General features: G+C 34.3%; 45 protein-coding genes and 2 tRNA genes (1 of these 47 running past the window's edge). 22 read left to right on the forward strand and 25 right to left on the reverse strand.

Translation table 11 applies throughout. From position 1 onward, the window contains the following. The 4 genes from ICJ85_RS08480 to ICJ85_RS08495 form a co-directional block, all read right to left on the reverse strand. A protein-coding gene (locus tag ICJ85_RS08480) for a T9SS type B sorting domain-containing protein (RefSeq protein ID WP_188223363.1) crosses the window boundary here: on the reverse strand, positions 1-439 show its beginning. 4,430 nt of this gene lie to the left of the window's left edge; the window shows 439 of its 4,869 coding nt (coding positions 1-439); the start codon lies at positions 437-439; its stop codon lies beyond the left edge, outside the window. 117 nt (positions 440-556) lie between these two features. Then, positions 557-3,283 carry a T9SS type B sorting domain-containing protein gene (locus ICJ85_RS08485; protein ID WP_188223364.1) on the reverse strand — a complete coding sequence of 909 codons (2,727 nt, stop codon included), beginning with the start codon at positions 3,281-3,283 and terminating at the stop codon, positions 557-559. A gap of 26 nt (positions 3,284-3,309) precedes the next feature. After that, a complete protein-coding gene (locus ICJ85_RS08490) occupies positions 3,310-4,134 on the reverse strand; it encodes an ABC transporter permease (RefSeq protein WP_188223365.1) in 825 nt (274 codons plus the stop codon). Between the two features lie 19 nt (positions 4,135-4,153). Beyond that, a complete protein-coding gene (locus tag ICJ85_RS08495) occupies positions 4,154-5,050 on the reverse strand; it encodes an ABC transporter ATP-binding protein (RefSeq protein ID WP_188223366.1) in 897 nt (298 codons plus the stop codon). Positions 5,051-5,173: 123 nt separating this feature from the next. Here ICJ85_RS08495 and ICJ85_RS08500 point away from each other — a divergent pair, with 123 nt between their 5' ends. After that, a complete protein-coding gene (locus ICJ85_RS08500) occupies positions 5,174-6,235 on the forward strand; it encodes a hypothetical protein (RefSeq protein WP_188223367.1) in 1,062 nt (353 codons plus the stop codon). Between the two features lie 15 nt (positions 6,236-6,250). On the opposite strand, the gene ICJ85_RS08505 is transcribed toward ICJ85_RS08500, so the two are convergent. The 4 genes from ICJ85_RS08505 to ICJ85_RS08520 all read right to left on the reverse strand — a co-directional run bounded on the left by ICJ85_RS08505 (position 6,251) and on the right by ICJ85_RS08520 (position 9,895). Next, on the reverse strand, positions 6,251-6,769 hold the full coding sequence (locus ICJ85_RS08505) for an IS1096 element passenger TnpR family protein (protein ID WP_188223368.1): 519 nt from the start codon (positions 6,767-6,769) through the stop codon (positions 6,251-6,253). A gap of 37 nt (positions 6,770-6,806) precedes the next feature. After that, the gene (locus ICJ85_RS08510) at positions 6,807-7,823 is read right to left on the reverse strand and encodes a COX15/CtaA family protein (RefSeq protein WP_188223369.1); all 1,017 of its coding nucleotides are present in this window, start codon (positions 7,821-7,823) and stop codon (positions 6,807-6,809) included. Positions 7,824-7,843: 20 nt separating this feature from the next. After that, on the reverse strand, positions 7,844-9,265 hold the full coding sequence (locus ICJ85_RS08515) for a CCA tRNA nucleotidyltransferase (protein ID WP_188223370.1): 1,422 nt from the start codon (positions 9,263-9,265) through the stop codon (positions 7,844-7,846). A gap of 69 nt (positions 9,266-9,334) precedes the next feature. Beyond that, entirely contained in the window at positions 9,335-9,895 is a 561-nt protein-coding gene (locus tag ICJ85_RS08520; protein WP_188223371.1) for an L-threonylcarbamoyladenylate synthase, read from the reverse strand. Positions 9,896-10,011: 116 nt separating this feature from the next. On the opposite strand from ICJ85_RS08520, the gene ICJ85_RS08525 reads away from it, so the two are divergent. Both ICJ85_RS08525 and ICJ85_RS08530 read left to right on the forward strand, forming a co-directional pair. Next, on the forward strand, positions 10,012-10,665 hold the full coding sequence (locus ICJ85_RS08525) for a DUF1919 domain-containing protein (protein ID WP_188223372.1): 654 nt from the start codon (positions 10,012-10,014) through the stop codon (positions 10,663-10,665). Between the two features lie 9 nt (positions 10,666-10,674). Beyond that, positions 10,675-11,436 carry a lipopolysaccharide kinase InaA family protein gene (locus ICJ85_RS08530; RefSeq protein WP_188223373.1) on the forward strand — a complete coding sequence of 254 codons (762 nt, stop codon included), beginning with the start codon at positions 10,675-10,677 and terminating at the stop codon, positions 11,434-11,436. Here the strand turns inward: ICJ85_RS08530 and ICJ85_RS08535 are convergent. Beyond that, positions 11,433-12,191, reverse strand: coding sequence for a glycosyltransferase family 2 protein (locus ICJ85_RS08535; protein WP_188223374.1), 759 nt, complete (start codon positions 12,189-12,191; stop codon positions 11,433-11,435). The genes ICJ85_RS08530 and ICJ85_RS08535 overlap by 4 nt on opposite strands. A gap of 43 nt (positions 12,192-12,234) precedes the next feature. On the opposite strand from ICJ85_RS08535, the gene ICJ85_RS08540 reads away from it, so the two are divergent. From ICJ85_RS08540 to ICJ85_RS08550, 3 genes are read left to right on the forward strand one after another with little or no spacing between them, the layout of a single operon-like run. Continuing rightward, on the forward strand, positions 12,235-13,059 hold the full coding sequence (locus ICJ85_RS08540; protein ID WP_188223375.1) for a glycosyltransferase family 2 protein: 825 nt from the start codon (positions 12,235-12,237) through the stop codon (positions 13,057-13,059). After that, positions 13,037-13,879, forward strand: coding sequence for a glycosyltransferase family 2 protein (locus ICJ85_RS08545; RefSeq protein ID WP_194420834.1), 843 nt, complete (start codon positions 13,037-13,039; stop codon positions 13,877-13,879). Before ICJ85_RS08540 ends, ICJ85_RS08545 begins: the two co-directional genes overlap by 23 nt. Next, complete coding sequence (locus ICJ85_RS08550; protein WP_188223376.1) at positions 13,879-14,688, forward strand: hypothetical protein; 810 nt, start codon at positions 13,879-13,881, stop codon at positions 14,686-14,688. Before ICJ85_RS08545 ends, ICJ85_RS08550 begins: the two co-directional genes overlap by 1 nt. A gap of 3 nt (positions 14,689-14,691) precedes the next feature. Here ICJ85_RS08550 and ICJ85_RS08555 read toward each other — a convergent pair whose 3' ends face one another. After that, positions 14,692-15,507, reverse strand: coding sequence for a 2,3,4,5-tetrahydropyridine-2,6-dicarboxylate N-succinyltransferase (locus ICJ85_RS08555; RefSeq protein WP_188223377.1), 816 nt, complete (start codon positions 15,505-15,507; stop codon positions 14,692-14,694). 332 nt (positions 15,508-15,839) lie between these two features. On the opposite strand from ICJ85_RS08555, the gene ICJ85_RS08560 reads away from it, so the two are divergent. From ICJ85_RS08560 to ICJ85_RS08590, 7 genes are all read left to right on the forward strand, one after another. Continuing rightward, positions 15,840-16,124 carry a hypothetical protein gene (locus tag ICJ85_RS08560; RefSeq protein WP_188223378.1) on the forward strand — a complete coding sequence of 95 codons (285 nt, stop codon included), beginning with the start codon at positions 15,840-15,842 and terminating at the stop codon, positions 16,122-16,124. 146 nt (positions 16,125-16,270) lie between these two features. After that, on the forward strand, positions 16,271-16,681 hold the full coding sequence (gene ruvX, locus ICJ85_RS08565) for a Holliday junction resolvase RuvX (protein ID WP_188223379.1): 411 nt from the start codon (positions 16,271-16,273) through the stop codon (positions 16,679-16,681). 64 nt (positions 16,682-16,745) lie between these two features. Further along, positions 16,746-17,348: a T9SS type A sorting domain-containing protein gene (locus ICJ85_RS08570; RefSeq protein ID WP_188223380.1), complete on the forward strand. Its 603-nt coding sequence runs from the start codon at positions 16,746-16,748 to the stop codon at positions 17,346-17,348. Between the two features lie 119 nt (positions 17,349-17,467). Further along, entirely contained in the window at positions 17,468-18,058 is a 591-nt protein-coding gene (gene def / locus ICJ85_RS08575) for a peptide deformylase (protein ID WP_188223381.1), read from the forward strand. A gap of 54 nt (positions 18,059-18,112) precedes the next feature. Beyond that, positions 18,113-18,544 carry a DUF5606 family protein gene (locus ICJ85_RS08580; RefSeq protein ID WP_188223382.1) on the forward strand — a complete coding sequence of 144 codons (432 nt, stop codon included), beginning with the start codon at positions 18,113-18,115 and terminating at the stop codon, positions 18,542-18,544. Positions 18,545-18,639: 95 nt separating this feature from the next. Continuing rightward, complete coding sequence (locus ICJ85_RS08585) at positions 18,640-19,215, forward strand: TlpA family protein disulfide reductase (RefSeq protein ID WP_188223383.1); 576 nt, start codon at positions 18,640-18,642, stop codon at positions 19,213-19,215. Then, positions 19,208-20,176 carry a D-2-hydroxyacid dehydrogenase gene (locus tag ICJ85_RS08590; RefSeq protein ID WP_188223384.1) on the forward strand — a complete coding sequence of 323 codons (969 nt, stop codon included), beginning with the start codon at positions 19,208-19,210 and terminating at the stop codon, positions 20,174-20,176. The genes ICJ85_RS08585 and ICJ85_RS08590 overlap by 8 nt, the downstream gene beginning before the upstream one ends. On the opposite strand, the gene ICJ85_RS08595 is transcribed toward ICJ85_RS08590, so the two are convergent. Genes ICJ85_RS08595 through ICJ85_RS08615 form a run of 5 tightly spaced genes read right to left on the reverse strand, consistent with a single transcriptional unit; the run spans position 20,173 to position 24,569 of the window. After that, positions 20,173-20,859, reverse strand: a complete 687-nt coding sequence (locus ICJ85_RS08595; protein WP_188223385.1) for a lycopene cyclase domain-containing protein — start codon at positions 20,857-20,859, stop codon at positions 20,173-20,175. The genes ICJ85_RS08590 and ICJ85_RS08595 overlap by 4 nt on opposite strands. A gap of 3 nt (positions 20,860-20,862) precedes the next feature. Then, on the reverse strand, positions 20,863-21,312 hold the full coding sequence (locus ICJ85_RS08600) for a sterol desaturase family protein (RefSeq protein WP_188223386.1): 450 nt from the start codon (positions 21,310-21,312) through the stop codon (positions 20,863-20,865). Positions 21,313-21,321: 9 nt separating this feature from the next. Further along, positions 21,322-22,161 (reverse strand): phytoene/squalene synthase family protein, encoded by an 840-nt coding sequence (locus tag ICJ85_RS08605; RefSeq protein ID WP_188223387.1) that lies wholly within the window; start codon positions 22,159-22,161, stop codon positions 21,322-21,324. Next, entirely contained in the window at positions 22,158-23,624 is a 1,467-nt protein-coding gene (locus tag ICJ85_RS08610; RefSeq protein WP_188223388.1) for a phytoene desaturase family protein, read from the reverse strand. The genes ICJ85_RS08605 and ICJ85_RS08610 overlap by 4 nt, the downstream gene beginning before the upstream one ends. Before the next feature lie 45 nt (positions 23,625-23,669). Beyond that, positions 23,670-24,569, reverse strand: coding sequence for a MerR family transcriptional regulator (locus ICJ85_RS08615; RefSeq protein ID WP_188223389.1), 900 nt, complete (start codon positions 24,567-24,569; stop codon positions 23,670-23,672). 338 nt (positions 24,570-24,907) lie between these two features. Here ICJ85_RS08615 and ICJ85_RS08620 point away from each other — a divergent pair, with 338 nt between their 5' ends. Next, positions 24,908-27,550, forward strand: coding sequence for a glycoside hydrolase family 3 N-terminal domain-containing protein (locus tag ICJ85_RS08620; protein ID WP_188223390.1), 2,643 nt, complete (start codon positions 24,908-24,910; stop codon positions 27,548-27,550). 214 nt (positions 27,551-27,764) lie between these two features. On the opposite strand, the gene ICJ85_RS08625 is transcribed toward ICJ85_RS08620, so the two are convergent. Beyond that, positions 27,765-27,849 (reverse strand) — tRNA-Leu (locus ICJ85_RS08625). A 134-nt stretch (positions 27,850-27,983) separates the two neighbouring features. Beyond that, positions 27,984-28,056 (reverse strand) — tRNA-Lys (locus tag ICJ85_RS08630). A 145-nt stretch (positions 28,057-28,201) separates the two neighbouring features. Between ICJ85_RS08630 and ICJ85_RS08635 the strand changes: the two genes are divergently transcribed. After that, a complete protein-coding gene (locus tag ICJ85_RS08635; RefSeq protein WP_188223391.1) occupies positions 28,202-28,723 on the forward strand; it encodes a shikimate kinase in 522 nt (173 codons plus the stop codon). Here ICJ85_RS08635 and ICJ85_RS08640 read toward each other — a convergent pair. Then, positions 28,715-29,218 (reverse strand): phosphoribosyltransferase domain-containing protein, encoded by a 504-nt coding sequence (locus ICJ85_RS08640; protein WP_188223392.1) that lies wholly within the window; start codon positions 29,216-29,218, stop codon positions 28,715-28,717. The two genes, ICJ85_RS08635 and ICJ85_RS08640, sit on opposite strands and share 9 nt — an antisense overlap. A gap of 32 nt (positions 29,219-29,250) precedes the next feature. Beyond that, positions 29,251-29,622: an RNA-binding S4 domain-containing protein gene (locus ICJ85_RS08645; RefSeq protein ID WP_188223393.1), complete on the reverse strand. Its 372-nt coding sequence runs from the start codon at positions 29,620-29,622 to the stop codon at positions 29,251-29,253. Positions 29,623-29,786: 164 nt separating this feature from the next. On the opposite strand from ICJ85_RS08645, the gene ICJ85_RS08650 reads away from it, so the two are divergent. After that, positions 29,787-30,827 (forward strand): FKBP-type peptidyl-prolyl cis-trans isomerase, encoded by a 1,041-nt coding sequence (locus ICJ85_RS08650; RefSeq protein WP_188223394.1) that lies wholly within the window; start codon positions 29,787-29,789, stop codon positions 30,825-30,827. A 65-nt stretch (positions 30,828-30,892) separates the two neighbouring features. On the opposite strand, the gene ICJ85_RS08655 is transcribed toward ICJ85_RS08650, so the two are convergent. Then, positions 30,893-31,477: an outer membrane beta-barrel protein gene (locus ICJ85_RS08655; protein WP_188223395.1), complete on the reverse strand. Its 585-nt coding sequence runs from the start codon at positions 31,475-31,477 to the stop codon at positions 30,893-30,895. A 297-nt stretch (positions 31,478-31,774) separates the two neighbouring features. Here ICJ85_RS08655 and tgt point away from each other — a divergent pair, with 297 nt between their 5' ends. From tgt to ICJ85_RS08680, 5 genes are all read left to right on the forward strand, one after another. Further along, positions 31,775-32,905, forward strand: coding sequence for a tRNA guanosine(34) transglycosylase Tgt (tgt, locus tag ICJ85_RS08660; RefSeq protein ID WP_188223396.1), 1,131 nt, complete (start codon positions 31,775-31,777; stop codon positions 32,903-32,905). Positions 32,906-32,961: 56 nt separating this feature from the next. Beyond that, positions 32,962-34,047: an LptF/LptG family permease gene (locus ICJ85_RS08665; protein WP_188223397.1), complete on the forward strand. Its 1,086-nt coding sequence runs from the start codon at positions 32,962-32,964 to the stop codon at positions 34,045-34,047. A 178-nt stretch (positions 34,048-34,225) separates the two neighbouring features. Beyond that, on the forward strand, positions 34,226-35,179 hold the full coding sequence (locus tag ICJ85_RS08670) for an acetyl-CoA carboxylase carboxyltransferase subunit alpha (RefSeq protein ID WP_188223398.1): 954 nt from the start codon (positions 34,226-34,228) through the stop codon (positions 35,177-35,179). A gap of 169 nt (positions 35,180-35,348) precedes the next feature. Beyond that, positions 35,349-36,890, forward strand: a complete 1,542-nt coding sequence (gene dnaB, locus ICJ85_RS08675; protein WP_188223399.1) for a replicative DNA helicase — start codon at positions 35,349-35,351, stop codon at positions 36,888-36,890. Between the two features lie 206 nt (positions 36,891-37,096). Then, on the forward strand, positions 37,097-38,281 hold the full coding sequence (locus ICJ85_RS08680) for an asparagine synthetase B (RefSeq protein ID WP_188223413.1): 1,185 nt from the start codon (positions 37,097-37,099) through the stop codon (positions 38,279-38,281). Between the two features lie 30 nt (positions 38,282-38,311). On the opposite strand, the gene ICJ85_RS08685 is transcribed toward ICJ85_RS08680, so the two are convergent. Continuing rightward, on the reverse strand, positions 38,312-38,764 hold the full coding sequence (locus ICJ85_RS08685) for a hypothetical protein (protein WP_188223400.1): 453 nt from the start codon (positions 38,762-38,764) through the stop codon (positions 38,312-38,314). Between the two features lie 120 nt (positions 38,765-38,884). On the opposite strand from ICJ85_RS08685, the gene ICJ85_RS08690 reads away from it, so the two are divergent. Then, a complete protein-coding gene (locus ICJ85_RS08690; RefSeq protein WP_188223401.1) occupies positions 38,885-39,307 on the forward strand; it encodes a secondary thiamine-phosphate synthase enzyme YjbQ in 423 nt (140 codons plus the stop codon). Positions 39,308-39,376: 69 nt separating this feature from the next. Here ICJ85_RS08690 and rplT read toward each other — a convergent pair whose 3' ends face one another. From rplT to thrS, 4 genes are all read right to left on the reverse strand, one after another. Beyond that, positions 39,377-39,721 carry a 50S ribosomal protein L20 gene (gene rplT, locus ICJ85_RS08695; protein ID WP_044626052.1) on the reverse strand — a complete coding sequence of 115 codons (345 nt, stop codon included), beginning with the start codon at positions 39,719-39,721 and terminating at the stop codon, positions 39,377-39,379. 103 nt (positions 39,722-39,824) lie between these two features. Further along, positions 39,825-40,022, reverse strand: coding sequence for a 50S ribosomal protein L35 (gene rpmI / locus ICJ85_RS08700; protein WP_027138918.1), 198 nt, complete (start codon positions 40,020-40,022; stop codon positions 39,825-39,827). Positions 40,023-40,114: 92 nt separating this feature from the next. Next, positions 40,115-40,663, reverse strand: coding sequence for a translation initiation factor IF-3 (gene infC, locus ICJ85_RS08705; RefSeq protein ID WP_394354413.1), 549 nt, complete (start codon positions 40,661-40,663; stop codon positions 40,115-40,117). Between the two features lie 29 nt (positions 40,664-40,692). After that, on the reverse strand, positions 40,693-42,627 hold the full coding sequence (gene thrS / locus ICJ85_RS08710; RefSeq protein ID WP_188223402.1) for a threonine--tRNA ligase: 1,935 nt from the start codon (positions 42,625-42,627) through the stop codon (positions 40,693-40,695). Positions 42,628-43,150: the final 523 nt, after the last annotated feature.

The following is a 43,150-nucleotide window of genomic DNA, read 5'->3' on the forward strand; positions in this document are numbered from 1 at the left end:
CGAAAATGTAATTGAATTGAATGATATCTGAGAGGGCAACAAAATCAAACTCAATTACTGTAGCATTCACTGTGTTACTTGTTCCTAAAGCGGCTTCTATATCAGGGTCGGTTCCCCAATTTAAATCGCCTTCACTCAAATCATCAGAAATAATAGAGTTTCCCGCTGAAGATGCATTTCCCGTAGATAGAATAATACCTTGGCTCAATGGAAAATTTGTGCTGCCGCTTTGAAAACTACCAAAGCTGGAAAAACCATTTATACTACCGTTTATGGATGTTGTTACATTTGAAATTTCTACACAATTACTGGCTAAGTTGTTTTCAATAAGGTCTGTAACAGTGATAGAATTGTCTACCGTAATCTGTTGGGAAAAAACAAAATGGTATCCAAAAATAAATAGGATAAAACTCAGGCAGGTATTAAGGCTTTTAGTCACTTGAGATGGTTTGGGTATAGGTTAATTAAAACGTGGTTTTAAACGTGTGAAAAGTAGCTAAAATTCAGATGAAACGCAAAGAAAATGCGACGAAATGCGTTATTATTAGGTTAAATATTAGCGTTTTAGGGTAAAATGATCTTTGAAAATTCTACCATCCTGTAGCGTTACAAAAAACCAGTAGTCGTCATTTGGTAGCTGCTTGCCATTAAAATTTCCGTCCCAGCCAGCATTTAGAGGAGTTAATTCCTTTAATAGTTTGCCATATCTATCAAAAATCTGAATTTTTGAATTTGGTTGAAACATATCTGAGGTTCCATAAACCTGCCAGGTGTCATTAAATCCGTCGTTGTTTGGGGTAAATACTTTCGGGAAGCCGATAACCGATACGCTTTGGTAAACCATACCACAGTTGTTTTTAATATCTCTGATATAAACCTGATAAATTCCCGGACGAACGTTATTAAAAACATTACTTTCCTGATAGTCGGTTACAAGTATATTATTTTCATTGTAAAGAGCAAATTCGTAAAGCCCTTCGCCAGATACAACTGTTGTTATGCTATTATTGTTTGAGGCATCTTTAACGTTAATATTATCAATCGTAGCAATATTCGAAGCTTCTACAGTTACCGTTCTTTCCTTACTACAATTAGCCGAATTTGAAATGGTTACTGTATAAATTCCTGGTTGATTAATAGCTATGTCGTGGGTTGTTGCTCCGTTTGACCAAGTGTAGGTGTAATTGTCAGGGTTATCGTTAAGCATACCAGCATTAATAGTAATGGTTTCCGGGTAAGTGTTTAAGCAGTAAAGTTTGTGGTCTTCAGGTTCAACTTTTGGTATTTTATTAACCGAAAGGAAGATTTTATTGATGCCAAAGCAGCTGTTGTCGTTTTCTATTCTGGAGTAAATGGTTTGGTTGTAAGGTGTTGTGTTTTCGAAACTTGAACCTAGTGGGTTTTGTTCCAAAAGGGCGTCAGCATAGGTTTTGTAATACTTGATACTGGATGTTGAAATATTATTGGTAGATCGTAATTCCGTTGAAATATCATCCAGATAAAATGTATTGAGACCGTCTTCAGAATTCAGTTCATCGCATAACGGTGTAGCTGAAAAATCAGGGATTTGGGTTGTGCTAACTTGTAATGTTAGTGTTGAGGTATCAAAGCAGTTCGTGACTTTATTATAGACTTTTCCATATACCGGTTCTGGTACATCTGCGTTGAAATTATAACTTTCAGGGACATCGATAGAATCTGTAAGTGAAGCATCTTTGTAAAATTCAACATCCAGGTCTGGATTGTTTCCGGTTAAATACGCTGAAGCTTCCGTTAAATTAAATCTGGTAAAACCACCTTGTATGCCATCTTCATCACATTGGGTTAAGGTGTAATCGAATCCTACTGGATTATCATTATAAATAACATTAGCAACACCTTCTAAGGTTTTGTCGCATTCCCCAGTATTTGGGTCAATAAAAACACTGTAAACACCTCCTTTATTTACTTCTAAAAAATAATCGGTATGTGTTATTTCTTGCCCATTATACGACCAGATGTAAGTAGCTCCAGGAATTTCCGGTGCTTGTAAGGTATAGGTGCCCCCTTCGCATAATTCAAGTTCAGTAGAAAAGGTATCTGTATAACCAATAATATCAATTTTTTGTGAAAAGAACGAAGTGATAAAAGGCGGTAAACCTTGGCGTCCATTTCTACTTAATTGAAGGGCATTGTGCGTATAATTACTAGCAACCCCTTTGTTATTCGGTGAATTGATTACTGATAGGTAAGGCAGCCCTTGGTTATAGCTACGATTCATAGAACGGTAAATTTTACCATTCGGTCCTAATTGTAGGGCACCTCTATAGGTTTGTCGGTGGTCTAAAACAACCTCGCTTGAACTGATGTTTGGTGCAGTTACATCGTATTGTAAAAGCGCTCCATATTGGTAAATAGGATTAAATCCTTCTTCTTCGGTAGTTTCATAATAAGAGGTTATATAAAGTAATTCACTATTAGGAGAAAACTCAACACCATAAGAAACCTGTGGCTTTTGTCCGTTTTTAGAAAAACTAATACCAATTCGTGTTTCATTGCTTACAACTCCCGTGGTTTTATCAAAATCATAGATGAAAAGTCCGTATCTACCATTAGCAGAGACCAGTTTTGTCCCTTCTGGAGATAATTTTAAATAGCCTCGTTTATCTTCAATATTGGTGGCAAAGGCCGATTTTACAGGAGTTGTATTTAAGCCATTCGTACTGACTTCATAAGCATAATAGGTGTCAATAAACTCAGTTCTATCTGGTGCAAAAGTAATGACCCATATCGATTGACTAACACAATCTTTAACAACAGCAGTAACCTTTTCTGAACAGTTAGATAGCAATCTTGAATTTTTGGTGGTTACATTACCTAAACCTAATTCTAAACTCATATCTACAATAGAGTAATTAAATCCGTAGTCGGGATCATTTCTGCCAACAGAGGTGTCTACAGTAAAAATATAATAGATATTCGGGTTTTCGGGTTGTGGCACGACTATGGCTGATTGTGTGCTTGAGGAGTCACCGTAAAGCCCAAAACCATTAGGCATACGGTTATGGTTTTTGTTCCAAACGCTTACACCATCGGTATAAAATAAAAGATTGCCGTTGGCATCAGAAATGGTAGCACAACCTTCGGTAGTACTTAATTTGCTATTGGTTTGTTCGGTAATGGTACCATCCGGATTAAAACGAATGCCAGCATTATCACCAAAAAACCAGTTAGAAGCTTCACTTTGGCTAAACCCCAAAAGGCCATTTAAACATATTAATAGAGTGGCTATTTTCTTTATCATATGATAACAAATCTATTAAAAGATTGTTATAAATCACGTTTTTTTAACAGTCTGTACGATAAAAAGATGAAAAGTGCTGTCCAACCTAAAACTATGGCGATTTCATACCAATGTACGGCGTAGTCGTACATAAGTTCGCCTTTATCAGGAAACTTTGTCATAGCAATACGTTGAAACGGTTGGTCGATTAATTTATACATTGATTTTAAAGGGAAAAAGTTTTGAATGCTTTCTGCAACATCCATATTGAATTGCCACGTCAGTAGGCCAAACCCTAACCACTCTAAAATAAAAAGAATAAATAAAAAGGCTAAAGCGAATGCCGAGCGTTTAGCTAGCATCCCGAAAAATAAACACAAACTAAAGAAACCAATAAGCTTGACTAAATAGGCTAGTAAAAAACTAGTTTCTCTGATTATAATATTAAACTCGTTATAACTGGAATAGTATAATCCAATACATAAAGAAATTAATCCGATTAATACTGTTGAAGCCAGAGAAAAGAATATTATAGCGTAAAATTTAGACAGGATAAATTCCTTTTTACTTAATCCGTCTATCAGGTTTTGTTTTATGGTTTTGTTACTGTATTCGTTACCAATCATACTTACCACCACAATAGCAAAAAAGAACTTAAACTGCGATGCAAAAAATGTAGTTAAATGCCAGATAACAGGGAAGTTGAAAATGCCTAATTCACCGAGTTCTAACGTGAAAAAGCCAAAAACGTTAATTTTTAACGAAGATAAAAGGATAACAAAAAAAGGTAGGATGAAGGATATAAATATTAATACCTTACTGGTACGATTCAATAATAATTTTTGTAATTCTAGATGTAATAATCGAAGCATGCTTGTAGGTTTTTAGCGGTTAGTTTTTGTCTGTTAATTGTAAAAATTGCTCTTCCAGGCTTTCTTTACGTTGCACTAAATGGGTAAGCACAATACCATTATTAAAAAGGTATTGGTTAAACGTACCGCTATCTATTGATTCATTTAAAAATGCTGTGACTAAATGGTCTTTCACTTTAATCCTTGAAACCGATTTATGGTTTTCTAAAAGTGAAATTAATGCTTCTTGATTATTGGCTTTTAACTCAAAGAAACCATGACTGGAAATCATTTCATCAACACGACCGGAATATAACTTCACACCCTTTCTTAAAACCACCACATGAGAACATACCTTTTCAACCTCGTCTAATAAATGAGAGGCGAGTAGAATAGTTGTCCCTTTTTCGGCAATTTGCTTAATAATTTCACGTATTTGATGAATACCCTGAGGATCTAAACCATTGGTAGGCTCGTCAAGAATTAAAATTTCCGGATCGTTCAGGAGGGCAGAAGCAATTGCTAATCGTTGTTTCATACCTAGTGAATAGTTACTAAACTTACTATCCTTCCGGTCTAACAGACCAACAATTTCCAGCTTCTCATCTATTTTGCTTTGGTCAACACCTTTTATTTTACAAACCAGTTTTAGGTTTTGGGTTGCTGTCATATAAGGGTAAAAGTTAGGACGCTCTATAATAGCACCAACTTTTTTTAAGGCATCATGAGTTGTTGTGTTACCATCAAACCATTTAAAATCGCCACTGGTTTTATTTACGACGTTTAAAACAATACCTAAAGTTGTGGATTTTCCACTGCCGTTTGGACCTAGAATTCCGTATACATTGCCTTTGTTTATAGTAAATGAGAGGTCTTTTACAGCGGTTAAATGACCGAAATTTTTGGTGAGATTATTAATGCTAAGTATTGGTTCCAAATGTTTTAGTTTTTATGCCGAGGCACAGGTTAGTTAAAAGTATGACGATATAGCTTATATTTTGTTACAGGTTTAAAATAAAATAAGTAAATTATGACCTCGATTTGAAGGAACAAAATGCATATGAACGATTTAATTATTTCAAAAAAGAAACCATCTTACCCTATAACTGAAAAGCTTGATGCTTATTTAGCCGAATACAACAGAAACATAAAATTACCGATATTTTATGATGATTTATTGCGCTTTCAAGGGTCTATTGTAGTTTATGATAAAGAAGATAACGATACCCTTTGGATTCGTGTTTATTATAACGATTATGAGCGTGAGGAGATTGAATATGCTTTAAAAAAGGTATATACCATATTGCATTCCGATGGAAATGAAAACACCTTTCCGTTTTTAAGTGTTGATGCAATCGACTATTGTACGTTTGGAAATTCTAAACCTTTCAGAATTAAAGTACGAAATATTTTAAATGATAATTTTACGTATTTCTACATAAAACGAGCAGATGCTTCCCGTATTTATGGTTTAGAGTTAGAACATATGTTGTCTCCGTACAATTTAAATTTTTTGGTGTACAGAGACACATTAATTGAAGAGCACATTGCGGGTATTCCAGGTGATGAGTTTATTAAAAAGTTCTTACCGAAATGTGATAAATCTGAAAAGTCACAAATTGCAAAGGAGTTTGTTAAGTTTAATGAACGCTGTATGATTAGGCTTTTAGGAGATATGCGCTCCTACAATTATGTGATTGTTCCAACTCATGATTTTGATCATGTAGTGTATAAAATTAGAGCGATAGATTTCGATCAGCAATCGTATGAAGGAAAGTTTAATATTTACCGTCCGCAGTTTTTTAAAGAGAATTTAAAAATGGTAGAATTGGTATCTGAGACCTTTCAGAAGTTATCAATAGATCAGTATAAAATAGAAGAACGTTCTATATTGGTGAAACGTTTAAAAAGTTATCATAATCGTATAGGAACGCTCTTAGAATGTATGGAAGATGATGTGATTTCTAAAGAAGAAAACATCAAATTATTGAAGTCTAAAATATACGATTATACTTTAGATGTCGGTTTTAAAAAGTGTAAATCTATGGGAAATATTCTAAAGAAGTCTCTAGAATATTTAACCCATAATTATGAAAATGTGAATCCTTTAAAGTTTAAATAACTTTGGGATTATTTTTTAGTTCCAGTTTTCGTCGAAGTCTAAACCGTCGTAGTCATCGAAATCAAAGCCGTCTTCGAATTCGTCATTAAAATCATCATATTCTTTTTCAGCTTCAAAGTTTTTCTCTGGAGCTGTATCAGGAATTTGTCCGTGCACAAACATAAGGTTAGGATAGTCTACACTTTCGTTTTCTTCAGCAATTTCAGCTAATTCCACGTAAAATGTCCACATACTTAAAAAGTCGTAAACATAAATAAGTTTAGTACGTGATTGATCTACAGCATCGTTAATAGAGGTTTCGTTCATCAAGCGAGCCGAATTGTCGTCGCTTAAATCGAATAACGAAATTTCTTCACCTTGGTTCCATTCATTATCACTTAAATAGAATGAAGCCATTTCATTACCATCAAATCCAAAAGATTGTGTAATGGTGTTATGTAAATCTTCAAGGGTGTCGTCTTCACGAATTTCTAAATCACGAAACACATCCTCTTCAAGATCGTTATCAAGTATAACTCTAAATCTGTAAATCATTGTAAAAAATTAAAGTGCAAAGGTATGTTTTTTTCAATTATTTTGTGAACCTATGCAAGGTAAATGTCATGGCGCTTAATAAGAAAAATGCCCCTATTTGATGGGCGATTCCTAACCATAGCGGTACTTGTAATAGTATTGTAAACACCCCTAAAACAAATTGCACCAAAACCAAAATAATTAAACTGTTAACGCCTTTTCTTTGTAATTCTGTTAGGTTGAATTTTTTAGATTTCCACCAAATGAGACCAATGCAAAACACAACCAGATAAGCAATAGTTCTATGAACAAACTGGATACCACTTGGGTTTTCTATCAGGTTTTTATAGAAGGGTTCTAATACGTAAGCACTAAAGTGGATAAATTGCCCTTCGTTCATTAAAGGCCAATGGTTATGTAATAAACCAGCTTTTAACCCAGCAACAAACGCTCCATAAATAATTTGAATAATTAGCACTAAATAACCTATAACAATTATGTTTCGCATAGGTTTGTTTATTGGCTTTCTATTTGGGTAAATTAAGTCTAATGCGACCCAAAGGGTTGCTGCAAATGTTATGAAAGCTGTAATTAAATGTGCAGCCAGTCTAAAGTGACTTACATCGGGCATATCGATTAAACCACTTTTTACCATATACCAACCTAAAAAGCCCTGGAATGCCCCCAGACCTAATAAGACAAGACATTTTTTTATGGTAGCCTTTGTGAGTTGTTTTCTTATTAAAAAGTAGATGAACGGAAGAATAAAAACTAAGCCAATGGTACGACCAATAACCCGGTGTAGCCACTCCCAAAAGTAAATCGATTTAAAATCTTCAATAGTAAAATGGTTGTTTAACTTCTGGTATTCTGGATATTGCTTGTATAAATCAAAAGCTTCTTGCCATTCCTGGTCGCCAATTGGAGGAATAGTACCTGTAATTAATTTGTAGTTGGAAATGGATAAACCAGAATCGGTTAATCGGGTAATTCCACCTACAATAACCATGATGAAAATTAGTAAACAACCGGAAAGTAACCAGTAAATTACACGTTTATTGTCTTTTGTTTTCATAGCTTTTTATGCTGATAGGTCTATTTGTTTACGGCAACAAGACCTAATTTCTCTCCTTTTTGAAGCATTAAATTGTAAGCGGCTTCATATTCATTTGGAATGTCTCCTTCTAAAATGGCTTCTTTAATGGTTTCTTTAATAATTCCTATTTCTTTTGAAGGTTTTAAATTGAAGGTTTCCATAATTTCTTCACCCGAAATTGGCGGTTGGAAATTACGAACATGATCGCGCTCTTCAACTTCAACAATTTTTTGTCTAACAATTTTGAAGTTGTTATGGTATTTTTTAAACTTTTTAGGGTTTTTGGTTGTGATATCGGCTTCACAAAGCGTCATTAAATCTTCAACATAATCGCCAGCATCGAAAATTAAACGGCGTACCGCAGAATCAGTAACGATATCCTGAGCTAAAACAATAGGACGTGAACTCATAAATACCATTTTTTGAACGAATTTCATTTTGTCGTTAAGTGGCATTTTAAGTCTTTTAAATAAGCGGTAGACCATTTTTGAACCTTCGAATTCATGCCCGTGAAATGTCCAACCGACTTTCTTACTAAACTTTTTTGTTGGTGCTTTTCCTATATCGTGTAATAATGCCGCCCAGCGTAACCAAAGGTTGTCGGTGTTTTCGGCAATATTATCAACTACTTCTAGAGTATGGTAGAAATTGTCTTTGTGGCGTTGTCCTTCTACTTCATCAATACCTTTTAAAGCCATAAGTTCAGGCAGGATATAAGGTAAAAGGCCTGTTTTTTCAAGGAGTAGAAAGCCAGTTGATGGTTTGTCGCTTTCAAGAATTTTATTCAGTTCGACAACGATACGTTCTTTGGTGATGATTTCAATGCGCTTACTATTTCTGGTAATTGCCTTTAAAGATTCATCTTCTATTCTAAAACCTAGTTGCGTTGCAAATCGGATGGCACGCATCATACGCAAAGGATCGTCACTATAGGTAATATCCGGATCTAACGGGGTGCGAATGATTTTGTTTTCTAAATCTTCAATACCACCAAACGGATCTAAAAGATTACCAAATTCGTCTTCACTCAAATTAAGCGCTAAAGCGTTTATGGTAAAATCACGACGGTTTTGGTCGTCTTCAAGGGTGCCGTTTTCTACAGCAGGATTCCTACTGTTTTCGTCATAAGATTCTTTTCGAGCGCCAACAAATTCAATTTCAATATCGTCATAACGTAACATAGCTGTGCCGTAGGTTTTAAAAACCTGTACTTTTGGTTTGTTAGGTAAGTTTTTTGCAACTTGTTTTGCCAGTTTAATACCATCACCAACCGCAACTACATCAATGTCTTTTGCGTTACCGCGTTGTAAAATAAAATCGCGAACAAAGCCACCTATAACATAGCTATCGAGATTTAATTCTTTGGCAGATTGAGAAATTACTTTAAATATGTTGTGCTCTAAAGCTTGCTTACGATTCATAATCATCAAATTTCAAACAGGAATTTTCAAATTTTTTAATTGAAAACCGGAGTCTGAAAACATGTATTTTTAAGGTCTTATAACTTTTACGACACCATTGTTACTCAATTTAATAATTGATGAGGGTTTGTCGCATTTTTTTTCGTGGTGCAAATTTACAACATAGTCTACACCTTTTAAAACCTCTTGACTTATTTCTTTATATGATTTTGGAGTAGGTTCTCCACTAATATTAGCTGATGTAGAAACAATAGCGCCATTTAATCTTCGGGTTAATTGATAACAGAGTTCGTCGTCGGGGATACGAATGGCAATAGTTTGATCATCAGCAATAAGGTTGTCGGCCAAATTGCGAGCATCGTCGTATATAATGGTTGTAGGTTTATCGGTAACCTCGATAATATTTAAAGCAACAAGAGGAACCTGTTTTACGTACTTTTTAAGCATGCGGTCGTCGGCAACAAGACAAATTAGAGCTTTGCTGTCTTCTCGTTTTTTAAGTTCGTAAACTTTTTTAACGGCTTCAGGGTTTGTAGCATCGCAACCAATTCCCCAAACGGTATCGGTTGGATATAGTATTAAACCACCGTTTTTTAGAACTTCTAAGGCTTTATTTATTTCGGCTTGCATCGTTTTGTTTTTGGTGCAAATTTAATATTACTTTTTCACATTCTTTAAATGTTTAGTAATATTGCGCCGTATTAAAAAAGAGGCGGTTAAAACCTTGATTTAATATAGAAGTAATTATGATAAGAGAAAGTTCTGTTTTTATTAAAAGAAAGTTTAGGGAAAAGTTTAAGAATGTTATTAATAAAAAAGATATTGAATTATTAAAGGATAAAAACTTTGTAATTGTCTCTAATAATTGTTGGGGAGGTACAGCATACCAGTGGTATGAAAGACCTTATAATTCGCCATTCGTTGGTTTGTTTTTATATGGGCCTTGTTACTTGAAATTATTGAGTAATTTTGAGTATTATATGAATCAGAAGTTGGAGTTTGTGTCATCATCTAATTATCCGGATAGAGAATTAACGTATCCATTGGCAAAGCTTGATGATATTGAGGTTCATTTTACCCATTATGAAACAGAAGACGAAGCGAGAGAGAAGTGGGAACGACGAACAGAACGCATGTTACAAGAAACCAATTTAGATAATTATTATTTTAAAATTTGTGACAGAGAGCGCACCACTAAAGAACATTTGTTGGAATTTCATAAACTGCCTTTTAAAAATAAGGTGTCGTTTAGTATTAAGGACTATAAGGAATTAAAAGGTAAAAAGCATATTACAGTTATAGAGTCACATAAAAAGAACAAAAAATATGTGCCAAACGGAAAGAAAATGTTTAAACTTACTTTTTTGTATTTTAATTTAAATAATTGGTTATTGAACTAAAATGTTCTAATGAAGAAAGTTTTTGCAGAAGCTTACAAAGCACAGGAAAAGGAAATATTAGATATTGTTGAAAATTTTGATTCCCACGGAAGTGAAATAGGGGATCAGGATAGAAACACGATTAAAATATTTCCCTTTCATGGAGAGGTTTTAAATGTTAAGGCTTTTAAAATTCCTAATATCTTTAACCAAATAGCTTATAAATTTCTTCGGAAAAGTAAAGCACAGCGTTCTTTTGAATACGCTAATCGATTAATTGAATTAGGCGTTGGTACACCCAAACCTATAGCTTATTTAGAACAGGCTAGTCCTTTTTTGTTCAAACGTAGTTTTTACATTAGTGAACATCTGGATTGCGATTTAACCTATAGAGAATTAACCAAGCAATTCGATTACCCTGATTACGATACTATTTTAAGAGCTTTTACCAGATTTACCTATAGTTTACACGAAAAAGACATTCACTTTTTAGATCATTCTCCGGGAAACACTTTGATACGTAAAGAGGGAGACCAATACGTATTCTATTTAGTAGATCTTAATAGGATGAATTTTGGTACTTTAGATTTTGAAACGCGAATTAAAAACTTTTCACGTTTAACCATTCATAAATCCATGGTGGAAGTCATGAGTGACGAATACGCTAAAGTTTCTGGTTACGAATATGAAAAGGTCTTTAACCTTATGTGGAAAGAGACTTCTGATTTTCAAGACCGATTTCAGCGTAAAAAACAACTAAAGAAAAAATACAAATTCTGGAAGAAAAACTAAACCTGTTGTTTTTCTAATTCTCTAAGTTTAGTATACTTTAAAAACGTAATGTTAGCGGTTTGCACACAAATAACAAACCCATTTAAACCATCTAGGAATCCTAAGCGTAAAAAGTAGGCTTTAAAAAAGGCCCAGGTTGGATTGAACAGGATTTTCCAAATCGAAGATTTTTTACCTAAATCCATATAAGCCTTAGCAGAAATACTGGAGAAGTGTTCGGTTTTTAGATTAAATTCAGAATAGGTTTGGTAAGTGTAATGTAATATGTCGCCTTTAAGAAAACCAATTTTTTTAGAATCAGTTAATTGTATCGTTTCGTGAATGTGTTTTCCTTTCCATTTGGCTTTACGTCTGTCAAAAACACGTAGTTTTTTGTTAGGGTACCAGTCAGAATACTTAATCCACTGGCCGCAAAAATTGTTGAATCGGTTGCTGTAATAGCCGTTTAAAGTCCAGTTGTTTTTTAATTTTACAATAGATTTTTGAAGCGTCTCCGATAAGGCTTCATCACCATCTAAAGATACAATATAATCGTTACTGGCGCAGGTGAGTGCAAAGTTTTTCTGCTCGATATAACCTAAGAATTTTTGTTCAACAAACTTCACATTATATTTCTCGCAAATGGCTTTAGTGCTATCTGTAGAGAATGAATCTACAACAACTATTTCATCAACAACATTAACCAAAGATTGTAAACATTTTTCGATATTGCGTTCTTCGTTGAAGGTTATTATGACACCAGATAGTTTAATCATGTTCTTTATTTAAGGTTTGTCAAAAATAGTTATTTTTGCGGCAATGGACATACTAAAAGCATCAGTAATCATAAGTACTTATAACCAACCCGATTGGTTAGAAAAAGTGCTTTGGGGCTATGAAATACAAACTGAAAAAGATTTTGAAGTTATTATAGCCGATGACGGTTCTGGTGAAGCTACAAAGGAGCTTATTCAACGTTTTATTAAAGAATCAAAATTTAAAATTACGCATGTTTGGCAGGAAGATGATGGTTTTCAGAAGACTAAAATTCTTAATAAGGCTATATTAAAAACATCTTCAGATTATCTTATTTTTACTGATGGCGATTGTGTTCCGAGAAATGATTTTGTTGAGACTCATCTGAAATTAAGAAAGCCCAATACGTTTTTATCGGGTGGCTATTTTAAACTTCCGGAACAGATTTCAAATGCAATTTCAAAGAAGGATATTGAAAAACAGAATTGTTTTCATTTAGATTGGCTTTTGGAACACGGGCTAAAAAAAACATTTAAAGCGAATAAGTTAACAGCTTTTGGACGGAAGGCCTGGATTTTAAATACGTTTACCCCAACGAAAGCGACCTTCGACGGGATGAATGTTTCAGGATGGAAACAGGATGTGCTTAATGTTAATGGTTTTGATGAGCGCATGCAGTATGGAGGGGAAGACAGAGAGATTGGCGAACGCTTAATGAATTGTGGAATTAAATTTAAACAAATACGATATAGTGCCATTTGTGTACATTTGCATCACGATAGACCTTACAAAAATGACGAAGCAATAAAGCTTAATCAAGCGATTCGTAAAGCGACTAAAACAAATAAATACAAGATAACTAAGTTTGGAATCAAAAAATATAAATAGTAAACCTGAAATTTCAATAATCATTAGTACTTACAACTCTGAAGCATGGTTAGAAAAAGTGCTATGGAGTTATGAAGCACAAAGGTTTAAAGATTTTGAAATTGTTATTGCCGATGATGGTTCGAAACAACCAACCTTCGATTTAATCGAGCGAATGCAAAAGGAAGTGCATTATCCAATTATACATGTCTGGCATGAGGATAATGGATTCCAAAAATCACAAATATTAAACAAAGCCATTGTAAAATGTAATGCCGATTATATTTTAATGAGCGATGGGGATTGTCTTGCTAGAGAAGATTATGTTCAGGTACATATCGACAATAAAGAAAAAGGGTATTTTCTTTCAGGTGGGTATTTTATGTTGCCAATGTCAATTTCTGAAGCTATAACAAAAGAAGATATCCTGTCTCAGGATTGCTTTAAGTTATCATGGTTAAAATCTCAAGGATTAAAATCATCATTTAAAAATAATAAGTTAACGGCTTCTGGAATAAAGGAAAAATTACTGAACAAATTAACCCCAACCAATGCTAGTTGGAATGGACATAATGCTTCAGGTTGGAAGTCTGATATTTTGGCGGTTAATGGTTTTGATGAACGTATGCAGTATGGTGGTCAGGATCGAGAGTTAGGTGAGCGTTTATTCAATTTAGGTATAAAATCAAAACAAATACGATACAGTGCTATCTGTTTGCATTTAGACCATCCAAGAGGGTATAAAAATCAGGAATCTATCAATAAAAATTTAGCCATTCGAGCAACGACGAAAGACGAAAAACTTAGTTGGACGAATTACGGAATAAAAAAAGAGGCGTAATGAAATTAAAAGAAATGCCAGTGTCTTTAATAGAGGCCTGTAAATTAAGTTTGCTTTCTGCAGAAAAAATAAAATCAATACAAGGGAATGAGTTTCCTGTGGTTGTATCCTTAACCACGATTCCGTATCGCTTATCTAAGGTTCATTTGGTTATTAGAAGTGTTTTATCGCAAAGTGTTCGTCCGCGTCATATTGTTTTATGGATTAATGAAGACATGCAGTCACAAATTCCTCAATCGTTAAAAAAACTTGTAGGAGACATTTTTCAAATTAGATTAACGAAACTTCATTGTTCACATAAAAAACTAATTCATTCACTGGAATTATTTGAAAATCTACCTGTTGTTACTTGTGATGATGATGTTATTTATGATAATAATTGGTTAAGATCACTTATTGAAACACATAAAAAATACCCTGATTGTGTGGTTGTGCATCGTGTACGTTGTATAAAATACGATGATAACGGAACGCTTTTGCCATATAAACAATGGAACTGCGACGGTAAGGAAGATGAAAAATCATTGCTACCTATTGGCTCGGAGGGTATATTGTATCCTGCTAATAAGTTTTCAGAATTAATTAGAAATGATAAGTTATTTCTGAAATTAGCGCCTAAAGCTGATGATTTGTGGTTTAAGGCTGTAGCTTTAGTAGAAGGGGTAGGCTGTAAAAAAGTTGAGTCCCCAGTAAAGGATACAATTCCTATTATGGGGACTCAAAAAGTTTCTTTAAAGAAAGAAAATGTATCTGAAGATAAAAACAAGTCTCAATGGCAAGCCTTAGAGACGTATTTTAACTTAAAATAGTTTTTAAACTGCTACATCGTTATCACGAAGTGCATCGTTTAAAGACGTTTTCTTATCTGTGCTTTCTTTACGTTTTCCAATGATTAAAGCACATGGTACTTGGTACTCGCCAGCAGCAAACTTTTTAGTGTAGCTACCTGGAATAACAACTGAACGTGCAGGAACGCGACCTTTCATTTCAACTGGTTGGTCACCAGTAACATCTATAATTTTAGTACTCATTGTTAATACAACGTTAGCACCTAACACCGCTTCTTTCTCTACGTGTACACCTTCCACAACGATACAACGAGAACCAACGAACACGTTATCTTCAATAATTACCGGAGCAGCTTGTAATGGCTCTAATACACCACCAATACCTACACCACCAGATAGGTGCACGTTTTTACCAATTTGAGCACAGCTACCAACAGTTGCCCAGGTGTCTACCATAGTACCTTCGTCTACGTAAGCACCAATATTAACATAACTCGGCATTAAAATAGTACCAGGAGAAATGTAAGCACCGTGTCTTGCAACAGCATGAGGAACTACACGAATACCTTTTTCAGCATATCCTGTTTTTAAAGGAATTTTATCGTGGAATTCTAATGGACCACATTCAATAGTTTCCATTTTTTGAATAGGGAAGTATAACACTACGGCTTTCTTTACCCATTCGTTTACTTGCCAACCGTTTTCAATAGGTTCAGCAACTCTTAATTCTCCTTTATCTATTAAGTCAACAACTTTTCTAATAGCAGATGTTGTGTTTTCATCTTTTAATAGCTCTCTGTTGTCCCAAGCTTGTTCAATAATTTCTCTTAATTCTGTCATTCTTAATAAAATTTTGCACAAATATAATATGTAAAGCTTAAAAAAGAGGAATGAATCATAATTAAAATCGATTCATAACAAGTAAAAATTGATGTTGTTTATCGGAGGTTTTTCATTCTATTTTTTAGCGTTTTGTCTGTTGAATAAAAAACAATTATCGATTAAATGCATTTTGCGTGTTTTTGGTCTAAAAAAACAGGCTTTTTATCTGTTTATCGATGAAAATATGTGGCTCTTCTAATAATCGAAAATACGACGTTTTACAACTATTTTTTTGTGTAAAGGCTTTAGTGTCAATATATCTTTGGAGTGTAATTAATACCCAAATCAAGATGAAAACAAATATCTACATACTAATCGTTTTTTTATTTTCAGTTTCTTTTGTTGGTGCTCAAAACACTAATGAAACTTCAAACGTAACAAATGAAGATAAAGTATTTGTTTCTTCTTCTGAAGATAATACTAATGAAAGTAAGGCGGTATTTATTGAAGCTTCAGAATTAAAAGAGGCAGTTGCAAAATCTACAAGTGATATTAGAAAGTATTTCAACAAAACTAGAAATGTAGATAATTTAAGTTTATTATTTCCAAAAATTAATAAAGCTGAAAAAGCATAAAGATAGGGCTCAAATTTTGAGTGTTGATATTTTGAGATTAAGTTAGAAGCAGCCACTTGTACAAGTGGCTGCTTTTTTTAGAAGAAATAAAAACTAATTCTTACAATATCTATCTATAAAATACTATTTTTGCTTAAACACTTATTATGGCCCGAATTTTAGCAATCGATTATGGAATGAAACGCACAGGTATAGCTGTTACCGATGAGTTACAAATCATTGCTTCAGGATTAACAACCGTTAATACCAAGGAATTACTATCATTTTTAAAGGAGTATATCAGTAAAGAAGATGTAGAATTATTTGTTGTAGGGGAGCCTAAACAAATGAATAATACGGCTTCTGAGAGTGAAGTGTTAATCGTGCCATTTTTAGAAAAGTTAAAAAAACAGTTTCCAAATATACCAATTTACAGAGTTGATGAACGTTTCACGTCTAAAATGGCTTTCCAAACCATGATAGATAGTGGGTTAAAAAAGAATCAACGAAAAAATAAAGCACTTATTGATGAAATAAGTGCGACACTAATCCTACAGAGCTATTTGTATTCTAAATGATGAAGGAGTTATGGTTTAATGTAAAATGTTTAAATTTATTATACTAACACTAAACCATTTATTTATGAAACAAATTTACTTTTTATTCTTAATCGCCTTGTTTGGGGCAAATCAAATGTTTGCTCAGCCATGTCCTGAATCAGGTGGGGCTATTCAAAACGGAACGGTAATCGTTTTTTATTACCCTAATGCAGCTACAGACTGTAGTTCTATGCCTGCATCTATTACGGTTACAGATAACGTAACGACAAATGCGTCTACTTTTTCGTTGGATACTGATGCATGTGGTAATACCATTGCTTCCTATACGTTGACAACAGGTGATGCATTATCTGGTCAGGGGTTTGAGGTAACAACAGGTTTTGATTCAAATTGTTCTTATTCAGATGGAACACTTCCTGTGGAAGCCTTCGAGTTAATGGGAAAAGATTTAAAAATTTACCCAAGCCCAGTAGTTAAAGGAAATGAAATTGAACTTGCGTTTGGTTTTACTACTTCAGCTAAAATTGAAGTTTATAATATTACAGGCAAATTGGTTTTAATTGATAATATTGAAGAGTCTGCTTCAAAATCAATTAATATTAGTAGTCTGGTAAACGGATTATATATGGTGAAAATTGGAGCCGATTACGGGACGATAACCCGAAAAATTGTGATTTCAAAATAAATAAAAATTTCATTACTCTTTAAACTCCCTAATCTTTAGGGAGTTTTTTTATGGAATTCTTTAACAGGTTTTATTTTTTAGAATTGTATTTTTGCAGCAAATAATAACAGATAACAAAAATGATATTACCTATTGTAGCTTATGGCGATCCTGTTTTGAAAAAAGTAGGAGAAGATATAGATCAAAATTACCCGGATTTAAATGTGTTAATCGATAATATGTTTGAAACCATGTACAATGCCTACGGCGTAGGGTTAGCAGCGCCACAAATCGGCTTGCCAATACGTTTATTTGTTATCGATGCAACGCCTTTTGCAGAAGATGAAGATTTAACTAAAGAAGAGCAGGAAACTCTAAAAGGGTTTAAACGAGTTTTTATTAACGCAACGATTATAGAAGAAGAAGGTGAAGAGTGGGCGTTTAATGAAGGGTGTTTAAGTATTCCTGATGTTCGTGAAGATGTATTTAGAAAACCTAAAATTACTATTGAGTATTTAGATGAAAACTTCGAAGAAAAAACAGAAGTTTTCGACGGTTTAGTGGCACGTGTTATTCAACATGAATATGATCATATTGAAGGCGTATTGTTTACCGATAAATTATCGGCTCTAAAAAAGCGTTTAATAAAAGGACGTTTGGCAAACATCTCAAAAGGGAAAATAAATGTGGATTACAGAATGCGTTTTCCAGCCCAAAAAAAGAAACGATAATATTTGCAAGACATCAATAAACAGTTGATATTTGCGACTTTCAAAAAATAAGTTATGAGTTTAGATAAAGTACTTTCAATAGCAGGAAAACCGGGTTTATACAATTTAGTAGCTCAAACACGTGCTGGTTTTGTTGCAGAATCATTAGTAGATAACAAGCGTATATCTGTAGGTATTCAGCAAAACGTTAGTGTATTAAGCGAAATCGCTATCTATACACTAGAAGAAGAAGTGCCTTTAAGACAGGTTTTTGAAAATATTAAAACAAAAGAAAACGGTGAGCAAGCTTCTGTTTCTCCAAAAGATAGTAAGGATAAATTAGAGGAGTATTTCTTTGAAGTTTTACCAAATTATGATGAAGATCGCGTGTATGCAAGCGATATTAAAAAAGTAATTCAGTGGTACAACTTATTACAAAAGCATGGTCTTTTAGAAGGTTTAACTGCTGAAGCTGAAGAAGAAACAGTTTCTGAAGAAGAAAAATAAAAATTCGCTGTAATGATATTTAAAACCTCCAATTTTGGAGGTTTTTTTATGTCTAATTTTTTAGTTTTACAATTCTCAATTTATTCTATAATCTGATGGCTATTTCTAAATCAAAATTCAAAAACATATTATTTTTTATTGTAATCGGACTTTTAATTATTCCACAAACACGTAAGCCTATTCAGGTGTTTCTACAAAAGGGCATCGCGTTATTTGGTCCTTCTTTAGAATCATCAGATGATTTAAAGAAGATAACAGATTATAATTGGTTGTTAAAAGATGAGAATCAGGAAACTTATAATTTTCAATCGGCCAAAGGTAAAGTGATTTTGGTTAATTTCTGGGCAACCTGGTGCCCGCCGTGTATTGCCGAAATGCCAAGCATGCAAAAATTGTATAATGATTATAAAGATAAAGTCGAATTTCTGTTTGTTACCAGCGATGATTTTACTGAGATTAATACCTTCTTAAATGATAATAATTATACGTTTAAAGTGTATCAACCCGCTACACAATATCCAGAATATTTTGATGTAACCACTATTCCTAGAACCTTTTTAATTAATCAATCCGGACAAATTATTATAGATGAAAGCAGAAGCGCTAACTGGAATAGCGATAAAGTAAGAATGACAATTGATAATTTATTAAAGGCATCAGGAAATGAGTAAGAAAATAGTTGTTTTAGATGGATATACGTTAAATCCGGGAGATTTAAGTTGGGCAGGGATTGAGCAATTTGGTGATTTAAAAGTATATGATCGAACAGGGTTTGATTCAAACACCATAATTGAAGCGATTGGCGATGCTGAAATTGTTTTTACAAACAAAACACCATTACCTGCCGAAGTTTTGAAACGAGCATCAAACATAAAATACATAGGTGTTTTGGCTACAGGTTATAATGTGGTTGATGTTGTTGCAGCTAAGGCATTAGGAATCACGGTAACCAATATTCCATCTTACGGAACAACAGCCGTGGCACAGTTTACTATGGCCTTATTGCTAGAATTATGTCATCATATAGGTGCGCATAATCAAGCCGTTCAGTCCGGAGAATGGACAAAGTCGGTTGATTTTTGTTTTTGGAATTCACCCTTAATTGAATTGGAAGGGAAAACTATGGGAATTATTGGTTTTGGTAGAATAGGGCAGGCGACAGCTAAAATGGCACAAGCATTTGGATTAAATATTCTGGCCTACAGCCGAACACCAAAACCAGAGTTTGAATCTGAAACCTTAAAATTTGTGGAGTTAGATGAATTGTTGGCGAAGTCTGATGTTATAAGTTTGCATTGTCCGTTGTTTGAAGAAACCGAGGGTATGATTAATAATACGAACATTAATAAAATGAAAGACGGTGTGATGTTAATTAATACCTCACGAGGAGGCTTGGTAATTGAAGCGGATTTAGCTGAGGCTTTGAATTCCGGTAAAATTTCCGGAGCGGCAGTAGATGTGGTTTCTAAAGAGCCTATTTCTGCAGATAATCCCTTGTTAAAAGCTAAAAATTGTATTATTACACCGCATATTGCATGGGCGACCAAAGCCGCAAGAACAAGATTGATGGCTACAGCTGTAAATAATTTAGAATCTTTTCTAAACGGAAAGTCTGTTAATGTGGTTAATTAGCTTTTCGGTTTTTCAACCAATTTAATCACGTATAAATTCAGAAGTATTAAAGAGAAGGCGTAAACACTATCTTCAACAGGAATGGTGAACATACGAATCCCTAAGTTTTCATTATCGTTATACCATACCACTTCATTCGGAATAAAACTTCCGGTTAATATACCGTTTACAATAAAGAAAGGAATTAACATTACTAAAAAAGTAAGTAAATAGCTTTGTAAAATATTTGGTGATTTAGTGATAACAATAGCTGTTAGAAGGGTTGCCAGACCAAAATTGACGAGAGTGTACCACTTATCAAAATTATAAATAGTGATTATAAAAAACACTAAAATTAGTAGATAACTAATCAGCTTTGTGGTTCGTTTCTTCAATTTTAAATTCGGGAAATAGTATAATAAAGCGTAGTGCGTAAACACACAGGCGTATGGAATACATATAAAAAACAACCATTCTTCAATAGGCAGTCTAAATATGGTTTTATCTAAGTAATAGGTTGGGTTAAATCCCCAGAATTGCTTTATGGTAAAAAACACATCCCATGGAATGAAAATAAGCATCCCACTTAGAATTCCAAGGGCTAAACCTTTCCAGTGATTATAGAATTTTAATTTGGGGTGAAAACTAAATAAAAATGGAACTGAAAGCGATCCTAAGTTTAGCAATAAATATAGATAGGGCATGTGTTATTGCTTAAAATATTTAAACGGAACAAATAACATCCCAAAGCATTCTCCATCATCTTTTCCTAAATGTTTATGATGCATTTTGTGCGCGCGTCTGATGCCTCGAGCATACCAATTGTTGGCGTTTCTGAATATTTTAAATCGCTGATGGATAAAAATATCATGTACCATAAAGTAACAAAAACCGTAGGCAAAAATGCCTAAGCCAATAGGTAAACCGGGCCAAAAACTAGTGTATTTCCATAGTAAAAAGAAGCCTATACTTATCACAGCATAAAAAATAAAGAATGCATCATTTCGCTCAAACCAGCTGTCATGGTCTTTTTTATGATGGTCTTTGTGCAAACGCCATAAAAACCCGTGCATAATGTATTTATGGGTAAACCATGCCATAAATTCCATGATACAAAAGGTTGTTAAAAATATAAGTATCCAGTACAATATTTGCATAGTTTAAAATTACATTAAATTTAATTGATACTTGACATAGCTACGCATTAAAAGTTCAATTTTTTTGGGGTTAGAAACACGTATTCTCGAGTTTTTAATCTGGAGTGCAGGAGTTTTTTGCAATTTTTTAAGTAATTGACTGTAATAACGATATGCCATAAAAACTCCAAATTTGGCTTCTATAGGTAGTTTTTTTATGCCTTGTAAGCCTCGTTCAAAATCATATTCTATGTCTTCAATAATGTGCTGTTTAGATGTTTCATCTAATTCATCAAGGTTGATGTTAGGAAAATAGCTTCGTTGTAATCCTTCCATATCAGCTTTTAAATCTCTTAAGAAATTAACCTTTTGAAAGGCTGACCCTAAGGCCATGGCCGACGATTTTAGCTCATTAAATTTATCTTGATCACCTTTAACAAACACTTTTAAACACATTAAACCGACTACATCGGCAGAGCCGTATATGTAATTTTGATATTCTTCAACTGTGTTGTAATCACTTTTATTTAAATCTAAACGCATACTTTTCATAAAGGCATCAACCATACTTTTCTCAATATTGTATTTATGATAGGTGTGCTGAAAAGCATTTAAAATAGGGTTCAAACTAATTCGATTTTCTATGGCTTCATTTAAATCGTCATAAAATTTGTTGAATAAGGTTTCCTTATCGTAATCGTGAAACGAATCGACAATTTCATCTGCAAATCTTACAAAACCATAAATATTATATATATCCGCTCTAATCGATTTGTATAGCATTTTTGTTGCAAGCGAAAACGAGGTACTGTAATTTTTAGTGACTATTTTGCTACAGTTGTAGGATACCGTGTCGAATAATGCTTTCATAAATTATGGTGTTTAATTACTAAATCGGCTACTAATTTTCCTGAAATCAAAGAAGGCGGAACACCAGGGCCAGGAACCGTTAACTGTCCGGTGAAATATAAATTGTCTACTTTTTTACTTTTTAATTTAGGTCTTAAAAAGGCGGTTTGCATTAAAGTATTTGCCATACCATAAGCATTGCCCTTATAGGAGTTGTAATCGCTTATAAAATCGTTGATGCAAAAGCTCTCCTTAAATAAAATGTGTTCTTTTATAGATTGTGAGGTTAAATCTTCTAAGCGATTTAAAATCTTATCAAAATATGTTTCTCTAAGTTCAGGTGTATCGTTTAGTCCTGGCGCAAGTGGAATTAAAAATATACCAGCTTCTTTACCTTTAGGAGCGGTGCTTGAATCTGTTTTACTTGGGAAACTTGCGTAGAATAATGGTTTTTCAGGCCATTCAGGATTGTCGTAAATGGCCTTGGCATGTTCATCAAAATCTACATCAAAAAATAAGGTATGATGATCAACATTTTTAATCTCTTTATCGAAACCCACGTAGAATAATAAGGAAGAAGGAGCGAAAGTCTTTTTGCTCCAGTAATTTTCTGAATATTGTTTGTAAGGGAGGGCTAACAGCGTTTCAGTGTGATGGTAATCGGCACCACTCACAATAATATCAGAATCATATGTTTTTCCGTTTGAAATAATACCTTTAGCTTTTCCATTATTTACGATAATTTTTTCAACCGGGTTTTGTGTTTTAATGGAAACCCCCAACTCTTCAGCTAGACTTTTTAGAGCTAAAATTACCTGATACATACCTTTTTGGGGATGAAATGTTCCAAGTCCAAAATCGGCATAATTCATAAAATTGTAAAATGAAGGCGTGTCACTAGGTTTTGCACCCAGAAACAAAACTGGAAATTCTAAAATTTGTGAAAGACGCTTGTTTTCAAACGCTTTGTTTACATCCTTTTTAATGTTACTAAAAAACTGATTGAGTTTTTTTATGGTTGCTGGCGTAACCAATTCCAGAGGAGAAACGCCAGGGTTGTAAACCAAATCTTTTATGGCAATATCGTAGTTGCTTTTTGCATTAGCTATAAAAGATTTGAGTTTAACGGAACTTCCTGGTTCTTCTTTTTCAAAAGCTTTACATATTTTGTCTAAAGTATCTTCAATGGTAATACAATCATTCTTTCCAAAGTAAACACTATAGGCAGGGTTGAGTTTCTCAAGACAGTAATAGTCTGATGGTTTTTTATTGAAATCGTTAAAAAAACGCTCAAACACATCTGGCATCCAATACCAAGTAGGACCTATGTCGAAGGTGAACCCATCCTTTTTTAATTGCCGGGCGCGACCTCCAATAGTGGCGTTTTTTTCAAATATTGTTACATCGTAACCTGCTTTAGCTAGATAACATGATGCAGCTAAAGAAGAGAATCCGGAACCTAAAATTGTAATTGTTTTTTTCATCTTGTTTAACAAATATAGTAAAAAGTTAAACAAAATAACTTTCTATCACATTTCTTTAACTAAATTTTCAATACTTTCAAAAACCTGAACCTTTTCGGGTAATAGAGAAGGTTTTAGATTAATGGTTTTATTACCAAGTAAATAAAGATAAGATTTGTTGTCGATTAATAGCAATTCGTTGAAATCTTTTATGTAGGCTTCTATTTGGTCATCTTCAGGAAAAATAGTGAAATAAGATATAAAAGTGATGTTGTCGAAAAATTCATATAGCTCGTATAGATTAGCGGTTGGGACACTAGGCCCTAAAAAAATGGTATGATAACCCTTACTCTTTAATAGGTAATTAATGAAGAGTAGACCTATATCATGAATTTCATTATCCGGCAAGAAAAGGACAAACGTTCGTGAGTCGTTAAAATCTTGTAAGTCGCCTAATTTTTCAATACTAAGTAATAATTTTTGTTTAATTAACACAGAGATAAAATGTTCGTGTACCGGGGTTATTGTATTAGTCTGCCATAATAAACCAATTTCGCTAAGCAGAGGAAGAAATACGGAGTAAAATATTTCAGAGAAGGATTTTTCCTTTGTTAGGTCTTTGTAGGTTCGATCAAACAGATTCTGATCGAAATTAATCATGGCCATTTTAAAGGCATTTATGGCAAAACTATCTTTGTTTTGTTTTGAAATAATCTCTTTTACTTTTTGAGGAATTTCATTTTCGCTTAAATCTGCAATTTTAGAAATTTTAAAACCATTATTGTTTAAATAAGTGATGTTTAAAAGTTTTTGCAGACTGGCTGTATTGTAGGTTCTAATGTTGGTGTCGGTGCGATTAGGTGCTAACAGATTGTAGCGTTTTTCCCATATTCTAATAGTATGAGCTTTAATCCCAGAGAGGTTTTCAAGATCTTTAATACTGAAATTTACACGAATCTTGTTCATTTTTTATTGAATTTAGCTAAACAAAAATACGTAATAAGTATTAAAAATCTATAACTAATGAGATTTTAATTAAACGTAAGCAGGAAAAAAATAAAGCTGTAATGCATTGTTATTCTTAAATGTGTATGGAAATAAAATTGGAAATTTACGGTTTTTTAACCTTCATATTTGTTTTTATGTCATCCGTCTAAATAACTTTTTAGAACTAATAAATTTACAAAAATTTAGCTTTTAGTAATTTATAGAGTCTAAATAATGTACTTTTTATGGTAGATTAATTATAGTAGTTACAATTTTTGGGGTATAGGTAGTATTAAGAAATAAAATTATTTAAATAAATGAAAAAGATAAAAATAGCATTTGTCGTTGTTTTTAGCGTGTCCTTTATGGGGTTTGCTCAAAATTATCCGTATCAAAATTCAAGCCTGTCGGTAGAAGATCGTCTTAAAGATCTATTAGGTCGTATGAGTTTAGAAGAAAAGGTGCGCCAAATGGATATGTACAAAGGAGAGTTTTTTAAAGAAGGTGAAGATTTTTCTAAATCGAAAACAAATGACAAAATAGGTGATTTGGGTGTTGGGGCTATTCATGATATTTATCCTCGTTCGGCTAAGATGATCAATGACCTTCAAAAAAATGTTATAAAAAATAATCGCTGGGGGATCCCTGCATTAATTATGTGTGAAATGCTTCATGGATATTTAGATGAAGGCAGTACAGCATTTCCTATGAATATTGGGCTTGGGGCGACCTGGGATACCGAACTTATGAAAAAAGTAGGCGGAGTTATTGGTAGTGAAGCTCGTGCGCATGGCGTACATTTTGGATTGGGCCCTGTATTAGGTATAGGTCGAGAACCACGATGGGGACGTGTAGCAGAAACGTTTGGTGAAGATACCTATTTGGCAGGAGAGCTTGGTCTAGCTATGGTAAATGGTATTCAGGGCGATACGCTTGCTTCAGATCGTTCCATTATTGCGGAACCAAAACATTTTGCAGTACATAGTTATCCTCAGGCTGGAGGAAATTCATCACCGGTTATTGTTGGTGAGCGCACTGCCAGAGAAGATTTCTTGCCTGCATTTGAAAAAGTGTATAAGCTGGGAGGCGCATTGGGTGCTATGTGTGCTTATTCCGAGTTGGACGGAATTCCTTGTGCGGCTAATCATTGGTTATTGACGGATGTTTTAAGAAAGGAATGGAATTTTAAAGGTATCGTGGTCTCCGATTTAGGTGCTATAAAATATATTCAAACCACCCATTATGTTGCAGATTCTCCAAAAGAAAGTATTCGTCAGGCGGTTTCGGCAGGAGTAGATATGCAGTTCTATGATTTTTCAAATGAATTTTGGCAAGAAACTATTATTGAATTAGTAAACGAAGGAAAACTATCAATGGAAGACATTAACCGAGCAGCAGGTGGTGTTTTGAGACTTAAATTTACATTAGGTTTATTTGAAAATCCCTATACTGAAAAAGGTTTAATTGAAGCTCGTTTTCATTCAAAGGAAAATCAAGAAATAGCTTTGGAAGCCGGTAGAAAATCAATCAGTTTACTTAAAAACCAAGACAAATTATTACCACTAAGTAAAGATTTAAAAACGATTGCCGTTATCGGGCCTAATGCAGATGCGTCTCGATTGGGAGGATATTCAGTAAAAAATAAAGTTGCAACAACGGTACTTGAAGGTATCACATCGGTGGCAGGAGAAAATACTAAAGTGCTTTATGAGGAAGGCGTACCGCTAATTGTTAAAGGGCAAATAGTTCCATCGAAATATTTATTTACTCCAGACGGAAAACAAAACGGCCTAAAGGGTGAATATTTTAATAATAGAAAAGTGGAAGGTGAGCCTGCTTTAACCCGTATAGATAGTCAGTTACAATTCGATTGGCCTTGGAACCCGGGAGAAGGAGTTAATGATGATGATTTTTCAATTCGTTGGACAGGGTACATTCAGTCCGATACTTCTTTTGATGGATGGATTGGCTTAAGTTCTGATGATGGTATTAGAATGTGGATTGATGATCAGCTTGTTATTGATAATTGGACAAAAGGAGCTACGAGTATTGTCACAACTCCAAAAAATATTGAAGCAGGTAAAAAGTATAAAGTTCGCATAGAAATGTGGGAAGGAGGCTGGGGAGCCAGAGCTCACTTACGTTGGAATTTAGAAAAGATAAACTTACAACCAGCTATTGATATCGCAAAACAGGCGGATGTAGCTGTTGTAGTTTTAGGTGAATCACGAGAATTAGTAGAGGAAAATCGTGATGTGGCTACTTTAGATTTGCATGGGATGCAACAAGAGTTGATTGAAGCCATTCAAAAAACAGGAACACCGGTGGTATGTGTGCTTGTAAACGGTCGTCCACTTTCTATTAATTGGATAAACGAAAATGTACCAGCTATTCTAGAGGCTTGGTTTCCGGGAGAAGCAGGAGGGCAAGCTGTAGCCGATGTGTTGTTTGGAGATTATAATCCGGGAGGACGATTACCAATTTCATTTCCTAAATCTGTAGGTCAGTTACCTATTTATTACAACCAAAAACCATCTGCCATTCATAGATATGTTAGCGAAAGTGAAAATCCGTTGTATACATTTGGTTATGGGTTGAGTTATACGACTTTCAAGTATTCAAATTTGGAATTAAGCTCAAATGAAATAGCAGTGAACGGTAAGGTTAAAGTATCTGTAGATGTTGAAAACACTGGGGATTATGATGGAGATGAAGTGGTTCAACTTTATATTAATGATGTGTACAGTAGTGTGACAACGCCACATAAAACATTAAAAGGTTTTGAGCGTGTATTCATTAAAAAGGGGGAAACAAAACACATTGAATTTGAATTAACACCTGATGAACTTGCTATATGGAATCGTGATATGAAACATGTAGTAGAACCTGGCGATTTTGAAGTTATGGTTGGGGGAAATTCTAAAGATGTACTAAAGGCGAAGTTTAGGGTTGTGGAATAACCAGGCATAGTTAAAAGTTTAAAAAGAAGGGCTAACCAAAGCAGGTTAGCCCTTCTTTTTTGTTCTAAGTTATCGGAAACCAAAAAAATAACAGAAAAGGTATGAGTTGAGAGCTAAATGCTAGGGAAATCAATTTTTAAGGGTAATTTTTTGGGAATTCTAAATGTTAAAACTTGAATGTGTTATAGAATAAGGGTTTTGTTTATTTTAATAGTGCGCACGAGAAGACTCGAACTTCCACATTCTAAGCGAATACCAGCCCCTCAAGCTGGCGCGTCTACCAATTCCGCCACGTGCGCTAAAACTATGAACTATATCGAATTAAGAACTCGATGTGTTTCAGAAAAAACTAAAAAAAAATTTATTTTTCTATCAACATCACTCACAAAGTGAGTAAAAATAAAAAAAGTTAAGCGAATGCTTAACTTTTTTGTGACCAGGCTGGGGCTCGAACCCAGGACCCTTTCATTAAAAGTGAAATGCTCTACCAACTGAGCTACCTAGTCTTTAGTTGTCAACCCTAAATCCTTAGCGTTTGCGGGTGCAAATATAAAACCTATTTTTATAAAAACAAGGGAAATTCTGAAGAAATTTTTGTTTTTTTGTGCTTCTAAAACATATGTTTTTAATAATCAATTTATAACCTTATCAATGATACTGATTTTAGTTGGATATATGGCTTCGGGAAAGTCTACTTTGGGAAAAATTTTAGCTGAAAAATTAGACTACGACTTTTTAGATTTAGATGATTACATAGAAGATCAAGAACAGGCTTCGATCAGTTCTATATTTAAAAATAAAGGTGAAATTTATTTTAGGAAGGCTGAAACCAAATATTTAAAAGAACTCTTGGAGGCTAAGACTGATTTGATTTTGTCGTTGGGAGGAGGTACACCTTGTTACAGCAATAACATGCAATTGATTTTAGACGCTCCAAATGCTAATAGCGTCTACCTAAAAGCGTCTATTCCAACTTTAGTAAATCGGTTAAAAGGTGAAAAAGGAAAACGTCCATTGGTAGCTCATATAAAAACAGATGAGGAACTAACCGAATTTATAGGGAAACACTTATTTGAGCGCTCACCTTTTTATAGTCAGGCCAATGTTGTGTTACCAACCGATAATAAAACAACTAAAGAAATTATTGAAGAATTGAATTCGAAGCTATTCTAAAGTAGCTTCGAATTGGTTTCCATTTAGTTCCACATTTACATGTTCATGTAGTGAGGTTGATAAGGAAATACCTTTAAAATCGGCTTTTACAGGATATTTTTTGTGATTCCTGTTAATTAAAACGGCTGTTTTAAATTGTTTTAAAGGAACGTTTAAAAAGTGTTTAACACCGTAAATTAGTGTGGTTCCGGAATTTAAAACATCATCAACAAGAACTAAAGACTTGTTTTCGTATTCTTCAGGAGTCAGCGATGTTTTTATCTCGTTTTGAGGCTGTTTTTTATCTATACTTACTTTGCATAAAACCACATTAATCTCAGAAATATCATCAAGTATGGCTTTTAGTTTTTCAGCAAAAATATACCCATTGCTATCAATACCAGCTAAAATAACTTCAGTTTCATAAACATTGCTTTCATAAATTTGAAATGCAATACGTCTTATTTTATGAATGATTTCCTCGTGGTTTAAAATGACATTGTTTGTAACATGCATAATCAATAGGGTGTTAAATTGAGAGGGTAAAATTACTCATTTTCGGTTGTAAAATCATCAATATCGCGTCTATCTTTTTTGGTTGGTCGTCCAACACCTTTTTTCCTGTAATAGTCTTTGGCGTATTTTAAAAGTTCTTGCGCCTCAAATTGTTCTTTAGGGGTAATATCTGTTCTGTAGATATCTACCAGCTTAGCGCTAACTCGACTTTCGGGAACATCGTTTACTTTAAGTTTATAGTTTATTTGATCTTTTCTTAACTCAACAATGTCTGTAGCATAAACCTCTCTACTGGGTTTAACCACATCTCCATTTATTTTTACTTGTCCTTTCTTACAGGCAGTCGTGGCAATGCTTCGAGTTTTATAATATCTCACACACCATAAGTACTTATCTATACGCATATCTTAATTCTAAAAACTACGTTAACCATATATGCAAGATTGCATTAAAATTGTATCTTGCGTGCTCAAAAATAAAGAATATTAAAACACTGGTATAAAAAAAGCGATGCTTTTAAAAAATTAAGACCAATGTTTAAATACCCAAATAAATAAAAAAACGTTGCATGAAATTTAAAAAATTGAGTTTGTTAGCCTTGTGCTTAGCTGTTGGTTTTGTGTCTTGTAAAAAAGATGATGAATCTGAAGTTGCTGTAATTCCTCCGAGGGATCGTACAGAGCAACAAGCTGCAGACATGGATTCTTTACAAGTCTATTTACAGAGTCATTACTATAATAAAGCTGAGGTTGAAGCAGCTTTGCCTAATGTGGGTATTAATGATATTAAAATTATTGAAATTACAGGGGATGAGACGGTGCCTGATGGCTACGAGTCATTAGAAACTGCTGTTGGAGCTCCAATAGATACTACTTATGCAGATATAGAGTATCAATATTATGTTCTTAAAATAAATCAGGGCGGAGGGTATAATTCACCAACAATAGCCGACGATATTCAAATTCTTTATGAAGGATTTTCTTTAAACGATGTGGTGTTTGATGGCAAGTATTACCCGGATAGCAATCCTTTGGATTTAGTAAGTTTAATTCCTGGTTGGCGTTTTGTTATTCCTAAATATAATACATCCGAAAGTTTTTCTGATAATGGAGACGGTACCGTAAGTTTTAGTAACTCTGGTGTGGGTGTTATGTTTTTACCTTCTGGATTGGCTTACTTTTCTAATGCCACAGGCGGAATAGCTGCATATTCTCCTTTAGTGTTTAAGTTTGAGTTATTACAAATGGGGCAAAATGACCATGATAACGATGGAGTGCCTTCTTATTTAGAAGGTCTAACTGAGAATACCGATGAAGATACCTATGCAGATGCTTATGGGTATTTGTATCCTAGATATGATTATTTAGATTCAGATGATGATGGTGATGGAGTACTGACTAAAAATGAGATAACATTACGTAAAGTTACCGGTCTTACTGTTGAAGAGGTTAAGATGGAACCTTTAGATAATGATGAGGTTTTATTAAATTACATAGGTAAAAATAGTGACGGTCAATTTGTAGGAACCATCTTGAAACTTTACGATTCTAATGGCGATGGAACACCCGATTATTTGGATTCTGAAGCAACTACAAATCGTAATGAATAATAACTATAACATATAAAATAAAAAAGCCTCGCGATTGCGAGGCTTTTTTATTTTTTGACAATGATTTAAATCAATAAAGAAAGACTCAATATTAGTTGATCCGGTCTTGTGGCAATTCTGTTGGTGCTAATCCCGTTATTATCAAGGAACGTAGCTTCGTTATCGCTAAACCCGCGTTCATAACGTAAATCAAGTCCAACTTTTTTAAAGTTAACACCAATACCAAAGTTTAGTCCAACAGTTAAATCTTTATCGACATCATCAATAGTAATATTTTCAAATTCAGTATCTAGAATATATTGAAATGCAGGTCCAGCAAAGACATTAAGAGGTCCAATTACTTTTACACCAACTAATAACGGAACATCAAGTTTTTGCATTTTAAAGCTATCGTCATTATAGTCACTTTTCGTACTGGTATAAACAACTTCTGGTTTAAAAAAGATTTGATTTCCCACTTTACCAAACAAACCAATATGGAATCCCACATTTCTGTCTGGGTGCTGGTAATTGTCGCTTATAGCTTCAAAATAATCACCGTTAGCATTGTAGTTCAGTCCTCCTTTTATACCAAAACCTGGAACAGATTGGGCAAAAGCAGTAATAGACAAAGATGTTAATAGTAGTAAAAAAAACAGGTTCTTTTTCATAAATAGTTTTTTAGGGTTAATAATAATTTAAAAACGATATTATATGTTTTATAGTATCCTTATTCTTATCAATATACGAGCCAAAAGTGTTTAAAAGTTCAAAAATCATTTAAATTAAAGAAAGAAGTAAGTTGTTTTGGTGAAGTTTTTGAAGTCATTAAAAGCGTAAGCGTTTGATATTGAAGAAAGCATTTGGGGATGGTCTTGATTATGGAGTAAATCATAAAACCACGTGAAAAGTATAATTTAAAACTAAAAAAATATGTAGGTTTGCCCAACGGAAGAATAATTAGGTATATGCAATTCGAATTAAAAGCTAAAGATCCGCAGAGTCAGGCTAGAGCGGGCAAAATAACAACCGATCACGGGGTGATTGAAACTCCTATTTTTATGCCTGTGGGTACAGTAGCGACTGTTAAAGGGGTGCATCAAAGAGAGCTAAAAAATGATATTAACCCAGATATTATTTTGGGGAACACGTATCATTTATACTTACGCCCGCAAACTCATATTCTGGAACAAGCGGGTGGATTGCATAAATTCATGAACTGGGATCGCAATATTTTAACGGATTCCGGTGGATACCAAGTATACTCGTTGTCTTCTAACCGAAAAATTAAGGAGGAAGGTGTTAAGTTTAAATCGCACATCGACGGAAGTTATCATACGTTTACACCTGAAAACGTTATGGAAATTCAACGGACTATTGGAGCCGATATAATTATGGCTTTCGATGAGTGTACACCATACCCTTGTGATTATAATTATGCAAAGCGTTCTATGCATATGACACATCGTTGGTTAGATCGTTGTATTAATCATTTAGAGAAAACACCATTAAAATACGGTTACGACCAGGCATTTTTTCCTATTGTTCAAGGAAGTACTTATAAAGATTTGCGAAGACAATCGGCTGAATATATTGCTAATGCAGGCGCTGTTGGAAACGCTATTGGAGGACTTTCGGTAGGAGAACCAGCTGAAGAAATGTATGCGATGACCGAGGTGGTTACCGAAATTCTTCCTGAAGATAAGCCGCGTTATTTAATGGGCGTTGGTACACCAATCAATATTTTAGAAAATATTGCGTTAGGTATAGATATGTTTGATTGCGTAATGCCAACACGTAATGCTAGAAATGGTATGTTATTTACCGCTCATGGTACTATAAATATTAAAAATAAAAAGTGGGAAGCCGATTTTTCTCCAATTGATGAAATGGGCATCACTTTTGTAGATACAGATTATACTAAGGCTTATTTAAGGCACCTTTTTACGGTTAATGAAAGGCTTGGCGCGCAAATAGCAACCATTCATAATTTAGGATTTTATTTATGGTTGGTTCGCGAAGCAAGAAAACATATATTAGCAGGAGATTTTAGAACCTGGAAGGACCAAATGGTGAAACAAATGGACAAGCGTTTATAAATAAAAAGGATTCTAAACATTTAAAACCTCAAATACGGACTTAATAAGTTAAGCGTGTGAAAATATTAGATTGGTACATTTTAAAACGATATTTATTTACATTTTTTATGATGCTTTTGCTGTTTGTACCAATAGGTATAACGGTACATTTAGCTGAAAAAATTGGAAAAATTTTAGAAAATGAGGTGCCAATCGGTGAAGTCCTTCTGTATTTCTTAGATTTTACCATCTATTTTGCGCATCTGCTTTTTCCTTTGTTTTTATTCCTGTCTGTAATTTGGTTTACATCCAAACTGGCAAATAATACAGAGGTCATAGCCTTTTTAAGTTCAGGAGTGTCGTTTTACAGGTTTTTGCGTCCATATATGATTGGGGCAACTATTGTAGGTATTCTGTCTATTGTATTGGGCTTGTATTTGGCGCCTATGGCAAGTCAAGGGTTTAACGACTTTTCATATAAATATTTTAAGAAAGGAAAAAGTGCCTATGATGGTGCTAATGTAGATTTGTTCCGCCAGATTAACGATAACGAAATGATTTACGTAAGTAGCTTCGATGTTAAAAATAAAAACGGGAGTAATTTTACTTTAGAGCATTTTGAAAATAATAAGTTAACCTACAAAATTACCGCTAACAGTATTAGATATATTGAAGAAGATACGACGTATAGGTTAGTAAATTATGTAAAGAGAACCATCGGAGAAAATGACGATATTCTTGAGGAGATAGAAAGACGAAAGGATACACTGTTTCCGTTTAAGGTCGATGATTTAACACCTGAAATTTATGCTGCAGAGGTAAAGCCTTATGGCGAATTAAAACGTTTTATAGCTAAAGAAGAGGCCAGAGGCTCATCTAATGTTGGGCGCTTTAAGTTAGTATTGTATAAAAAATGGAGTTTACCAGTGTCAGTATTTATTTTAACCATTATTGCCGTGGCGGTTTCATCTATGAAACGTCGAGGTGGTATGGGGGTTAATCTGGCTATTGGTATCTGTATTGCTATGGTATTTGTCTTTTTCGATAAAATTTTCGGAGTTATGGCAGAGCAGTCCGATTTCTCTCCAATTATAGCCGCATGGTTCCCTAATGTGGTATTTGCTGTGCTATCTGTTTTCTTATTACAAAAGGCGAAACGATAAGTGTTACAGCCAAAGTATTTACGCTAAAGCATTAAATCTTTCGTAGTTTATTAGAGAATGATTAATTTTGCATTGTAATTAACGATAACCAATAATTCATGTTTTTTCTTAGTTTAAAATGAAAAAATATGTAGGTTTGTAGGCTAAAATAAATAAACAGCCATAATAAAAAATTCTTATGGAATATTTAGAATTTGAACTCCCTATAAAAGAATTAGAAGAGCAACTTCAAAAATGTAGAGTCATTGGAGAAGAGAGCGAAGTAGATGTTACAGAAACCTGTAAAAACATCGAATCCAAATTAAAGGAAACTCAAAAAGATATCTATAAAAACTTAACACCATGGCAGCGTGTTCAGTTATCACGTCACCCGAACAGACCTTATACTTTAGACTATATTAAGGCTATTTGTGGAGATACATTTTTAGAACTTCACGGCGATAGAAGTTTTAAAGATGATAAAGCGATGATTGGTGGTTTAGGTAAAATTGGAGATCAAAGTTTTATGTTCATTGGTCAACAAAAAGGGTACAATACTAAAACGCGTCAGTACAGAAACTTTGGAATGGCTAACCCAGAGGGTTACCGTAAGGCACTTCGTTTAATGAAGTCTGCTGAGAAGTTCGGAATCCCTGTAGTTACGTTATTAGATACACCTGGTGCTTACCCAGGATTAGAAGCTGAAGAGCGCGGACAAGGAGAAGCTATTGCTAGAAATATATTAGAAATGACTCGCTTAAAAGTGCCTGTAATTACTATTGTAATTGGCGAAGGTGCTTCGGGAGGTGCATTAGGCATTGGTGTTGGTGACGTTGTATTAATGTTAGAAAACACTTGGTACTCTGTTATCTCACCTGAATCATGTTCATCAATTTTATGGCGTAGCTGGGAGTATAAAGAGCAAGCAGCCGAAGCTTTAAAATTAACGGCTAGCGATATGAAGAAATTAAAGCTGGTTGATGAAATTATTAAGGAACCTCTAGGTGGTGCTCACAGAGATAGAGAGAAGACTTTTAAAACTGTTAGTAATACTATCGTTAAAGTTTTTGAAGACCTTAAAAACTTATCACCAGATGAGTTAGTATCTCAGCGTATGGAAAAATATTCCAACATGGGAGTATTTAAAGGTTAGACCTTGTAAAATCTACATACATAAAAATCTGAAGTGTCTAACTTCAGATTTTTTTTGTGGTTATTGACAATTTTTATAAGTTATTAACAGTTAGATTGTTAACTATTGGTTAATAATCAGAATCGATTTTCTGTTCGTTAAAAGATTCATTTTAGTTACATTCGTACATATGAAACAACCCGACCAAATTAAAGGATATAGAGTAGACAAGAGCACCCTTATCAACCTTGAAAAAGGAAAAATACCTCCTCAAGCTATTGATTTAGAGGAAGTTGTGTTAGGTGCGATGATGATTGATAAAAAGGGTGTTGATGAAGTAATTGATATTTTAAGCGCTGAAGCATTCTATAAAGAATCCCATCAGCATATTTTTTCGGCAATCTTTCAGTTGTTTGAAAATAGTGAACCAATTGACTTATTAACCGTTTCAACACAGTTAAAGAAGAATGGGAAGTTAGAATTGTCCGGCGGTGATTTTTATTTAATTTCCTTAACGCAGAAAGTGTCATCTTCGGCACATATTGAGTTCCATGCGCGTATTATTTTGCAGAAATTTATTCAGCGAAGTTTAATTAAAATTTCAAATGAAATTATTGAAGACTCTTACGATGAAACTAAAGATGTATTTGATTTATTAGATAATGCTGAAGCTAAATTATACGAAGTTACTCAAGGAAATATTAAGAAATCGAGTGAATCTGCGCAGGATTTAGTTATTCAAGCGAAGAAAAAAATTGAAGAGATTTCTAATAAAGAAGGGCTAAGTGGTATCCCAACAGGATTTACTAAACTGGATAAATTAACCTCGGGGTGGCAACCATCCGATTTAATTATCGTAGCCGCTCGTCCGGGTATGGGTAAAACAGCCCTAACGTTATCCATGGCGAGAAATATTGCGGTAGATCAAAATATTCCGGTAGCGTTCTTCTCTTTAGAGATGGCATCGGTACAGTTAATTACACGTCTTATTTCCAGCGAAACAGGATTGTCTTCTGAAAAATTAAGAACCGGTAAATTAGAAAAGCACGAATGGGAACAGTTAAATGTGAAGGTTAAGGACTTAGAAAAAGCGCCGCTTTATATTGATGATACCCCATCGTTATCTATTTTCGATTTAAGAGCGAAAGCACGACGTTTATCATCACAACACGGCATCAAGTTAATCATGATTGATTACTTGCAGTTAATGACCGGAGGTAGCGCACATGCCGGTAACCGTGAGCAGGAGATTTCCATGATTTCGCGAAACTTAAAAGCATTGGCAAAAGAGTTAATGGTACCTGTAATTGCGCTTTCTCAGTTATCTCGTGCTGTTGAAACACGTGGAGGAAGTAAACGTCCGTTGCTATCAGATTTACGTGAATCTGGAGCGATTGAGCAGGATGCCGATATTGTAAGTTTTATTTATCGTCCGGAGTACTATAAGATAGATGAATGGGATGACGAAGAGCGTTCGCCAACCGAAGGTCAAGCCGAGTTTATTATCGCAAAACACCGTAATGGTGGATTAGAAAACATTAGGTTGAAATTCTTAGGACACTTAGGTAAGTTCGATAATTTAGACGATTTTGATTCGCCGTTTGAATTCCATTCTAAAATGAATGATGGAGGAGGAGAGGATAACTTTAGCTCTAATAATTTTACAGCAAGTCCAGATCAGGCTTTCGGAAGTTCATTTAATGATGATAACGATGACGAAGTGCCATTTTAACAGATAATCTTTTCGTTAAAAAGAATTCCTCAAAAATATTTTAAGTATCTTTAAGTTTAAAATATACCGAAGATAAATGCATGAAATTAGTTTTGTGTATTTATCTTCGGCTTTTAAATACCATTTAACTTTTGAAAAAGATACTGTTTACATCTCTTTTTATTTGCTTGGGCTTACAAGCCTTTGCTTCATATATTCTTATTCCAATGGATGCGGAAGGCCAGAAAAACCATTTAAAGGCCTACGGATTAACGTATTGGATTCTTACCAAAGACCAAAAAGTAAAGTGGTTACTTAATTACCGTGGAGGTTCGTTTTTGTTGCCAGATTCAGAAACTATCCAACGTGAATGCCAGATTCGAGGCATTTCTTTTGAAGTGTTATCTGATGCTAAAACCGAAAGTATTCTTGCGGAAATAAGTAGTCCGAGTCAGAATATGGAAGCTGTAGTTTTAGAGAAGGCTCCTAAAGTTGCAGTTTATACGCCAAAGGGTAAATTACCATGGGATGATGCGGTAACTATGGTGTTACAGTACGCTGAAATCCCTTATGAAACGATTTATGATGAAGAAGTGCTAAATGATGGTTTGTTGCTATTTGATTGGCTGCACTTGCATCATGAGGATTTCACGGGACAATATGGGAAATTTTATGGCGCCTATAAAGCCGCATCATGGTATATTGAAGAGAAAAAGGAAGCTGAGGCTTTGGCTACAAAATTAGGGTATAGTAAAGTGTCGGATGAGAAACTTGCAGTAGCTTTAAAGATTCGAGACTATGTTATTGGAGGAGGATTTATGTTTGCCATGTGTAGTGCTACCGATAGTTTTGATATAGCCTTATCGGCAGAAGGAATCGATATTTGTGAACCTATGTTTGATGGTGATGCCAGTTCTCCTGGATATCAAAATAAAATTGATTATAACAGAACATTTGCGTTTACTGGTTTTACCTTGGAACGTAATCCAAATATATATGAGTTTTCATCAATAGATATGACCAGAAAACGAATGATTCATAAATCTACAGATTACTTTTCATTAATGGAATTTTCTGCAAAATGGGACCCGATTCCTACCATGTTATGCCAAAATCATACGGCGTTAGTAAAAGGTTTTATGGGGCAAACTACTTCGTTTACCAGAGATGAGATAAAATCGAATGTATTGGTGATGGGAGAAACGAAATCAAACGGAGAAGCCAAATACATTCATGGTATAAAAGGAAAAGGCTTTTTTACGTTTTATGGCGGGCACGATCCGGAAGATTATCAGCATCGTGTTGGAGATGCCAAGACAGAGCTCGATTTGCATCCTAATTCACCAGGATATCGTCTGATTTTAAATAATATCTTATTTCCTGCGGCTCGAAAGAAAAAACAAAAGACCTAATAGCTTGTCAACTATTAGGCTTTTTATTGCTTACTCTTCATAAATAATGACACGTTCAAAGGTATAGATATAGCCATCGGCAGCTTCGCCACTAACAGTTATATTTTGGTCTATGACCATTTCATTTTCACTATTGTTGATAATTAAATTTCCAAATTCAGCATTATTTACAAACAGAAACTGGTTTGAATCCTGTTCTGTAACACTAAAACTGTAAACGCCACTATCGAAACCGTCCTCAATAGTATCATCATTGTTTGTATTGGTTATGGTTAGTGAACCATATTCCTCATTAAAGATCCAGATAATCTCATTTAATTCGAAATTATTATCAACTCCGGCAAGACCTCCAAATACGTTGGTAAGATGCCATTCTATGCTAACGATATTAGGTAAATTAGAATCTATATTGCTGTCGCTTGCAATACTACAGTTGGTCAAGGTCAAGCATGCAATTAATAGGATGTAAATCTGTTGTTTCATTTTCTTTTTCAATTTATTTATAGATGTAATAAAACGAATAAGGTTGCGTGTTTATGACAAAAAAATATCGGTTTTTTAAATTTTCATTTTAATTTAGCGTCATTACAAAATTATAATAGAATGAAAGTTTTTCAAAAAGAAATACGTTTAAAAGCTTATCCCAGAGGTTTTCACTTAATTAGCGATACAGTTTTAGAAGCTATACCGGAAATTAAGGAAATTGAAGGAGGGCAGCTACAGGTATTCATTAAACATACTTCGGCTAGTTTAACAATTAACGAAAATGCCGATTATACGGTAAGAGGTGATTTTGAAAGACATTTTAATGTTATGGTACCTGAAAATGCTCCGTACTATCGGCATACCTATGAAGGTTCTGATGATATGCCAGCACATATTAAAGCGTCCTTATTAGGTCCGTCGGTACAAATACCAATAACTAAAGGAAAGCCAAACTTAGGAATTTGGCAAGGCATTTATTTATGTGAACACCGAGATTATGGCGGTGAACGCCGTTTGGTAATTACTGCCTTTGGCATATAAAAAAATCCGATTCGTGAGAATCGGATTTTTTATTAAGCGAATAATATGTTTTACAATAGGCGGAACGCCTTATTTTACTTTCTCTACTACAGCTTTAAAAGCCTCTGGGTTATTCATAGCTAAATCGGCTAAAACCTTACGGTTTAATTCGATATCGTTAGCTTTTAATTTCCCCATAAATTGAGAATAAGATAAACCATGTAAACGGGCTCCAGCGTTAATACGCGTAATCCATAATGCACGGAATGTTCTCTTTTTATTTCTACGGTCTCTGTACGAGTATTGCATCGCTTTATCAACCGCGTTTTTAGCTACTGTCCAAACGTTTTTACGACGTCCGAAGTAACCTTTAGCTTGTTTTAGAACCTTTTTTCTTCTGGCTCTTTTTGCTACAGAATTTACTGATCTTGGCATAATTTTAAATGTTTTTTGTAGTAGGCGGTAGACAACTCTACACTTTTTAATTTTGGCCTAACTCCAGGGTTTATAATTTATTTAATAACCGGTTAAAACCGTATTACTTTAAACGTAACATTGTTTTAACATTGTTCTCATCCGCTTTATCTACTAAAGTGTCATGAGTTAAAGCTAACTTACGCTTTTTAGACTTCTTTGTTAAGATGTGACTTTTAAAAGCGTGTTTTCTTTTAATCTTACCAGTACCAGTTAACTTGAAACGTTTTTTGGCACTAGATTTAGTTTTCATTTTAGGCATCTTCTTTTCCTAGGTTTTAATTATTTCGCTTAATTATTGTTTCGAACTAAAATTGCTTTTAGTGTCTTAGTGTTCTAATTATATTGACCTAATTATTTTTTAGGAGCAATAAACATGGTCATACGTTTACCTTCTAGTTTAGGCATTTGTTCTACCTTACCATACTCCTCTAGATCTTGAGCTAAACGAAGCAATAAAATCTGACCTTGTTCTTTAAACACGATTGAACGTCCTTTGAAGAATACAAACGCTTTTAACTTAGCGCCTTCTTTTAAGAACTTTTCAGCGTGCTTTTTCTTAAACTCGTAATCATGGTCATCGGTTTGAGGACCAAAACGAATTTCTTTTATAACTACCTTAGTAGCCTTAGCCTTTAATGCTTTATCACGTTTCTTCTGTTCGTAAAGGAACTTTTTATAGTCCATGATTTTACAAACAGGAGGGTCTGCATTTGGAGAAATCTCTACTAAATCGAACTCTTGTTCTTCCGCTATTCTTAAAGCGTCTTTGGTAGAGTAAATTCCAACTTCAACGTTATCACCTACAAGGCGAACTTTAGGTACGTTAATTCTAGAGTTAATTCTGTGTTTATCCTCTTGAGATACCCTTGGTTTGGGCTGTGATTTTCTTCTAATTGCTATGGCTCTTAAATTTTTAGTTAAACTTTATTTTAAAACGGTTTTAGCGTTTTGCTTATTTCTTCATTTATAATGTTAGAGAAGTCTTCTACTGAGATCATCCCTAAATCTGCTCCACCATGCTGACGCACAGTGATTTTGTTTTCGTTTGCTTCTTGCTCACCAATAATAATCATATACGGGTGTTTTTGCATTTCGGCTTCGCGAATCTTTTTCCCGATAGTCTCATTTCTATGGTCTACAAGGGCGCGAATTTCGTTATTTTCTAGCAAATTTAAAACTTTTTCGGCGTATTTTTCATATTTCTCGCTAATTGACAGGATAATAGCCTGTGTAGGCATTAACCATAACGGGAAATTTCCAGCCGTATGTTCCAGTAAAATAGCGATAAAACGCTCCATACTACCAAAAGGTGCACGGTGAATCATTACCGGACGGTGTAATTCGTTATCACTGCCTTTATAAGTTAAGTTGAAACGCTCTGGTAAATTGTAATCTACCTGAATGGTTCCTAATTGCCATTGGCGACCAAGCGCATCTTTAACCATAAAGTCAAGCTTTGGTCCGTAGAAGGCAGCTTCTCCGGTTTCGATAACGTAGTTAAGACCTTTATCTTTAGCAGCGTTAATAATAGCCTGTTCTGCTTTTTCCCAATTTTCAACGTTACCAATGTATTTGTCGGGATTTTCAGGATCCCTTACAGATACTTGTGCTGTAAAGTTTTCAAACCCTAATGACCCGAATACATAAAGCACTAAATCGATAACATTTTTAAACTCTTCGTCTAACTGATCTGGTGTACAGAATAGGTGAGCATCGTCTTGAGTAAAGCCTCTTACGCGAGTTAACCCATGTAATTCTCCACTTTGCTCATAACGGTAAACCGTACCAAATTCAGCATAACGCTTTGGTAAATCTTTATAAGACCATTGACTGTTGTTATAAATTTCACAGTGGTGAGGACAGTTCATTGGTTTTAATAAAAATTCTTCACCTTCCTTAGGTGTGTTTATAGGTTGGAAACTATCGGCACCATATTTAGCATAGTGACCAGAGGTTTCGTATAATTCTTTTTGTCCGATATGTGGCGTAACCACCATTTCGTAACCAGCTTTCTTTTGAGCTGATTTTAAAAAGTTTTCTAAACGCTCACGTAAAGCAGCACCTTTAGGTAGCCATAAAGGTAACCCTTGACCAACGCGAGGAGAGAAGGTAAACAATTCTAATTCTTTACCTAGTTTTCTATGGTCACGCTTTTTTGCTTCTTCAAGTAGTTCTAAATATTCCTTAAGTTCCTTTTGTTTCGGGAACGAAATACCATACACACGTGTTAATTGTGGTTTGTTTTCATCACCTCTCCAATACGCACCAGCAACACTTAGTATTTTTACAGCTTTAATAATGCCTGTATTTGGTATGTGCCCACCACGACATAAGTCGGTAAACGTAGAGTGGTCACAGAAGGTAATAGTACCGTCCTCAAGGTTTTCAATCAATTCCGTTTTAAACGGATTGTCTTTATAAAGATCTAAAGCTTCAGCTTTAGTCGCCGAACGCATATTAAAGTCGTGCTTCCCTCTGGCAATCTCCAGCATTTTAGTTTCAATAGCGTTGAAATCTTTTTCAGAAATCGTGTGCTCACCGAAATCTACATCGTAATAAAAGCCATTATCAATTGCAGGACCAATAGTTAATTTCGATCCTGGATATAATTCTTCAATAGCTTGAGCCAATACGTGCGCAGACGAATGCCAGAAAGCTGTTTTACCAGCTTTATCATTCCATGTATACAAAACTAACGAGCCATCGGTGGTTAAAGGGGTTACCGTTTCAATTGTTGTACCATTAAAACTAGCCGAAATCACGTTTCGGGCAAATCCTTCACTAATGCTTTTAGCGACATCCATAGGTGTAACGTTCGCTTCATACGATCGTACACTTCCGTCGGGCAATGTTATATGTATCATAAAATAAATTAAATTCGAGTGCAAAGATAATAGGATAATAAAAGACACACAATATATATGTATTTATAATTTTTAATTAAATATTATAAATTAGAGTTTGGGCGTTCCCCTTCGTTTTACTTCGGGTCGGGCTATCCATTATATCTTTTTATGCTTCTATAGATAATAGTGTAAAAAGTGGTATTTAATTATACATATATATGTATAAAGAATAGGAGTCAAGCATAAAAAGGATGTCATTCCTATCCCTAACGCATAAATCAACTTTAATATAGTGTACAGTAGAGACATTATTATATATAGATACTATAAAGCTGAAGGTTTTGCATTTAAATAGGGCTTTTAAAAAGCATAACCTAAAAATAAATTAGTTATAACCTATTGATAATAAGCTTTTGGAATAAAACTTCAAAAAAAAGGTTTAAAAAAGTTTGTTAGTTAGAGAAAAAGGGTGGTATATTTGCAGCCCGTTAGCGGCGAAGCTGCTAGGGTAAGTTCATAAAAAGATAGCGATACGAGGTTT

Origin of the sequence: Aestuariibaculum marinum (genome assembly GCF_014596975.1) — a bacterium.
Taxonomy (GTDB): domain Bacteria; phylum Bacteroidota; class Bacteroidia; order Flavobacteriales; family Flavobacteriaceae; genus Aestuariibaculum; species Aestuariibaculum marinum.

Bases quoted from the DNA above. Each gene is read 5' to 3' on its own strand.
- ICJ85_RS08485 (WP_188223364.1), bottom strand. From the start codon at position 3,283: ATGATAAAGAAAATAGCCACTCTATTAATATGTTTAAATGGCCTTTTG.
- ICJ85_RS08490 (WP_188223365.1), bottom strand. From the start codon at position 4,134: ATGCTTCGATTATTACATCTAGAATTACAAAAATTATTATTGAATCGT.
- ICJ85_RS08500 (WP_188223367.1), top strand. From the start codon at position 5,174: ATGAACGATTTAATTATTTCAAAAAAGAAACCATCTTACCCTATAACT.
- ICJ85_RS08505 (WP_188223368.1), bottom strand. From the start codon at position 6,769: ATGATTTACAGATTTAGAGTTATACTTGATAACGATCTTGAAGAGGAT.
- ICJ85_RS08510 (WP_188223369.1), bottom strand. From the start codon at position 7,823: ATGAAAACAAAAGACAATAAACGTGTAATTTACTGGTTACTTTCCGGT.
- ICJ85_RS08515 (WP_188223370.1), bottom strand. From the start codon at position 9,265: ATGAATCGTAAGCAAGCTTTAGAGCACAACATATTTAAAGTAATTTCT.
- ICJ85_RS08520 (WP_188223371.1), bottom strand. From the start codon at position 9,895: ATGCAAGCCGAAATAAATAAAGCCTTAGAAGTTCTAAAAAACGGTGGT.
- ICJ85_RS08525 (WP_188223372.1), top strand. From the start codon at position 10,012: ATGATAAGAGAAAGTTCTGTTTTTATTAAAAGAAAGTTTAGGGAAAAG.
- ICJ85_RS08530 (WP_188223373.1), top strand. From the start codon at position 10,675: ATGAAGAAAGTTTTTGCAGAAGCTTACAAAGCACAGGAAAAGGAAATA.
- ICJ85_RS08535 (WP_188223374.1), bottom strand. From the start codon at position 12,191: ATGATTAAACTATCTGGTGTCATAATAACCTTCAACGAAGAACGCAAT.
- ICJ85_RS08540 (WP_188223375.1), top strand. From the start codon at position 12,235: ATGGACATACTAAAAGCATCAGTAATCATAAGTACTTATAACCAACCC.
- ICJ85_RS08550 (WP_188223376.1), top strand. From the start codon at position 13,879: ATGAAATTAAAAGAAATGCCAGTGTCTTTAATAGAGGCCTGTAAATTA.
- ICJ85_RS08555 (WP_188223377.1), bottom strand. From the start codon at position 15,507: ATGACAGAATTAAGAGAAATTATTGAACAAGCTTGGGACAACAGAGAG.
- ICJ85_RS08560 (WP_188223378.1), top strand. From the start codon at position 15,840: ATGAAAACAAATATCTACATACTAATCGTTTTTTTATTTTCAGTTTCT.
- ruvX (WP_188223379.1), top strand. From the start codon at position 16,271: ATGGCCCGAATTTTAGCAATCGATTATGGAATGAAACGCACAGGTATA.
- ICJ85_RS08570 (WP_188223380.1), top strand. From the start codon at position 16,746: ATGAAACAAATTTACTTTTTATTCTTAATCGCCTTGTTTGGGGCAAAT.
- def (WP_188223381.1), top strand. From the start codon at position 17,468: ATGATATTACCTATTGTAGCTTATGGCGATCCTGTTTTGAAAAAAGTA.
- ICJ85_RS08580 (WP_188223382.1), top strand. From the start codon at position 18,113: ATGAGTTTAGATAAAGTACTTTCAATAGCAGGAAAACCGGGTTTATAC.
- ICJ85_RS08585 (WP_188223383.1), top strand. From the start codon at position 18,640: ATGGCTATTTCTAAATCAAAATTCAAAAACATATTATTTTTTATTGTA.
- ICJ85_RS08590 (WP_188223384.1), top strand. From the start codon at position 19,208: ATGAGTAAGAAAATAGTTGTTTTAGATGGATATACGTTAAATCCGGGA.
- ICJ85_RS08595 (WP_188223385.1), bottom strand. From the start codon at position 20,859: ATGCCCTATCTATATTTATTGCTAAACTTAGGATCGCTTTCAGTTCCA.
- ICJ85_RS08600 (WP_188223386.1), bottom strand. From the start codon at position 21,312: ATGCAAATATTGTACTGGATACTTATATTTTTAACAACCTTTTGTATC.
- ICJ85_RS08605 (WP_188223387.1), bottom strand. From the start codon at position 22,161: ATGAAAGCATTATTCGACACGGTATCCTACAACTGTAGCAAAATAGTC.
- ICJ85_RS08610 (WP_188223388.1), bottom strand. From the start codon at position 23,624: ATGAAAAAAACAATTACAATTTTAGGTTCCGGATTCTCTTCTTTAGCT.
- ICJ85_RS08615 (WP_188223389.1), bottom strand. From the start codon at position 24,569: ATGAACAAGATTCGTGTAAATTTCAGTATTAAAGATCTTGAAAACCTC.
- ICJ85_RS08620 (WP_188223390.1), top strand. From the start codon at position 24,908: ATGAAAAAGATAAAAATAGCATTTGTCGTTGTTTTTAGCGTGTCCTTT.
- ICJ85_RS08635 (WP_188223391.1), top strand. From the start codon at position 28,202: ATGATACTGATTTTAGTTGGATATATGGCTTCGGGAAAGTCTACTTTG.
- ICJ85_RS08640 (WP_188223392.1), bottom strand. From the start codon at position 29,218: ATGCATGTTACAAACAATGTCATTTTAAACCACGAGGAAATCATTCAT.
- ICJ85_RS08645 (WP_188223393.1), bottom strand. From the start codon at position 29,622: ATGCGTATAGATAAGTACTTATGGTGTGTGAGATATTATAAAACTCGA.
- ICJ85_RS08650 (WP_188223394.1), top strand. From the start codon at position 29,787: ATGAAATTTAAAAAATTGAGTTTGTTAGCCTTGTGCTTAGCTGTTGGT.
- ICJ85_RS08655 (WP_188223395.1), bottom strand. From the start codon at position 31,477: ATGAAAAAGAACCTGTTTTTTTTACTACTATTAACATCTTTGTCTATT.
- tgt (WP_188223396.1), top strand. From the start codon at position 31,775: ATGCAATTCGAATTAAAAGCTAAAGATCCGCAGAGTCAGGCTAGAGCG.
- ICJ85_RS08670 (WP_188223398.1), top strand. From the start codon at position 34,226: ATGGAATATTTAGAATTTGAACTCCCTATAAAAGAATTAGAAGAGCAA.
- dnaB (WP_188223399.1), top strand. From the start codon at position 35,349: ATGAAACAACCCGACCAAATTAAAGGATATAGAGTAGACAAGAGCACC.
- ICJ85_RS08680 (WP_188223413.1), top strand. From the start codon at position 37,097: ATGGATGCGGAAGGCCAGAAAAACCATTTAAAGGCCTACGGATTAACG.
- ICJ85_RS08685 (WP_188223400.1), bottom strand. From the start codon at position 38,764: ATGAAACAACAGATTTACATCCTATTAATTGCATGCTTGACCTTGACC.
- ICJ85_RS08690 (WP_188223401.1), top strand. From the start codon at position 38,885: ATGAAAGTTTTTCAAAAAGAAATACGTTTAAAAGCTTATCCCAGAGGT.
- rplT (WP_044626052.1), bottom strand. From the start codon at position 39,721: ATGCCAAGATCAGTAAATTCTGTAGCAAAAAGAGCCAGAAGAAAAAAG.
- rpmI (WP_027138918.1), bottom strand. From the start codon at position 40,022: ATGCCTAAAATGAAAACTAAATCTAGTGCCAAAAAACGTTTCAAGTTA.
- thrS (WP_188223402.1), bottom strand. From the start codon at position 42,627: ATGATACATATAACATTGCCCGACGGAAGTGTACGATCGTATGAAGCG.